Origin of the sequence: Mycobacterium sp. 852002-51613_SCH5001154 (assembly GCF_001667425.1) — a bacterium.
Classification (GTDB): domain Bacteria; phylum Actinomycetota; class Actinomycetes; order Mycobacteriales; family Mycobacteriaceae; genus Mycobacterium.
Genome location: NZ_LZII01000062.1, coordinates 56,915 through 107,084 on the forward strand (window position 1 = coordinate 56,915; position 50,170 = coordinate 107,084).

Genomic DNA, 50,170 nt, shown 5'->3' on the forward strand with positions numbered 1-50,170 from the left:
CCGATGTTAGATTCAGAATTACAACTTGGCCAGGACTTCAAGCCGGGGACCGAGGGGAGCCGCGCGATGATCAAGCCGCATAACACCAACACGGAATTCGAACTCGGCGGGATCAACCACGTCGCGCTGGTCTGCTCGGATATGGCTCGGACCGTGGACTTCTACACCAACGTCCTCGGCATGCCGTTGATCAAGTCGCTCGACCTGCCCGGGGGCGCGGGCCAGCACTTCTTCTTCGACGCCGGCAACGGCGACTGCGTCGCATTCTTCTGGTTCGCCGATGCCCCCGACCGGGTGCCGGGCATCTCGTCGCCGGGTGCGATCCCCGGTATCGGCGACATCACCAGCGCGGTCAGCACCATGAACCATCTCGCATTCCACGTGCCGGCCGAGAAGTTCGACGCCTACCGCCAGCGGCTCAAGGACAAAGGGGTGCGCGTCGGCCCGGTGCTCAACCATGACGAGAGCCCGATGCAAGTGTCCGCGATGGTGCATCCCGGGGTGTACGTGCGGTCGTTCTACTTCCAGGACCCCGATGGCATCACCCTCGAATTCGCATGCTGGGTCAAAGAATTTGATGCCACCGATGCTCAGGCCGTGCCCAAGACCGCTGCGGACCGCCGACCTCCGGTGGTCGCCGGCCGCCCGTGACCGACGGCATTCTGTCCGACGCTCAGATCGCGGCGCTCACGCCCCAGCAGCGACGGCAGCTCATTTCCCGGCTCGAGCAGCCCGTGGGCGAATTGATCGACCCGGCGCTGCTGGTCAGGGTGCGGCGCATCCGGTTGAGTCTGATGGTGGGTGGTTCGATGGCGATGGTTCCCTGGCTGGGGTACCTCTCGGTCACGTTGCCGGAGAACTATGTTGCCCACAACTGGCCCGTGACGTGGGTGGGCTTCGACATTCTGCTGGTCGGATTCATGCTGGCGACAGCGGTACTCGGGTATCTGCGCCGCCAGCTACTGGTGCCGGCCGCGTTCACCACCGGCGTGTTGCTGATTTGCGACGCCTGGTTCGACCTGATGACGGCGGGGCCCAAGGATGTCTGGGTGTCGGTGACCACCGCGCTACTGGTCGAAGTGCCGCTGGCGGTGTTCCTGATCTTCAGTGCGCAGCGGCTGATGCGGCTCACGATGATGCGGTTGTGGCTGCTGGACCCCGGCATGCGGCTGTGGCAGCTGCCGCTGTTTCCCTGAGGCGGCGGGGATTTCGTTCGGCGCGCCAGCCTAAAGCGCCGGACCTGCGCTTCGGACCGCCGAGGGTAAAGGAGATTACCGGTCTCGCGGCGCAAATGCGTCAAATTGCGAATCTTCCTAAAACTCACCAATCCTCGCCTTCCTGTACTAACGTCCAATAACGGCGACAGGGGGGGTACGAGCGACACCGTAAGTTCGGGCCAACATACGGACATCCGTCGCAAAGATCCCCGATACGAAATTGAATTCATGCTGTGCAGAAGAGCCATTGTGGATGGCCCTTTCGCTACCCCCTTGCCGCACAACAGAATCAGCATCGCGAGGGACGAGGATCAAGAAATGGTCGCACTCGGAAGCATCAGCGAATGGCAGCCACCGCACGGCCCACTGACCACTTGGATGGCCACACCTGCGTCGCACGAAGCGGCCCGCGCCGCGCGGCGAAGCGATTCGGCCCCGAGTTATCAACAAAACCAACACCTCTGGACCGCTTACCACGGCAAGGCGCTCAACAGGCAGCTACCTCGGCTGATGGTCGTGGCGTGGGACATTCCCGGCGTATGCGACGTGGCGGCGATGACGGCAGCGATCAATGCCCATGTCCGTAGGCAGGACACCTACCACAGCTGGTTCGAATTCGAGGAGGGCGTCATCGTCCGCCGAGTGATCGACGACCCCGAGGTCATCGACTTCGCGCCCGCGGCGTTCGGAGCGATGAGCCCCGACCAGGCGCGCACGCACGTCCTGACCACAACGCCCGAGACGCTCGGATGGGGTTGTTTCACATACGGAGTCGTCCAGGGGACCGACCACTTCACGTTCTACGCCAGCGTCGACCACCTGCACATCGATGGCTTGTCCGCCGCGCTGATCTTCCTGGACATCCACCTGACGTACCAGGAACTTGCGGCGGGCCCGCCGGTCCACGAGCCCGGCACGCCAGAGGTCAGAAGTTATCGCGAGTATGCGGCGCGGCAGCGCGAGAACGCGGCGAGCCTGACCATGTCATCCCCGGAGATCAAGGACTGGATCGCGTTCGCGCGTGAGGCCGACGGTGACTGGCCGAGCTTTCCGCTGCCGCTGGGCGACACATGGGCCAGCTGCAAGGGTGATTTGTTGACGGTCGAGTTGTTGGACGCCGCGGGAACAGCGTCTTTCGATGCCGAATGCTGCGCGGCCGGTGCTCGGTTCATCGGCGGAGTCTTGGCGTGCACAGCGTTGGCGGAGCGCGCATTGACCGGCAAGGAAACCTATTACGGATTTACGGCCAGGGACACCCGGGCGCCGGGCATCGACACGATGACGGTGGGGTGGTTCGCCAGCCTGATACCGGTTTCCGTGCCGACGACCGGCGACTCGTTCCCCGAGGCGGCGCGGGCGGCACAGAAGTCTTTCGATGCCGCCAAGGACCTCGCCGCAGTACCGGTCGAACGGGTCTTGGAGTTGGCGACGCTGGATGGCCTGGCCATCAAGTTGCCGACACAATTGCCGATGATGGTCTCTTTCCTCGACTTCCGGAAAATACCCCTCGTCGGGATGTGGGCGGAGATGAACTTCGGGACCTACGGCGACAACCTGTCCGCCGGTGGCATCAACATGTGGATCAACCGGCACGTCGAACGGACCACGGTGACGATGTCTTTCCCGGACAACGCGATTGCGCGCGAGTCGGTGGACCGCTACATCGCGACGCTGGGGGAGATGTTTGCTCGCGTCATCGACGCCACCGGCAGCCCGGGGGTGATTGCGCCGACGGAGAACGACAACGAGGCGGCGTAGCGATGAGCAACCTGCTGGATCTGGCCGACCAAACCCTCTTCCTCGGCGAGCGGGCGACAGCGACTACCAGTGTGGTCCAATGCATTTGGGTGTATGACCGCGCGATCGACATGGACGGGCTGCGAACCTTCCATCGCCATCTGGGCCGAGGCCGGTTGCGTCGCCGCATTGAACGGTCCCCTTTGCCGTTCGGCCGGCATCGCTGGGTAGCGCCCGCGTCTGCGCCGGACCTGGACATCGTCGCGGCGGGGCGGAGCCGCGATGAGATCGACGACTGGCTGAACGAGGAGGCGGGAAAACGGCCGGATGCCGAGCACGGCCCCGGCTGGCACCTTGCCGTGCTGCCGTTGACCGATGGTGGCGCGGCGGTGAGCCTGGTGGTCACCCATTGCCTCACCGACGGCGTCGGGCTGTGCGAGGCGGTGGCCGACGCAGCGCGCCGCCGCGACGACCCAATCGCCTGGCCCGCGGCGGCGTCACGGCGGCGGTGGCGGGCGTTGCGCGAGGACACGCGCCAAACCGCGCGGGACACACCGGATGTGGGCCGGGCCCTGGTCGCAGCGGCACGCATGGCTCGGGCCGGCCGTGCAGCCGCCACGTCGTCGGCCACCAAGCGGCCCGTTCCGCCCACCGGACCGGACGAACGCATCACGCTGCCCATGGCAACCGTCTTCATCGATGCCGACGAGTGGGACGCGCGCGCAACCACCCTCGGCGGAACGAGCAACGCGCTGCTCGCCGGATTGGCGGCCCATCTCGCCCAGCGAGTGGGGCGGGTCGCCGCGGACGGGACGGTCAACGTCGGGATGCCGGTCAACGAGCGCACCCCCGGCGACACCCGGGCCAACGCGGTCGTCAACGTGGATATCACGGTCGACCCGGCACTCGTGACGAGGGACCTGCGTGAAATCCGCGCGAGGATCAAGGAAGCGCTGTCCCGCCACCAGAATGAGCCCGACGAGCGCTGGGCGTTGCTGCCGCTGGTTCCGCTCATTCCCAAACGCGTCATGCGACGACTGATCGGCGTGGTCACCGGCAGCGCGATCACCGTCGTGTCGTCCAACCTCGGATCGGTCGACCCGGCCGTCAACCGCCCGGACGGCACCGACGCCGGTCACTTCGCCATGAGGACCGTGTACCCGGGGGTGACCACCGCGACCATGTACCGCACCAACGGCGCTCTGGCGTTGCTGTCGGGCAGGGCGCGCGGCCGGGTCTTCATCTCCTTCCTTGCCTACGAGCTAGGCGGCCCGAATTCGAAAGCCCATTTGAGGCAACAGGTTTCAGGGGCGCTGAGCGACTTCTCGCTCACGGCCACCATGGGCTGGCGCCCCGCCTGCCCGGTGTGACACGCCCGCGTCGGCAGCCCTCCGCAAGTTCGTCGACCGGAAATGGCGCCAACGGGTCGCAAAGCTCAGCCCGAATTTCGACAGCGCGGATGTCCATTCGGCAAACGCTCAAATGCGCATTCGTCTCCTAATATCTTGTGCGTCGCGCGGACGACCGACCCCCGGCAAACGCGGCGCCGGCGCCGTGAGCGAGGGCGCGCGACAGTGCGATCGATCACACGGTCGTGCAATTGTTGCCTTCATCCCATTCGTGCGCTACCGTCCTCAGCGGCGACACAGGGGATGCATAGGGACGCCGCAAGTGGGGGTCCTGATATCGGGAAGCCCGGCGCAAGATTTCAGCCCAACGGGATTTCGTGCTGTGCGAAAAGCCATGCGCGAGAACTTTTTCTGCCTCCCTTGCTGTGCAGGGAACTTCGGCATCGGAAGAACGAGGACTTAAGAAAATGGTCTCGCTCGGCAACATCAACGAATGGCAACCGCCACATGGTCCGGTGACCGTGTGGATGGCCGCGCCCTCTGGACGTGAAGCAGCTCGAACCGCGCGACGAAGCGATTGTCCTCCGAGTTACCAGCAGGCCCAGCATCTTTGGGCCGCCCACCATGGTAGGACGCTGGGCAGGGAGCTACCCCGGCTGATGATCGTGGCGTGGGATATCCCCGGCGCGTGTGAGATTCCGGCGATGACGGCGGCGATCAACACGCATGTCCGCCGGCACGACACTTACCACAGTTGGTTCGAATTCGAGGATGGCGGCATCGTGCGTCGCGTGATCGACAACGCCGATGCCATCGAGCTCGCTCCGGTGGAATTCGGACGAATGGCCGCCGACCAAGTGCGTACACACGTCCTGACGACGACCCCGGGGACACTCGAATGGGGATGTTTCACATTCGGGATCATCCAGCACGCAGACTATTTCACGTTCTACGCGAGCGTCGACCATCTCCACATCGATGGCCTGTCGGCCGGCGTGATCTTCGTAGACATCCACCTGGCGTATCAGGAGCTGGCGCAGGGGCACCAGTCCGCGGCCCTGCCCGAGGTCGGCAGTTACCGGGACTACACCGCGCGACAGCGTGCGAAGGCGGCGAGCTTGACCATGGCGTCTCCCGCGATCAAGGAATGGATTGCATTCGCCCACGACACCGATGGCAATTGGCCGAGTTTCCCTCTACCCCTGGGTGATACGTGGGCCAGCAGCAAAGGTGACCTGCTGACCGTGCAGCTGCTGGACGCCGCCGGGACGGACTCATTCGACGCCATGTGCGGTGCGGCCGGAGCCCGGTTCATCGGGGGAGTGCTGGCCTGCACCGCTTTAGCCGAGCACGAATTGACGGGCAGCGCGGCGTACCACGGGTTCACGGCCAGGGACACCCGGACGGCGGGTATCGACACAATGACGGTGGGTTGGTTTGCCAGCCTGGTTCCGGTTGCGGTGCCTACCGCCGGGACCACGTTCCCCGAGGCGGCCCGGGCAGCGCAGAAGTCGTTCGACGCGGCCAAGGAACTCGCCGATGTGCCAATCGAGCGAGTCTTGGAGTTGGCGGCGACAGCAGATGGACTGGAGATCAAGCCTCCTACGAGCCTGCCGATGATGTTGTCATTCCTGGATTTTCGGAAGATACCGCTCGCCGGGCTCTGGACGGAGACGAATTTCGGTACTTATGGCGACAACCTGTCCGCCGGCGGCATCAATATGTGGATCAACCGGCAGGCGGCAAGTACCACAGTGACGATCTCCTTTCCGGACAACGCGGTGGCGCGTGAATCGGTGGACCGCTACATCGCGACGTTGATCGATGTATTCGCCCGCGCCGTCGCCGGCTGCTCGCGCGAGCCCGATGTTGTTGCAGGCCGGGGTAATGCGGATGCTGCGGACCCTCCCGCGTCAGAGGAAGACGACGGCGAGGCGGCCTAGGAATGAGCAACGTGCTGGATCTAGCCGACCAGACCCTCTTCCTCGGCGAGCGAGCGACAGCCACCAGCAGTGTGGTGCAATGTATTTGGGTCTACGATCGCGCCATCGACATCGACGGTCTGCAAGAGTTCCATGCCCATCTTGCGCGGGGGCGGTTGTGCCGCCGCATCGAACGCTCTCCCGTGCCGTTCGGCCGGCATCGCTGGGTAGCGCCCGCGTTTCCGCCGGACCTGGACATCGTCGCGACACCGCGGACCCGCGATGAGATCGACGACTGGCTGAACGAGGAGGCGGCTAGACGGCCCGATGCCGAGCACGGCCCCGGCTGGCACCTTGCCGCGCTTCCGCTCACCGACGGCGGCGCTGCGGTGAGCTTGGTGGTCACCCATTGCCTCACCGACGGCCTCGGGCTGTGCGAGGCGTTGGCGGACGCGGCTTTAGGCCGTGACGACCCGATCGGCTGGCCGGCCGCGGCGTCGCGGGGCCGCTGGGCGGCGCTGCGTGAAGACGCGCGCCAGACGGTCCGCGACGTACCGGGTATGGGCCGCGCCATCGTGGCGGCGGCACGAATGGCGCGGCGCGGCAGCGGCGATACCGCCCCGCCACCCGAGAAGCGGCCATTCACCGGGTCCGACGAGCCCGTGGTTCTTCCGGCGACAACCGTCTTCACCGACGCCGACGAATGGGACGCCCGTGCGAAGGCCCTCGGAGGCACCGGCAGCGCGCTGCTCACCGGGCTGGCGGCTCGCGTCGCCCAGCGCGTGGGGCGCGTCGCCGCCGACGGCACGGTGGCCGTGGGGATGCCGGTCAACGAGCGCGCCCCGGGCGATACCCGCGCCAATGCGGTCAGCAACGTCAACATCACGGTCGACCCCGCGCCCGCATCGACGGACCTGCGTGGGATCCGCGCCGGGATCAAGCAAGCGCTTGAGCGCCATCAGGATGTGCCTGACGAACGGTGGGCATTGCTGCCGCTGGTTCCCCTGATTCCGAAACGTGTCTTCCGGCGACTGATCAGCGTGGCCACCGGCGGTGGAACCGCTGTCGTGTCGTCCAACCTCGGTGCGGTCGACCCGGCCGCCAACCGGCCGGACGGAACGGACGCCGACTACTTCGCCATGAAGTCGCTGTACCCGGGCGTGACCGCCGCGACCATGCACCGCACCAACGGAGTGTTGGCGTTGCTGTCGGGCAGGGTGCGCGGACAGGTCTTCGTCTCGTTCCTTGCCTACGAGCCGTGCCGACCCAACTCGGAAGCCGAGTTACGGCAACACATTTCGCAAGCGCTGAGCGACTTCTCGCTCACCGCCACGACTGGGTGGCACACCGCCTGCCCGGTGTGAGGCCACGCGTCACGATTCCGCCCGCGGCTCCACCGCCGTCTCCGTGAGTCGGTACAGGTTGGGCTCGGCCAGCTCGTCGAGCAGTGCCGCCAGGTGATCGACGAGCTCGTCCGGCTCCAGCCGGACGTCACCGGCGAGCCAGGCGCTGATGGTTTGCCCGACGCCACCGACCACGAAGTGCGCCGCGGCCTTGATGCGGTCGTTTGCGGGGACGCGCAGCGCTTCCCCGGCGTGCTGGCCGGACAGCATCGCGAACATTGCGCTGGATTCGGCGCGCTTGCGCACTATCACGGGATCGGCCAGCTGCGTGCTGAACAGCAGGCGACCGATGCGTGCGTCGTCGGCGATGGTGCGCACGATGTTGGTCATGCCCGCGCGGGTCTGCTCGGGCGCAGGCACCGCCGCCACCGCGGCCTGGGTGGTGGCGGCCAGTTGGGCGATCACCCAGTCGAACACGGAGGCGACGAATTCGTCCTTGTCGGCGAAACTTTCGTAGAAGTACCGCGCCGCCCGGCCGGCCTGGCGGCACACGCCGCGGACGGTGACCGCGGAGATGCTCTGTTGCTCCGCGCCCAGAAGCTCCAGACCCGCGGACAGGAGCCGGTTGCGGCGCGTGGCCAGCCGCTGCGCGGCCTCGACGCCGCGGTACGGCCGCGCGCTCGAGGTGTTCATGCGAACCATCTTGACACCAGCGCGACGCCGCGACAATATCAGGAAACAGGCGTTCGCACATTACGTGCTCCGCCGCGGGAGGGTCTGACCATGGCAATACACGAGGCTGTCCACGAACCGGCTCGACATGTCGAGCGCGGCGTCTCCGACGCGCCGCGGCCATTGCCCGCACGGCGGCGTCGCCGCCGGCGGCCGCTCGGGATCGACGAGGGGTTGATGGGCGTCGCGCTCTTGGCCGGACCGGCGAACGTGATCATGCAGTTGGCGCGTCCCGGCGTCGGCTACGGCGTCATGGAGAGCCGTGTCGAAAGTGGCCGCGTCGACCTGCATCCGATCAAGCGTGCCCGCACCACGTTCACTTACCTGGCGGTGGCGACCAACGGCAGCGACGCCCAGAAGGACGCCTTCCGCCGCGCGGTGAACCGGGCTCACGCGCAGGTCTACTCCACCCCCGAAAGCCCGGTGCAGTACAACGCCTTCGACCCCGACCTGCAGCTGTGGGTGGGGGCCTGCCTGTACAAGGGCGGGGTCGACATCTACCGCATGTTCATCGGTGAGCTGGGCGGGGAGGAGGCCGACCGGCACTACCGCGAAGGCATGGCGCTGGCCACCACGCTGCAGGTGCCGCCGGAGATGTGGCCGCCGGACCGCGCGGCGTTCGACCGGTACTGGCAGGATTCGCTGGCCAAGATCCGCATCGACGACGCCGTCCGCGAGTATCTGTATCCGATCGCCGCGTCCCGCCTTCCGGGACTTGCCTTGCCTGCGCCACTGCAGCGCCTCGCCGACAGGCTTCCCTTGTTGATCACCACGGGCTTTCTGCCGCAGCGATTTCGCGACGAGATGCGGCTGCCCTGGGACGCCACCAGGCAACGCCGCTTCGACCGGCTCATCGCGACGTTGGCCATGGTGAACCGGTGCTTGCCGCGCTTCGTACGGCGGTTTCCCTTCAACATCCTGCTGGCCGACGTCGACCGCCGGATCAGGACGGGGCGCCCGTTGGTCTAGCAGGCGGCACAGCCCGCCAAGTTGATAACGGAAATCATTTTCATTAAGCTCTCCTCTGCCTGGTAACCCTTCCAGCCCGAGGAGACCCATGACGGCGCCGATCTGGATGGCCTCGCCACCGGAGGTGCACTCCGCGTTGCTCAGCAGCGGCCCCGGTCCGGCGTCGCTGCTCGCGGCGGCGGGGGCATGGTCCGAACTGAGCACCGAATACGCCTCGGCCGCAGCGCAACTCAGCGGTGTCCTGGCCGCGGCGCAGGCGGGTTCGTGGGAGGGACCGAGCGCGGAGTCGTATGTGGCCGCCCACGCGCCCTACCTCGCGTGGCTGACGCGGGCCAGCGCGCAGAGCGCTACGGCGGCCGCGCAACACGAAACCGCCGCGGTCGCCTACACCGCCGCGCTGGCGGCCATGCCGACGTTGCCCGAACTCGCCGCCAACCATGCCGTGCACGGGGCGTTGGTGGCGACGAACTTCTTTGGCATCAACACGGTTCCGATCGCGCTCAACGAGGCGGATTACGCGCGGATGTGGGTGCAGGCGGCCGGCACGATGACCACCTACCAAGCGGTTTCCAGCGCGGCGGTGGCGTCGACGCCGCAGCCCGATCCCGCGCCGCAGATAGTGAAATCCGTTGCCCCGAACCACGACTCGGGTGACGATGTGCACGACCCCACGATCGACAACCCGCTCGACGAGTTCATCGCGAATATCCTCAGGAACCTCGGCATCAACTGGGATCCCGCCGAGGGCACCGTCAACGGGTTGCCCTACGACGCCTACACCAATGCGGGGGAACCGATCTTCTGGGTGGTTCGAGCTCTGGAACTGCTCGAGGATTTCCAGCAGTTCGGCTATTACCTGGTGCACAACCCCGCGCTGGCGTTTCAGTACATCGTTCAACTCATGCTGTTCGACTGGCCGACGCACATCCTCGAGATCTTCACCAGTCAGCCGGAATTGCTGGCCCCCGCGGTGCTCCTGGCGGCCGCCCCCTTCGGCGCGGTGGGCGGCTTCGCGGGGTTGGCCGGCCTGGCCGCGATACCGCCGCAGCCCGCGGTCGTCCCGGCACCCGCGCCGGCGCCCGCCCCGCCGCCGAGCCCGATGCCGGCCGTGGCGACCGCGCCGGCCGCCGTCGCGCCGGCCGCGGCTCCCGCCTCGGCGCCGGCGACCGCGCCCGCTCCGACGGCGACCACAGTCACCAGCCCGGCGCCGCCCACCCCGCCGCCCCCGCACGCCGCGGGTTTCGCGCCGCCTTATGTCGTCGCTCCCCCGGGCATCGGGTCCGGTGCGGGGATGGGTGCCGGTGCCAGCTCGAGCGCCAAAAGGAAAGCGCCGGAACCCGATAGCGCCGCCGCCGCGGCGGCCGCGACGGCGCGGGGTCAGGCCAGGGCGCGCCGGCGTAGGCGGGCGGTCCGGGACCACCACGGGGACGAGTTCGCGGACATGAACGTCGACGTCGATCCGGATTGGGGCACGCCGGGCGACGAGGTGCCCTCGTTCGCGTCGGACCGCGGGGCCGGGAGGCTGGGGTTTGTCGGGACAGCGCACCGGGGGGCGACCGGTGATGCGACGGGTTTGGCCACGCTTGCCGGTGACGAATTCGGCAGCGGCCCAAGGGTTCCGATGGTTCCCGGCACCTGGGAAACCGACGCCGGCGGCGACACCCGGTAGCGGCGCCGAACGCCTTACTGATTGCCAACCGGTTGGGTGGTGACCGGCCGTCGGCCTTCGAGGCGCATCTCAAACCTTCGTTCCCTTCGGGGCACTGACTTCATAGCTGCCCGTGTCGTCGGTGAAGGTGACCAGGAACTGGTGTTTGAGGTGGTCGATGGTTGCCTGGCAGGTGAAGGTGCCGCCCTTGGTAACGGTGGGATTTTGTCCGTCGTTGCAGGTGACGTCGCTGACATTCTTGGCGCCGTAACCCGCCGGGTCGGACAGGACCTGCGTGACGCCGGACTGCACGGCGGTGACGTCGAGCTGCGTGGTGACGAAGAAGCCCGGCGCCCAGAATCCCGAGATGAGCATGGCCACGGCGCCCACCATGATCGCCGCGCCCAGGTAAAGCGGCCGACGTCTGCCGCGTGCAGCGGGGGCCACCGGCGCCCAGAAGCCCCCACCGGCGGGCCGTTGGTGATGCGGGTAGGGAAGCGGCCCACGCTGGGTCCCCTTCGGAAACGGGTGCGGGCGGGGCAGGGGCTCGGTGGGCGGATCGTAGAAGCGTCCGGGCGGGACCGGTGACATGCCGGGTCGCCGGGGGTATTGCCCTGGCACCGGGGGCGGGTGTGGCTGCATCGGATGCCTCTCTGTTAAGGCTTGGACCGCGTGAGCGACTACTGCTTGAACTGTAACCGAAGCGGCAGTGGTGCGCAACGTTTGTAAACGGTGCGGCAGCAACGGTGCGCCACCGTAGCAGGGGCAGGATGCGAGCCCAAACGGTTCTGAGCTGCGTAAAATTGCCGCACACGGCCAAGACTGCACACGAAGCAGATGTAGCATGATCCGCAATGCATTGGGTCGTACCGCAGCAGCAGTGAGCCCACGGGAGCGAGGAGCGACAATTGACGCCCGGCCAACCGACGACCGCGCTGACCGTACAAGTCGGGCATGCGACGCACACGCTGCACCCTGCGGCCGGCGCCGCCGTCATCGGTAGAGACGCCGGGGCCGCGGTTCGGGTGGACGACGAGAGGGTCTCGCGGTGGCACGTCCGGCTCGAACCGCACGGCGACGGCTGGCAGGCCTTCGACACCAGTAGCAACGGGATGTTCGTCGATGGGATCCGCCGCAACTCGGTATTGATCACCGGCGTCACCACCATCTGTCTGGGGGCCCCTGACGGGGCAGCCGTGACCCTGATCCCGCAGCGCCCCTCGGAAGTGACGCTCGAGGAGTCGACCCAGGTGGTGCATCCGTTCGAAGCCGAGGACGAGCAGTGGTGGGACGGCCAGAGCGACCCCGGCGTCGTCCGCGCCGGCAGCGCGGTCGCTGAGCGCCGCCAGCAGCTGGGGATCTCGCAGCGGAGCCTGGACCGCGACGGAATCATCAACGCGGGCGCCCTCATCAACTTCGAGAAGGGCCGCAGCTGGCCGCGTCGTTCGACGCTGGAGAGGCTGGAGAAGGTGCTGGATTGGCCGACGGGCCACATCACGCGCATCCGGCGCGGAGCGGTTCCGGCCCCCACCGGTGGCGCCGGCCAACCCGCCGGACCCACGGGAGCTCGCCGCGACGAGGCCACCGAGGTATTGGCCGACTCGATTCACGCGCCCCTGATGGCCGAGACGGTGGAACTGGCCATGCACACCCTCACCACCGCCGTCTCTGGATTGCCCGAGCCGTCCGATCCCGATTTCACTCCCAGGGCCACCAATATCCTGGCCGATCTGCGCAAGCTCGAGAGGCTGGCGTCGAGCGCTGCGCGCAACGCCAAAGGCAGTCCGGCGGTCATCCTGGCGTTGAGCAGTGTGCGGCGCAGCTACAACGACTTGATGATGCGCGCGGCACGCTCGCCCGCGGCCACTTTGGGCCAGCGACTCTACGGCGCCCGTCACCGGGCGGAACTGAGCCTCGAGGAAGCGGCCAATGGCGCGGGGCTGCCGGCGTCCGTCCTCGAGGATGCCGAAGCGGAGCGCACCATCGCCCCCGAGGCCGCCCGGGCCCTCGAAAACCTCATCGCGCAGCTGTCGATCGGTTGACGCGCTGCAGCACGGATTATCCGTGTGTCGCTGACTGCGTCCAGGGAGCCGGGCGTGTGGCGGCGTAGGCCTGGGCGGCCTGGCGTCGCAGATTCTTTCGCGCGTTGTGGTTTTCGAGCAAGGTGAACCAGTTCCAGCCCAAGATGGAAGCCATACTCCACCAACCGGCGAGCAGATTGTGCAATAGAGCGTCGTGCAGTGCGGCTTCGCATTGGGCGAAAGTTCCTGTGACGGTGTAGGTCTGGTTGAACATCAGGATGATCGCGCCGGTGTGTTTTCTGATCCGTACCTGGAAGAACGGTTGGTTGCCCGTAGGGGGCGGGGGTGGGTAGCCGGCCTGCGGCACGCGGTGTGCCGGTGCGTGTGCGGGTCCGTAAACCGGCCGCGCCGCCGGGGGATAGGCCTGGGGGTACCCGTAGGGCTGTCGGTGCTGGGGGTGTGGCTGAGGCATTATTACTCCGTAAGAGGTTGGGGGATCGGGTTTTTCACGCGTTCTGGTAAGGATGTTGCGACGGGTCGATCAGGCTTGCGAGATCGTGGCGGTGGTTTTGGAGACGATGTCGGTTGCTTGGCTGGTGGTATCGAACCCGCACCAGAGGGTGTCGATGACGACGTTGTTGACCAGCCCCATGGCGCGTTGGCAGATCGGGCCGCGGCCGCCGGGCCGGGTTTGCAGGATGGCCAAGGAGGTGTCGGTCGCCTGCAGCTCGCCGAGGTCCCAGCTGCTGGGGGCGTGACCGGGCGGGGTGATGGTGATGGAGCTGTTGGCGCAGCCGGACCAGCGTGTCTTGGACTTGCTGAAGAATTGCTGGGCCGAATCGGCGTCCCGGAAGCCGACCAGGACCTGCACCAGCGCATGCTCGCGCGCAGCAGGTGTGGCGTCATCGAGTATCTGCCCTTGCAGCGCCGTCCAGTTGCTGCCTTGGTAGGCGGTGGCTTCGGCGGGTGAGTAGGTGTCCACGCAGCCGGGGTTGGTGAGCATCTCCTCGTCGTGCCACATCCGCGTCACCGGCTTGCGTACGGCCATGCCGGTGGTGTGGGCGATCGCATTGACGTCGTCTTCCTTCAGCAGCAGATCGGCGAGGTGCTGGGGCAGGATCGCGGGCGGTTGCCAGCGTCCCAGGTCCGGGGCGGCCGCGGGGTGCCCGGTGTTGGTGGTGGTGCATCCGCTCAGCAACAGGGTCAGGGTGACCGCGGCGAGGATCGCCCAGCGCGCCACGGGAGCGAAGCGGGGTCGGCGTCCGGCGGTGTCCTGACTGGGGGCACCGCTTATCGGTCCACCTTGGTTACGCAGCGAAACAGCGCTCATGTCGGGGTCCTCCTGCCAGCTCGTCCGGGTATGACGCAGACGCTAGCAATAAAAGCGCAGCAGTGCAACGTTTCGAAACGTTGCACAGTGCCGAGCGCTGTGTTTCAATTTGGAGCATGCAGCGCAACCTTGCCGCGCCGGGCGGTACCCCTCACCCCTGGGGGCTGGTCCTCACGGCCCGGCCACGCCGGTCGTTCGCGCTGTCCCCGCAGTTCCTCATCCCCGAAGGACACTCGATGCCCCACCACCCGCACCCGCCTACGCCCACCACGACGCGCCCTGCGCCGGGAAGCGCGCCGGTGCCGCCCGGCGCCTACGGACCTGCCCGGTCGGCGCCGCTCGCCGCCGGGCCCCGAGAGGAGGTCACTACCGTCTTGCCCCGCCGGCCGTTCGCGTATGCGGGCCCGCCCGGCGCGCCGCCGGCGCCGCCCGGGATGCCCGTGTGGGGGCCGAGCCCCGGCTACCGACCCTCGTTCGCCCCGGAGCGCCCGCGGCGCCGGCCCACCTGGGCCCGGATCGCCATCGGGGCCGCGGTCGTGGTCGCCATGGTGGGCGCCGGCCTGATGATCAATGCCGCCAGCAGCCCCGATGACAGTTCGACACTGATGCCCGCGCCGGCCACATCCGCGGCGCCGGTCGACCCAGGTCCGGCGCCGCAGGCGCCAACGGTGCCGTTGTCGGCGCTGCCCGGGTTGATGTTGGATGTGGCGACCATCAACAGCATTGAGGGCACAACCGACATCGGTCCTCCACCAGGCGACAACGGCAAGGACGACTACGCGTACAGCGGCGTGAGCACCGACCGCCCCGAGTGCAGCGAGGTCCACACCCCCGCGCTGGATTCAGAGCTCGACAACAGCGGCTGGATCGGGGTGCGAACGCAGTCCCTGCAGGACCGCGACGGCGCTCGGCACCGCAATCACAGTGCCGCGATCTATTTCGCCACGGCCAAGGCGACCAACGACTTCGCGGCCAAACAAGCCCAGGCCTGGCCCAAGTGCAGCGGCGCCACCTTGCACCTCACGGAGCGGGGGCACCCAAGCAGCATTTGGACAGCGGGCACCGTCACCAACCATGACGGCATGCTCAGCATCACCAACACCCAGGAAGGCGGTGGAGGGTGGCAGTGTCAACGGGCCCTGGCCGCGCGCAACAACATCGTGATCGACGTGCGCAGCTGCGGTGAAAACCGCACCGATCAAGCGATCACCATCGCCACCAAAATGGCCGAGCGCGTCACCACCCGCTGAACGCTGCCCGCGAGAGTGAGAAAGGAGGGGGCGATGAGTTGGATACGGTTGGCACCCAACGTCGCATCGTGGACGGCTCCGCCATCCGGGTCAGAACGCGAGTGATGTCGCCAGGGCAATGATGAGCAAAATCAGTGAACGGAGCTGATCCGCTGGTGGCAGCCATTACCATTCTGCTGGTCTGGTCGGCATCGCCACAGGTGGCCGCCAGCGGGCGCCGAAATGAGGGGATGGGGGATGGGGGATGGGCACGCGCCGCGCGACCGCTCCCGACGACGGCCCGTGAGCGGGTGGCCGCGTTGGTGAGCCGACCGGGTGCCCGGCATGTGGATTCCGCCGACGCCGCGACCGGCTGTCCGCACGGGACGGGCCGCTTGGACAACCGAATTGGTGTGCGGCCACGCGTGGCATCGTCGGCCCGGTTGCTGATCGCCACGGCGGCCGCGGTGATCGCTGTGGGCACCGGCTGCTCGACGGTGGTCACCGGTAGCGCCGTCAAGTCCGGCGGCCCGGCGCCCGCGGCGGCCAACGTGGCGCTGCTCGACCCCGGTAACTACCCGCGTCGACCGCGGCCACCGCTGGGCACCGTCGCCGACGACGCAGCCGGTCGCCGCGTCGAAGCCCAGCGGATGGCAGACATGGTGGCGGGCCCCTGGCAGGTCGACGGGACTCTGATCAGTCCGCTGAGCGCCGAAATCGCGCCCACCACCGCGCTTCCCGAGCCGGGGCGGCTCTCGGCGCTGGTGCGTGGTGATTCGATCGCCGCGATCGCCGCCGCGCATCGCTTCGTGGCCGGCTTCGTCAGCGGGCGCGTCACCCCACCCCCGCCACGCGGCCAACCGCCCACCGACAAACCCAGGATCCTGGACAACGGGGTGTTCCGCTTCCCCAGCCCGCAGGACGCCACCGACGCCGCTGCGGCCATGGCCGCCGCCGACATGGCCACCGTCCGGCCCGGCAACATTCCGGCCAGCCGGCTGTCAATCCCGCACTACCCCAACACAGTTGCCAACGTCGCGCCCCTGTCCGGAGGCTTTGAGGCCGAAGCGTTCACCGCTCACGGCCCATACGTCTTCTTCCAGTTCGCGGGCTCTAAAGAGAGCGCCGGCACGGTCGCTGACATGGTTGCCAAGACCCTGGACCTGCAAGGCCCGCTGGCCGACCACTTCCAAGCCACACCGGTAGACCAGCTGGCTGCCCTGCCCGCAGACCCAACCGGACTGCTGGCCCGCACCGTGCCGGCCACCGACCCCAGCGTCAACCAGGCCGCGGTCTATCCACCGCACGGCGCGCTGCATTTCCGGTCTGATCCCGTGGCGACGCAGGCGATGTACAGCGACGCGGGCATCGGCCACGTCGCCGCCGACCGCACCACCGTCTACGAGGCAGTCGATCCCACCGGCGCCCAGCGGGCGGCCGACGGGCTCGCCCGGATTGACGTGCCCTTCCTGAGCTATCACTCCGCCCCCGGAATCAATGGACTGCCATCGGCGCGTTGCTTTGACCGCGGCCTCGACAGCACGGAGCTGGGTGCCGTGCGCTTCCTGTGCATCGCCACCGCCGACCGCTACGCGTTCAAAGCCACTGCCGCCCAAGAAGTTGAGGCCCACCAGATCATCGCCGCCCAATATCTGATGTTGACAGCCGCATGACGCGCCGCGTCCGCCTCTGTGCCCTCTCCGTCGCGGTCGCGGCGGTGACGGTGGCTTGCACTACGACCATCCCGGGGGCTGCTGTTAAAGCGCCCGGGACGGACAGTTCCGACGGCGTCGACCTCGCCCTGCTTGATGCCGGGAACTTTCCCACCGCCCCGCGCCCGCCGCTCGGCGTCGCCGGCGACGCGCTGCGCGGCGGGTGGGTCGAAGGGCGCCGCCTGGCCGGCGCCGTGGTGGGCCCCTGGGAGGTTGACGCCGACCTGATCGACTACGCGCAAATCGATTCCGGCGTGGTCAAAGATGCCGACGCGGTCAGCGCGCTGTTGGGCAGCCCGATGGGTGAGGGGCTGGGCGGCCACAACCTGGTGGCTGGATTTTCCGGTTCGCGTCACACCGAAAAAGGCGCCTACAAAGGGCTGCTCAACATCGTGTTGGAACTGGGCAGCCCGGCCGACGCGACGGCCGCGGTCGCCGACATGGTCACCAAAGGCGCCACCTTGACCATGCCCTTTGAGGCGAAACCCCTTTCCACACAGCCGTTTTCGATTCCGCGTCATCCGGCGACGGCCGCGCTGACCTACCAGTGGACCGCGCAATACCCAGAACCCGGCGGTCCACGGTTCTCGGTGACCGCCCTGACCGCCCACGGCCAGTACGTCCTGGCGCAAACGGCGACATCGGCCGACAGGGCTGATGCTGCGGCTCAATTGATCGCCACCGCACTGGATTTGCAGCAGCCGTTGATCGACGGCTTCAGGCCCACCCCGCCGGATCAGATAGCCCAGCTGCCATTGGATCCCGACGGCCTGATGTCACGCACCGTGGCGCCCCGACAAGAAAACGAGTCGATCAACGACGGCATCTATGACGCGCACGGAGCGCTACTCCTGGAGACCGGTGACCCGGTTCACCTGCAGGCCTTGTTCAAATCGGCCAATGTGCAGCAGGTCGCGTACGTCCTCGAAACCAGGGTCTATCAGACCCCCGACGCCGGGGCGGCGGCGCGCATCGTCGCCGATATGACCGGGCCGCATCAAGTGGGCGGAATCAGTGGCATGCCGAAGGCGAAATGCTTCAACGAAACGTTGGGCTACTGGTGCGTGGCCCGCGCGGATCGCTACGCCTACGAGATGCAAAGCGAGCAAGAGAACGCGCTGCATCAGATGATGGCCGCCCAATATCGCATGCTGACCGGGAAATGAGCCCCTAATGCCTCTCGCTGTCGGAACCATCATCGCCGGATACCGCATCGAAGGCGTGCTGGGCTCCGGCGGCATGGGCACGGTGTATCTGGCCCGTCATCCCACGCTCCCCCGCAATGACGCGCTGAAGATCCTGTCCGCCGAGCTGTCTGTGGACCGCCAATTCAGAGTCCGGTTCACCCGCGAAGCCGACCTGGCCGCCACGCTGAACCACCCCAACATCGTGCGGGTGTACAACCGCGGCGAAACCGACGACGGCCAGCTGTGGATCGCCATGGAGTACGTCGAAGGCACCGCCGCGAACGATTTGGACCGCGCCAACCTCACTCCGGCCCGCATCGTGCGCATCATCACCGACGTCGCCGCCGCACTCGACTACGCCCACTCGCGGCGGGTGTTGCACCGCGACATCAAGCCCGGCAACTTCCTGGTCTTCGCGCCAGGTACCGACCACGAACGGGTGTTGTTGGCCGACTTCGGCATTGCCCGCGCCCTCGACGACGCCACAAACTTGACGGCGACGGGCTCCATGGTCGGCACCGCTGCCTACGCCGCCCCGGAGACCATCGAGGGCCGCCCGGCCGACCACCGCAGTGACATCTACTCGTTGGGTTGCGCTCTGTTTCGGCTGCTGACCAGCCGCACCCCTTACGAGGACAACTCCTTGTCGGCGATGTTGGCCGGACACTTGATGCGGCCCGTTCCGCGCCCCACCGAAATCAATCCCGCCCTGGCGCCCGCGATCGACGACGTGATCGCCCGGGCGCTGGCTAAAGATCCCGACCAGCGCTTCCAGACCGCGGGCGCGCTGGCCGCCGCCACCGCGGCCGCGCTGACCAACAGTCCCGCGCCGGCGCCGGCCACCGGGCCCAGCGGGCTACCGGCAAGCAACCCGACCAATCCCACCGTGACCTATCCACCGACCATACCGCCCACCCCGGCGGCGTTCGGCCCGGCGTGGACCCCGAACCATGCTGCGCCCCAACGGTTTGCAAGCGCTCCCCCCTCGCCACCCCCGGCCGGGGCTCCCGATTCGGTATGGAAAGCCAAGCGCCGCAAACGCGCTCGCCTCGCAGTGGCCGCGACAGCCCTCGTTGCGGTGCTGGTCGCGGCAATTGTGTTCAGAATCCACCTGTTCGGCCGCACCGGCGGGAGCCCGGGTCCTTATCAGCCACAAACCCTCAACACGAAGTTCGGCACCATCAAACTGCAGCACCGGCCGGTGGCTATCGCTGCACTGGGCCCCGGCGATCCCGACGCGGTCCTTTCGCTGGGCGCCCAACCCGTCCTGATGAACGCCGCCAACGCGACCGTGCCGAACTGGTTACAACCGCTGATCCATTCATCCCCACCGGTGTTCGCCGCGGCCGACACCGGCGCCATCACCGCCGCGAAACCGGACCTCATCATCGACACCGGCGATATCGACCAGCCCACCCATGACTCATTGGCCGCCATCGCACCCACCCTCACTCAGCCCGCCGACAACCCCAGAGACTGGACCTGGCAGGCGCAACTGAATTGGATCGCCACCGCCCTCGGTCGCACCGAGGCCGCCAAAGACCTACTCGACAAGGCCCAATCCGAGCAGGACACGATCCGTTCCGAGCACCGCGCCTTTTCCGGCAAATCCGTTGTCGTGGTCGACTACACGGGCACCGGCACGACCGCCGCCGCGGCCCCGTCACCGCCGAGCAGCTACCTGGAAAGCATCGGCTTCAGCTACAACACTCACTACAAGCGCAGCCCGGGTGGCCCCCCACAAGTCCCGTTCGACATCAACGACGTCGACTATGCCGCTCAACGCAGCGACGTCATGCTCTTGCTGCGCACCGACCCCGGGGCCGGCGGCGGGGGATACGCCGGCCTGCCCGCCAAGTACGGCAGCTTCGGCGGCACCCTCGTCATCGTCGACGACCCCGCCACCATCGCCGCGCTGAACGCCGGTGGCCCCGCGGCCACCAGCTACCTCAACACCGCACTGGTCCCCAAGCTCAGCAACCAAATCCGCTGACGATGCTGTCTAGCGATCGGCACCGGTGTCTCAAGCCCGTGGCCGTAGCTGCGGTTCTCACAGCGGCCGTAGCATCGCTCCCCGCGAGTTTGCAACCACCAAGCGCTCATGCAGACCCTTGGCAACCTGCTCCTCAATTTCCGAATGTCGACTCCTATCCGCGGTCAATCCATCGGACTATGCGTACTTTGGCCCCCACCCGAGCATGTCCGGTTATGTCTTCAAGACACCGGGGGAAGTGACATGGTCGTCAGCATGATCACCGAAAGTGGAGTGACGTGCTCAGGTGCGGCGGTGGGCGCCCCACCCTCGTCCACCGTCTCCGCCTCAACCGTGTCACCCGGCCACTACCACAACGAAGAGCTCACATATGACAACGCCAAGCTGCTGCCCGCCGGTCGAAGACTCGATGCCGGAAACGGAGTCGCTTGCGCAGCGCTCACTTCCGACTCGCTGGCCTGCCGCGCAGGGCCCAACGAGGGAATGACGACCCAGCCTCCGGGCCCGCGGCACGTCCAGTATGGCGTGCACGGCTTCGTCATCCAGCGCAACGGAAACTGGACCTTCTGACTCGCGCCTCGGTGTATGCCCCATGCCCACCCTCGCCGTCACGGATCCACACGCGGTGATGTGCTGTTAGCTGTGCCCTGTCGCCTGTGCCCAGTGCGGGGCTGCGGTGTAAACGAGGGAGTCGAACCCTCTGCACTGCCCTTCGTGCGCCAGGAGAGACCGGACTTGACCCGCCGGTCGGGGCTCGTGCGCGCCTCCGCGACGCCTACCTGCTACACCCGGGTCCATTACTCCAACAGGTCTACCTCCCAGTTCGATCGCTGGATCCGCACGTCGAGCTCACGAAGCTCGCGAGCCACCTGATCGGCTTGAAGACGCACATTCGCAACAGTCAAGGCGGACAACATCTTTAGCTCAGAACGCAGTTGTCGAGAGTAACCCTGCTGGTTGCTCCCGGCGGCTGCGTCCGCTGCGCTCTTGAGAACATGGTGACGCCAGCGCAGCGCGTCCCGCCGGGCCAACGCATCGGTCAGCGTGCCGTCTGTGCCGATCGTCGTCGCTGCGTTCGTGCGATTGATCCGCCGGATCAAGGCTTCGTAATCGACGAGCACGCCCTCGACTTCAGCGAGCAAGGCTGCCGCATCTTCGGCCGGTTCTTCGCCCTCCTGATAGCGGGCATTGCTCACGATGCGTGTGCGCAGCTGTTCAATGCGGCGCAGCGCATCGGCCCGCAGTGACAACGCCTCGGCCAGCTTCATGATGCTCCCTCCGGTGGGTGGCGCAACTGCTTACACAGGATAGGTCCGATAACGGCTCTTCAGCGGCCTCCGGCGACCCCGCGGCATCAGCTGGGCGGCCGCCCGTCGCCGAGCGCCGGTACTGTCGGATTCGTGCGTAGTGAAGGCGATACCTGGGACATCACAACAAGTGTCGGTTCGACGGCGTTATTCGTGGCGACCGCCCGAGCGTTGGAGGCGCAGAAGCCGGACCCCCTGGTCGTCGACCCCTACGCGGAGGTGTTCTGCCGCGCCGTGGGCGGGTGGGCGGCCGATGTCCTGGACGGCAAGCTGCCCGACCACCAACTGAAGACCCCGGACTGGGGCGAGCACTTCGTCAACTTCCAGGGCGCCCGCACCAAATACTTCGACGCGTACTTCCGCCGGGCCGCGGACGCGGGTGTTCGCCAGGTGGTCATCCTGGCGGCGGGGCTGGACTCCCGCGCCTACCGCCTGGACTGGCCCGCCGGGACCACCATCTTCGAACTGGACCAGCCGCAGGTGCTCGATTTCAAGCGTCAGGTGCTCGCTGACCACGGCGCCCAACCGAAGACCCAGCGCCGGGAGATCGCGGTGGACCTGCGGGACGACTGGCCGCAAGCGCTGCGCGACAGCGGATTCGACGCCACCAAGCCGTCGGCCTGGATAGCCGAAGGCCTGCTCATCTACCTACCCGCCACCGCGCAGGAGCAGCTGTTCAACGGCATCGACGGCATGGCCGCGCCGGGCAGCCACGTCGCCGTCGAGGACGGCGCCCCGCTCGACCGGGACGACTTCGAGGCGAAACGCGAGGAGGAACGGGCCGCGATGGCCGCCGGCGCGGAACGGCCCTTCTATCAGCTGGTGTACAACGAGCGGATCGCGCCCGCCACCGAATGGTTCGGCGAGCGGGGGTGGAACGCGGTCGGCACCCCGTTGGCCGACTACCTTCGGGAAAACGGCCGCCCGGTGCCCGGCGCTGACGCCGACGCCGGGTCGATGGTGGCGCGGAACACCCTGGTCAGCGCCGTCAAAGGCTGAGAGCCGGCAGCCCGGAGTCGCCGGGCTTTCAATGACTTTTCCCTGAGTTGAGCGCGCGCCGGAACTTTTGCGCGCCGCGCCCCGACTACTACCGGGCTCATCCGTGCGTCGCCCAACAGCCCGGACGACGTCGCTCTCAGCCCGGCGAGGAGTCCTGGCATGGCGCGACGCACTTTGATCGATAGCTCGGCTGGTAGCCGAGGATGACCGCGCCGGTCTGGATGGCGTTCCCCCCGGAGGTCCATTCAGCTCAGCTGAGCAGCGGTCCCGGCCCGGCGGGACTGCTGGCCGCCTCGGCGGCGTGGAGTTCGCTGAGCACGACCTACGCGTCGGCGGCGGACGAGCTGTCCGCGACCCTGGCCGCGACGCAGGCCGGGGCGTGGGAGGGGCCCACCTCCGAGCAGTACGTCGCCGCCCACGCGCCCTACCTGGCTTGGCTGATGCGGGCCAGCACCAACAGCGCGGCGGCCGCCGCCCGGCACGAGACCGCGGCCACGGCTTACACGGCGGCGCTGGCGGCCATGCCGACGCTGCCCGAGCTGGCCGCCAACCACACGATTCACGGCGCCTTGGTGGCGACGAACTTTTTCGGCGTCAACACCATTCCGATCGCCGTCAACGAGGCGGACTACGCGCGGATGTGGGTCCAGGCGGCCACCACGATGTCCACGTATCAGGCGGTGTCCAGCGCCGCGGTGGCTTCGGCGCCAGAGACGGGGCCCGCGCCACAAATCGTGCAGGCCACCGACAGCGGCCAAGACAGTGACGACGACGGAATCGTCGACAATGACGGCGGTAACCCGTACCAGCTGAGCTGGTGGATCAACCGATTCACGGAGATTTTCCAGACCATAGGAAGAGATTTGGCGGAGTTTCCCACGAACCCGGCCGACGCAATAGAGGATTTGCTACAAGACATTTTCGGGCCCGCCGGTCTGATCGCTGACGAGTTCACCCACGTGGGCGAGGCCCTTCAAGCGTTCCCTCAGCTGGCTGCCGTTCCGTTCATCGTGCCGGGTGCATTTGCGGGGGGCATAGCAGGCTTGAGTCTGATGGCCGGCATCCAGCCGGCCCCAACTCCCGTCGCTGCGCCGGCACCGGTGGCCCCGGCTCCCAATGCGCCTGTCGTCAGCGGCGCTCCGGTAGTCGTGAGCGCCGCCTCGGCCCCGGCCGCGGCGCCGGCACCGTCTCCTACCCCTACGTCGGCGGCACCGGCACCCGCGCCGGCCTCGGTGCCGGCGACCGGAACGCCGCCGCCACCCGCCGGCGCCGGGGGCGCCGCCTTTCCGTACATCGTCGGCGGTCCGACCGTGGGCTCCGGCGCGGGCGCCAGCGGCCGCGCGCAACGCAAGGCACCGGAGCCCGATTCGGCCGCGGCCGCCGCGGCGGCGTCGGCATCGGCACGGGAAGCGCAGCGGGCCCGCCGGGGCCGGCGGGCGGCGATGAAAGATCGCTACCGCGGCTACGAGTATGTCGACCTGGATCCGGATACCGACACCGCGGGCGATCCGCCAGACGAGGCGGGGTGGTCGGTCGCATCGGATCGCGGCGCCGGGCCGCTGGGTTTCGCCGGAACGGCGCGCAAGGGCGGCGCCGCCGCGGCGGGCCTGGCGACGCTGGCCGGCGACGAGTTCGGCGGCGGCCCGGCACTGCCCATGTTGCCGGGCTCCTGGGAGCCGGACTAGCGGGCCCGGATCGGCATGCCCGGGACCGGAACTTTTCTCCTACGGGGTACGACTACTGGCTTGTCCGGCGACCGGCGCGGCGGGGGACCCTCGGATTGATAATGAAAATGATTTTCGATAAGCTCGGCCGCTTAGAAGGCGCTGACAACGGCCTGCGAACCTGCTGCGGCCGCAGATAGACCGAAAATGCGGCTGATTTTGCTGGTTAGCATCCTCATTAGCGGTTTTGAACGGGGAGTGGTGTGGTGAGCCGGACGGGCGCTCGCGCCTCGACACTTAGCTTATGCAATGCTAACTTCAGGCGGGTTAGGTTAGGGGAGGCTACACAAATGGAGAGACGTGGCCGTGGAACTCGGTGACACCGGCGTGCTCGCAGCTCAACCCGTCAGTTCTCGAGCGGACGTCAGGGTTGACGGCGACGTCGTCAGCCGCTTCGCCACCTGCTGCCGCGCGCTCGGCATCTCGGTGTACCAACGCCAGCGCCCGGCCGACCTCACCGCCGCGCGGTCCGGCTTCACCGCGCTGACCCGCATCGCCCACGACCAGTGCGACGCCTGGACCGGACTGGCGGCCGCCGGCGATGTGTCCCTCCGGGTGCTGGAGGCGGTGTCGCAGACCGCGACCACGGCCGGCACGTTGCAGCGCAAAGTTGACCTGGCGCCCGGGGCGCTCGGGTTCCGCTACGACACCGGGCTGTATCTGCAGTTCCGCGCCGCCACCCCCGACGACTTCCACCTCGCCTACGCGGCGGCCCTGGGGACGGCCGGCCGGTTCGCCGAGGCCGACCAGATCGTCACCGGCCTGACGGCGCGCCGCCCCAATTGGCGCGAAGCCCGATGGGTCACCGTCGTCATCAACTACCGCGCCGAGCGGTGGTCGGACGTGGTCAAGTTGTTGACGCCCGTCGTCAATGACGCCGACCTCGACGAAGCCTTCTCCCACGCGGCCAAGATCGCCCTGGGCATCGCGTTGGCTCGGCTGGGCATGTTCGCCCCGGCGCTGTCGTACCTCGAGGAGCCCGACGGTCCCGTCGCGGTCGCGGCGGTCGACGGGGCGCTCGCCAAGGCGCTCGTGCTGCGCGCGCACGTCGACGAGGATTCGGCGAGCGAAGTCCTGCAGGACCTGTACGCGGGCCACCCGGAAAACGAACAGATCGAACAGGCCCTGTCCGACACCAGCTTTGGGATCGTGACCACCACCGCGGCCCGGATCGAGGCGCGCACCGACCCTTGGGATCCGGAAACCGAGCCCAGCGCGGAGGACTTCGTCGACCCGGCGGCCCACGAGCGCAAGTCCGTGTTGCTGCACGAGGCCGAACTCCAGCTCGCCGAATTCATCGGCCTGGACGAGGTCAAGAACCAGGTGTCCCGGCTGAAGAGCTCGGTCGCCATGGAACTCGTGCGCAAGCAGCGTGGGCTGGCCGTCGCGCAGCGCGCCCACCACCTCGTCTTCGCCGGGCCGCCCGGCACCGGTAAGACCACCATCGCCCGTGTGGTCGCCAAGATCTATTGCGGCCTTGGGCTTTTGAAGCGAGAAAACATCCGAGAGGTGCACCGTGCCGACCTGATCGGCCAGCACATCGGTGAGACCGAGGCCAAGACCAACGCGATCATCGACAGCGCGCTGGACGGGGTGCTGTTCCTCGACGAGGCCTACGCCCTGGTGGCCACGGGCGCCAAGAACGACTTCGGGCTGGTCGCCATTGATACCCTGCTGGCGCGGATGGAGAACGACCGCGACCGGCTGGTGGTCATCATCGCCGGATACCGGGCCGACCTCGACAAGTTCCTGGACACCAACGAGGGCTTGCGTTCCCGGTTCACCCGCAACATCGACTTCCCTTCCTACGCACCGTCGGAGCTCGTCGAGATCGCGACCAAGATGGCCGAACAGCGCGACAGCCTCTTCGAACAGGCCGCGCTCGACCACATGGAGGCGTTGTTCACCAGGCTGGCCACCGAGTCGACGCCGGACGCCAACGGAATCTCGCGGCGCAACTTGGACATCGCCGGCAACGGTCGATTCGTCCGCAACATCGTCGAACGCTCCGAGGAAGAACGGGAATTCCGGCTCGACCATTCGGATCACGCCGGGACCGGGGAATTCAGTGACGAGGAGCTGATGACGATAACCGACCAAGACGTCGAGAACTCGGTGGAGCCGTTGTTGCGCGGCCTCGGACTGTCGGTGCCCTCATGACGAATCCTGAAGCGGACGAGCGGCGTTCGTTCGCCTCGCGGACCCCGGTCAACGACAATCCCGACAAGGTCGAGTATCGGCGCGGTTTCGTCACCCGCCACCAGGTCACCGGCTGGCGCTTCGTAATGCGGCGTATCGCTTCCGGCATCGCCTTGCACGACACCAGGATGCTTGTTGACCCGCTGCGCACCCAGTCGCGCGCGGTGCTGATGGGCGTGGTCCTGCTTGCCACCGGCTTGGCGGGCTGCTTCGTGTTCTCGCTCATTCGGCCCAACGGGACCGCGGGGACCAACGCGGTGCTCGCCGATCGATCGACCGCCGCTCTGTACGTACGGGTGGGCGACCAGCTGCACCCGGTGCTCAACCTGACGTCGGCCCGCTTGATTGTCGGGAAGCCGGTGAATCCCGCGACGGTCAAAAGCACTGAGCTGGACCGGTTTCCGCGTGGCAACCTGATCGGCATTCCCGGCGCGCCAGAACGCATGGTGCAAAACACCACTCGCGACGCCAACTGGACCGTGTGCGACGGCATCGGCGGCACGTCGCGCGCCGTGCACAGCACGGGTGTCACGGTGATCGCGGGCCGCCCCGACAGCAGCGGCGCGCGGGCGGCCAAACTCGATGCCAGACAGGCGATCCTGGTGGATAGCGGCAACAGCACCTGGCTGCTCTGGGACGGCAGGCGCAGCCAGATCAACCTGGCCGACCACGCGGTCACCAATGCGCTTGGCTTGGGTCTCAACAACTCCGAAGTGCCGGCCCCGCGGCCCATCGCGCTGGGGCTGTTCAACGCGATCCCCGAAGCGCCGCCACTTGCGGCGCCGGGCATTCCGAACGCCGGTGCGCCCGCCGGCTTCAGCGTGCCGGCGCCGATCGGGGCGGTCGTGGTTTCCTATGCGCTGGACCAGAATTCATCGGGTGCGGCGCGCTACTACGCGGTGTTGCCGGACGGCCTGCAGCCCATCTCCCCGGTGCTCGCGGCGATCCTGCGCAACACCAACTCCTACGGCCTGGACCAACCGCCGCGGCTGGGTGCCGACGCGGTCGCCAAGCTGCCGGTGTCGCGGATGCTGGACACCTCGCGCTACCCCGACCAGCAGGTCACCCTGGTCGACGCGGCCAAGGACCCCGTCACCTGCGCCTACTGGAGCAAGCCTGCCGGTGCCGCCACCAGCTCGCTGAGCCTGCTGTCCGGCTCCGCGCCGCCGGTGCCCGAATCGATCCGCACCGTCGACCTGGTCGGCGCCTCCCCGGCAACCGCCACCCGCGTCGCCCTGGCACCGGGCACCGGCTACTTCGCCCAGACCGTCACCGGCGGCGCAGGCGCGCCCGGCACCGGGTCGCTGTTCTGGGTGTCCGACACCGGGGTCCGCTACGGCATCGACAACGAGGCGGAGAATTCGGCCGCCGGACGCGGCAAAACAGTTGAGGCCCTTGGCCTGACGGAGCCGGCGGTGCCCGTCCCGTGGTCGGTGCTGGCACTGTTCGCCAGCGGCCCGGCGCTGTCGCGCGCCGATGCGCTGCTGGCGCACGACGGGCTGGCACCCGACAACAAGCCCGGCCGCGTGGCATCAGCAGAGGGAGCGCCCCGATGAGCCGACTCATCTTCGAAGCCCGCCGCCGGCTGGCGCCCCCGGTTACCCGCAAGGGCACCATCAACATCGAGGCGCCCCCCGAGCTGCCGCGCGTGATCCCGCCGTCGTTCCTGCGCCGGGCGATGCCCTATGTGCTGGTGATCCTGATCGTGGGCATGGTGGTCGCCCTGTTCGCCACCGGGATGCGGCTGATCTCCCCGCAGACGCTGTTCTTCCCGTTCGTGCTGCTGCTCGCGGCCACCGCGATGTACCGCGGCAACGACAACAAGACGCGCACCGAGGAGGTCGACGCCGAACGCGCCGACTACCTGCGCTACCTGTCGGTGGTTCGCGACAACATCCGCACCCAGGCCGCCCAGCAGCGGGCGGCGGCCGAGTGGTCGCACCCCGAGCCGACCGCCCTGGCGAGCGTGCCCGGATCGCGCCGGCAGTGGGAGCGTGACCCGCACGACCCGGACTTCCTGGTGCTACGGGCCGGCCGCCACCAGGTCCCGCTGAGCACCGCGCTGCGGGTGAACGACACCGCGGACGAAATCGACCTGGAGCCGGTGTCGCACAGCGCATTACGCAGTCTGCTCGACACCCACCGCATCGTGCGGGACTTGCCGACCGGAATCGACCTGACGAAGGTCTCGCGGATCACCGTTCTGGGTGAGGCGGAGGACGCGCGGGCGGCGATGCGCGCCTGGATCGCCCAGGCCGTGACGTGGCACGACCCGACGGTGCTGGGGGTGGCACTGGTCGCCCGCGACCTGGAGAGCCCGGATTGGTCCTGGCTGAAATGGCTTCCGCACACCGATGTTCCGGGCGAGCTCGACGGCGTCGGGCCGGCTCGTTTCCTGACGACCAACCCCGACGAGCTCGTCCTGCTGCTGGGTCCCGCGTTCGTCGATCGCCCGGCGTTCACCGGGGAGCCCGCCGACGCGCTGCGGCATCTGCTCATCGTGGTGGACGACCCCGACTTCGACCTGAACACCTCGACGTTGGCGCTGGGCCGCGCGGGCGTCACCGTCGTGCACCGCTCCGCGACACCGCCGCACCGCGAGCAGTATTCGGATCCGGAGAAGCCCATCCTGCGCGTCATCCGCGAGGGCAGCCGAGCGGGGGCCCTGGAGCGCTGGCAGACCGGCGGCTGGCAGCCCTACATCGACGACGCCGACCGGCTCGGCGCCGACGAGGCAGCCCACCTGGCGCGCCAACTGTCGCGCTGGGACTCCAACCCGACCCACACCGGGTTGCGCTCGGCGGCCACCCGCGGCGCGACCTTCACCACGCTGCTGGGCATCCCGGACGCCTCGCGGCTTGACGTGCCCACACTGTGGGCGCCGCGCCGCCGCGAGGACGAGTTGCGCGTACCCATCGGCGTCACCGCGACGGGCGAGCCGCTGTTCTTCGACCTGAAGGACGAAGCCGAGGGCGGGATGGGCCCGCACGGCCTGATGATCGGTATGACGGGCTCCGGAAAGTCCCAGACCTTGATGTCGATCCTGTTGTCGCTGTTGACAACTCATTCGGCGGATCGGCTGATCGTGATCTACGCGGACTTCAAGGGCGAGGCCGGTGCCGACAGCTTCCGCCACTTCCCCCAGGTCGTCGCGGTGATCTCCAACATGGCCGAGAAGAAGTCGCTGGCCGACCGGTTCGCCGACACGCTGCGCGGGGAGGTGGCCCGCCGCGAAACGCTGCTGCGTGAGGCCGGGCGCCGCGTGCAGGGCAGCGCGTTCAACTCGGTGGTGGAATACGAGGACGCGCAAAATTCGGGTGCGCAGGGCGCCGAGGATCTTCCGCCGATCCCGACGCTGTTCGTGGTCGCCGACGAGTTCACCTTGATGCTGGCCGATCACCCGGAATACGCGGAGTTGTTCGATTACGTGGCCCGCAAGGGCCGCTCGTTCCGCATCCACATCCTGTTCGCGTCGCAGACGCTGGACGTGGGCAAGATCAAGGACATCGACAAGAACACCTCCTACCGGATCGGGTTGAAGGTGGCCAGTCCCAGCGTGTCCCGCCAAATCATCGGCGTGGAGGACGCGTACCACATCGAATCGGGCAAGGAGCACAAGGGCGTGGGCTTCCTGGTGCCCGCCCCGGGCGCGGCCCCGATCAAATTCCGCAGCACCTACGTCGACGGCATCTACGATCCGCCGCAGAAGGCCAAATCCTTTGTGGTGCAGGCAACCCCGGAGCCCAAGCTGTTCACGGCCGGTCGGGTCGAGCCGGATCAGGACACGGTGATCTCGGTGGCCGACGACGAGGAATTCACCGGACCGCCGCGCAAGTTGATCGCCACCATCGGCGACCAGTTGGCGCGCTACGGCCCGCGTGCGCCGCAGCTGTGGCTGCCGCCGCTGGACGAGCCGATCCCGCTGACCGCCGTGCTGGCGCGCGCCGGGGTGGCCCAGCGCCAGTGGCAGTGGCCGCTCGGCGAGATCGACAAACCCTTCGAGATGCGCCGCGACCCGCTGATGTTCGACGCCACCTCGTCGGCGGCAAACGTGGTGATCCACGGCGGCCCCAAGTCCGGGAAATCGACTGCCCTGCAGACGTTCATCCTGTCGGCGGCCAGCCTGCACTCGCCACGCGACGTCACGTTCTACTGCCTGGACTACGGCGGCGGCAAGCTGCGGGCGCTGGAAGACCTGGCGCATGTCGGCAGCGTGGCCTCCGCGCTGGAACCCGAGCGCATCCGGCGCACCTTCGGCGAGCTGGAGCAGTTGCTGCTGTCCCGGCAGCGGCGCGAGGTGTTCCGCGACCGGCACGGCGCCGCCCCCGACGACGGGTACGGCGAGGTGTTCCTGGTCATCGACAACCTGTATGCGTTCGGCCGGGACAACACCGACCAGTTCAACACCCGTAATCCCTTGCTGGCCAAGGTGAGCGAGTTGGTCAACGTCGGGCTCGCCTACGGCATCCACGTCGTGATCACCACCCCGAGCTGGCTCGAGGTGCCGCTGGCGATGCGCGACGGTCTCGGGCTGCGCCTCGAGCTCAAGCTGCACGATCCGCGGGACAGCAACGTCCGACTCGTCGGCGCGCTGCGGCGCCCCGCGGAGTCCGTGCCGCACGACCAGCCGGGCCGCGGCTTGACGATGGCCGCCGAGCACTTCCTGTTCGCCGCGCCGGAGCTGGACCAGATCGCCGCGCTCAACGCCCGCCACCCGGGCGTGGCCGCGCCGCCGGTGCGTCTGTTGCCGACCAACCTCGCCCCCGCGGCGGTCGGCGCGCTCTACCGCGGCCCCGAGCAGGTGGTCATCGGCCAGCGCGAGGACGATCTCGCCCCCGTCGTCGTCAACTTCGCCGACGAGCCGCTGCTGATGGTGTTCGGCGACAGCAAGTCGGGCAAGACCACGTTGCTGCGCCACATCATTCGCACCATCCGCGAGAACTCCACCGCCGACCAGGTGGCCTTCACCGTGCTGGACCGGCGGCTGCACCTGGTCGACGAGCCCTTGTTCGCCGACAACGAGTACACCGCCAACATCGACCGGATCATCCCGGCGATGCTGGGGCTGGCCAACATCATCGAGTCGCGGCGCCCTCCGGCGGGGTTGTCGCCCGGTGAGCTGGCCCGCTGGACGTATTCGGGGCACACCCACTACCTGATCATCGACGATGTCGACCAGATACCGGACTCGCCGGCGATGAGCGGCCCCTACATCGGGCAGCGTCCGTGGTCCCCGCTGATCGGAATCCTCTCGCAGGCGGCCGATTTGGGCCTGCGGGTGATCGTAACGGCGCGGGCGACCGGATCCGGGCACGCGCTGATGACCAATCCGCTGCTGCGCCGCTTCAACGACCTGCAGGCGACGACGCTGATGCTGGCGGGCAATCCGCAGGACAGCGGCAAGATCCGGGGTCAGCGATTCGGCCGGTTGCCGGCCGGGCGGGCGATCTTATTGGGCGACAGCGATAGTCCGACGTACGTCCAGTTGGTCAACCCGTTGGTGGGTGAGGCCGCGATGTTTGGTGAAACGCAACAGTAAGGGGAGAGTCATGACGTTGCGAGTGGTTCCCGAGGGCCTGGCCGCGACCAGCGCCGCGGTGGAGGCGCTGACGGCGCGGCTGGCCGCCGCCCATGCGGCGGCCGCTCCGGCCATCACCGCGGTGGTACCGCCGGCGGTGGATCCGGTGTCGCTGCAGACGGCCGTCGGGTTCAGTGCGCAGGGCCAGGAGCACGCCGCTGTCGCCGCCCAGGGCGTGGAAGAGCTCGGCCGCGCCGGCGTGGGCGTCGGCGAGGCCGGCGTCAGCTATCTCGCCGGAGACACCGCGGCCGCCGCGACGTACGGGTCCGCGGGCGCCTGAGAATGACGTCGCCCGTCGCTTTCGTCTGGATGGCCTCGCCCCCCGAGGTGCATTCGACGTTGCTGAGCGCCGGTCCGGGACCGGGGCCGCTGCTGGCGGCCGCGGGCGCGTGGACCGCGTTGAGCACCGAATACGCAACGGCGGCAGCCGAACTCACCGGGGTGCTGGGGGAGACTCAGGCGGGGGCGTGGGAGGGACCCAGCGCAGAGCAGTACGCGGCCGCGCACGCGCCGTATCTGGCGTGGCTGCAGCAGGCCAGTGCCGACAGCGCCGGCGTGGCCGCGCAGCAAGAGATCGCGGCGGCGGCGTATACGGCCGCCTTGGCGGCGATGCCGACGCTGGGGGAGCTGGCCGCCAACCACGCCGTTCACGGGGTGTTGGTGGCGACGAACTTCTTTGGTGTCAATACGATTCCAATCGCGCTCAACGAGGCCGACTATGCGCGGATGTGGGTCCAGGCCGCCACCGTGATGGGCGCTTATCAGGCCACCTCGGGGGCGGCGCTCGCCGCCGCGCCACGCAGCGCCCCCGCGCCGTCGATCGTGCGTCCGGGCGGTGACGCCAACAGTCTCGCGGCCAACGCCTCGCAGAACACGCCCGGGGATTGGTGGCAGAACCTGATCCAGCAGTTGTCCAAGTTCCTGCAGGACTTCTTCCAGAACATTCAGCAGATGCTGCAGAACTTCTTCTCCAACCTGCCGGCGTTTCTGGCCGCCAACGGTCCACTGCTGTTCTTCGTCGCCTACCAGGTGTTCTTCAACGCCGTCGGCTGGCCGACCTGGGGTGCGATCCTGACCGCACCCTTCCTCATGCCGCTGCTACTCGGAATCGGACTGAGTTCCTTGCTCTCCGCGCCCGCCGAAATCGCGCCGGTGGCGGCCGGCGCCGCCGCGCCACCGCTCGTGACGTCGACCAGGCCGGCGTCGTCGCTGCCGGCGGTTGCGCTGGCCCCGACGGTGGCGAGTCCCGCTGGGGCTCCGGCCACCTCGGTGGCCGCGGGCTCCGGTGCGGCTCCCGCACCCGCCGCGGCGCCGGCACCGAGCACTCTCGCTTACCTGGTCGCCTATGGCGGCGACCCGGACCCCGGCATCGGCCCGACGGTGGGCGGTCGCGGTGGTGCTAAGGCGCCGGCGGCGACCATCCCGGCTGCCGGGGCGGCGGCGGCCAGCCGGGCCGCGGCGCGTGCGAGGCGGCGCCGGCGCGCCGCAATGCGCGACCACAGCGACGAATACCTGGATATGGAGTCCGACATCGGCATACCACCGGACTACGGCGACGAGGAGCGACTGGCCGCGACAATGGCATCCGGCGCGGGGGCCGGAACGCTGGGCTTCGCGGGAACCGCGCGCAAGGAAAACGGCTTCCGCGCGGCCGGATTGACCAAGCTCACCGACGGCGAATTCGGCGGCGGCCCAAGGATACCGATGATGCCCGGCACCTGGGACCACGACGCGGACCGAGACCCGGCGCATCCGACGGAGCCGAGGGAAGGGGGCTAACGCAGTCGGCACCATGCTCGTCAGTCAGCGAAACCCCTTGAGAACGAACGGAAAGGAATCAACATGAGTATGTTGGACGCTCATATTCCACAGTTGGTGGCCGCGCAATCGGCATTCAGCGCCAAGGCGGCCCTGATGCGCAGCACCATCAGCCAGGCCGAGCAGGAAGCGATGTCGGCGCAGGCGTTCCACCAGGGCGAGTCTTCGGCCGCGTTCCAGGCCGCGCACGCCCGCTTCGTCGAAGCCGCCGCCCGGGTCAACACCCTGCTGGACATCGCACAGGCCAACCTCGGCGACGCCGCGGGCACCTACGTGGCCGCCGACGCCGCCGCCGCTTCCGGCTACACCGCCTTCTGATCCAGCCGCTTCAAACGCCATCAACCGCGAAAGGACTTGTCATGTCCCAGATCATGTACAACTACCCGGCGATGCTGAGCCACGCCGCCGACATGTCCGGCTACGCCGGCACGCTGCAGGGGCTCGGTTCGGACATCGCCAGCGAGCAGGCAACGCTGTCGAACGCCTGGCAGGGCGACACCGGTATGACCTACCAGGCGTGGCAGGCCCAGTGGAACCAGGCAATGGAGAGCCTGGTGCGCGCCTACCAGGCGATGGCCAGCACCCACGAATCCAACACCATGTCCATGCTCGCCCGGGACCAGGCTGAAGCCGCCAAATGGGGCGGTTAATTCTTGTTTCATGAACACTGAGCCGAACGCCGTCGAGCTGACGGTCGATCACGCGTGGTTCATAGCGGAAACCATTGGGGCGGGTAGCTTCCCGTGGGTGCTCGCGATCACCTCGCCCTATAGCGATGCCGCGCAACGCCACGCGTTCTTCGAGCGTCAGAAGGCCGAGCTGACCCAGTTGGGTCTGGTATCGGAGGGTGGGGTCGTCCACCCGGCGGTGGCCGACTGGATCAGGGTGGTGTGCTTCCCGGAACGATGGCTCGACCTGCGCTACGTGGGCCCCGCCAAGGACACCGGCACCGGGGACCTGCTGCGCGGCATCGTGGCGCAGCGCTCTGCCACCACCGACAGGACGATCGTGGCGCTGCGCAGCGCGCAGCTGATCACGTTCACCGCCATGGACATCGACGACCCGCGTGCGTTGGTTCCGGTCCTCGGCGTCGGCCTCGCGCAGCAACCGCCGGCCCGGTTCGACGAGTTCAGCATGCCGACGCGGGTCGGAGCGCGGGCCGACGAGCGGCTGCGCTCGGGTGCCTCCCTGGCCGAAGTCGTTGACTACCTGGGTATCCCGCCGTCGGCGCGGCGGGTGGTGGAATCGGTGTTCAACGGACCGCGCAGCTACGTCGAAATCGTAGCCGGCTGCCACCGCGACGGGCGGCACGCCACCACCGAAGTGGGGATGAGCATCGTCGACGCGGCCGCGGGACGGGTCCTGGTCAGTCCGTCCCGCGCATTCGACGGCGAGTGGGTGTCGACGTTCGCCCCCGGCACACCCTTCGCGATCGCCGTCGCGCTCGAACAGCTGACCGCGTTACTGCCGGACTCCGAATGGTTCTCCGGCCACCGGTTGGCCAGAGATTTCACTGCACAACACGCATAACCCCTTAAAGAGAAGAGAGCAACGATGTTTCAGGTAAGGCCCCAGCGTGTTTCGAGGGTCCGGTGACGTCCGGCGCCGTGATGCCGATCGTCCGCGTGGCAATCCTCGCGGACAGCCGGCTGACGGAAATGGCGTTGCCCGCCGAGCTGCCGCTGCGGGAAATCCTGCCCGCCGTCCAGCGTTTGGTGGTTCCCACGACATCGAATGGCGATTCCGACGACACCGCCCGAGGGACGGCCGACCTCGGCGCGGCGACCCAACTGAGTCTCGCCCCGATCGGCGGCGCGCCGTTCAGCCTGGACGCCAGCCTGGAAACCGTCGGGGTCGTGGACGGTGACCTGCTGGCGCTGCAGCCCGTGCCCGTCGGGCAGGCGGCTCCCGGCATCGTCGAGGACATCGCCGACGCCGCCATGATCTTCTCGACCTCGCGACTGAAGCCGTGGGGCGCAACGCATATCCAGCGCGGCGCGCTGGCCGCTCTGCTCGCTGTCGCATTGCTGGCCACCGGGCTCTCGGTCACCTACCGCGTCGCCACCGGCGCGCTGGCCGGGCTGGTCGCGGTCAGCGCGGTCGCGGCGGTGACCGCGATCGTCGGCTTGCTGGTCGCGGCGCGCTCGCCGCGCACCGGGGCGGCGTGCACGATCGCCGCGCTGGTGCCGATCGGTGCCGCGCTGGCATTGGCGGTGCCCGGCCGGTTCGGACCGGCGCACATCATGCTTGCGGCGGCCGGCGTCACCGCGTGGTCGCTGATCGCTTTGATGGTGCCCAGCGCGGAGCGGGAGCGCATCGTCGGATTCTTCACCGCGACCGCGGTGGTGGGAGCGGGGGTGCTGCTGGCCGCCGGCGCCGGGATGCTCTGGCACCTGCGGCCGCTCGCCATCGGCTGCGGGCTGATCGTCGCGGCGCTGCTGGTCACCGTCGAGGCGGCTCAACTCTCGGCGCTGTGGGCGCGCTTCCCGCTGCCGGTCATCCCCGCGCCCGGCGACCCCACCCCCTCGGCCCCCTCGTTGCGGGTGCTCGAGGATCTGCCGCGCCGGGTGCGGATCAGCGATGCCCATCAGAACGGATTCATCGCTGCCGCAGTGCTGCTCAGTGTCCTGGGCTCGGTGGCGATCGCACTGCGCCCCGAAGCGCTGAGCGGCGTCGGCTGGTACATCGTGGGCGCCACGGCGGCAACATCCGTCCTGCGCGCCCGGGTATGGGATTCGGCCGCGTGCAAGGCGTGGCTGCTCGCGCAGCCCTACCTGGCCGGGGGCGTTCTGCTGGTGCTCTACACCGCGACCGGGCGCTTCGGGGCCGCCCTTGGTGCGGCGCTGGTGCTCGTCGTGCTGGCCGTGGTCTGGGTAGTGGTGGCGCTCAACCCGCGCATCGCCGAGCCGGAGAGCTATCCGCTTCCGGTGCGCCGGCTAGTGGGCTTCGTCGCGGCCGGGCTCGACGCGTCACTCATCCCCGTGATGGCCTACCTGGTCGGCATCTTCACCTGGATACTCAATCGATGATCCGGTCCGGATCGGCTTGTCTCGCAGCGGCTGTGGCGGCCGTGCTGTGGACGTGTCCGTCGGCGTTGGCCATCGATCAGCCGAAGGTCGATCCGGGCGTCCCGCCGCCGAACGGGGCCCCCGGCCCCGTGCAGCCGATGGAGCAGCGCGGCCCGTGCAGCGTCTCCGGGGTCATCCCCGGCAGCGATCCCGCGGCCGTCACGCCCAGCCAGGCGACGCTGAATCTTTCTGGGGCATGGCAATTCTCGCGTGGTGATGGCCAGCTGGTGGCGGTGCTCGACACCGGCGTACGGCCGGGTCCGCGGCTGCCCAACGTCGATCCGGGTGGTGACTTCGTCGAGACGACCGACGGCCTGACCGACTGCGACGGCCACGGCACCCTCATCGCCGGCCTCATCGCCGGCCAGCCCGGCGACGACGGTTTCGCCGGTGTGGCGCCCGCGGCGCGCGTGGTCTCGATCAGGACGACGTCGGCCAAGTACTCGCCCCGCACCCCCGGCGGCGACCCGCTGATGGCACGGGCGTCCTCGGACGTCGCCACGCTGAGCCGCGCGATCGTGCACGCGGCCGACCTGGGCGCCCGGGTGATCGACATCTCCACGCTCACTTGCCTGCCCGCCGACCGGTCCGTCGACCAGGCCGCCCTCGGCGCGGCGATTCGCTACGCCGCGGTGGACAAGGATGCGGTGATCGTGGCCGCCGCCGGCAACACCGGGCCGACCGGATCGGTCGCCGGCGGCACGTCCTGCGAGTCCAACCCGCTCACCGACCTGAGCCACCCGGACGATCCGCGCAACTGGGCCGGTGTCACCTCGATCTCCATCCCGTCCGTCTGGCAGCCCTACGTGCTGTCCGTGGCCTCCCTGACACCGGACGGCCAGCCGTCGAAGTTCACCATGGCGGGCCCGTGGGTGGGCATCGCGGCGCCGGGCGAACGGATCGTCTCGGTCGGCAACGCCGACGGCGGCGGCCTGGCCAACGGTTTGCCCGATGAGCATCAGCAGCAGGTGGCCTTGAGCGGCACCAGCTATGCGGCCGGTTATGTGGCCGGCGTCGCGGCGCTGGTCCGCAGCAAATACCCCGACCTCAACGCCACACAGATCGTGCATCGCATCACCGCGACCGCGCACAACGGCGCCCGGGCGCCGTCCAACGTCATCGGTACCGGCAGCGTGGACCCGGTGGCGGCCTTGACCTGGCAACTGCCCGTGGGCAATCAGCCTCCTGCCTCGCCGGTCAAGCCGGTCGCCGTCCCGCCCGCACCCGCGCCCAAGGACACCACCCCGCGGACCGTCGCGCTGGCCGGAACCGCCGCACTGGCTGTGCTTGTCGCAGTCGCGGGCGCGGTCGCCACCACCGCCACCCGCCGACGAAAGGACCCCACCCCGTGAGCCTGCAGCGCTGGACACCCACCCCCGGACCCGGCCGGATCACGCTGGCGTTGCTGGCCGTCGTCCCGGCGGTGATGGCGTACCCGTGGCGGTCACTGCGCGATTACTGGCTGCTCGGCATCGCCGCGGCTGTCGTGCTCATGCTGTTCGGCTGCTGGCGCGGTTTGTATTTCACCACGCTGCTGCGCCGCCGGCTGGCGATCATGGGACGCGGCGAGGTGACCGCACCCGAATTCGCTTCTGCGACCGCGACAACCGCGCTGCTTCGGATCGGGGCGCCGGGTGGCGACGCGGCCGACGCGTTGCCGCTGCCCTTGATCGCCCGCTACCTGGACCGCTACGGCATCCGCGCGGACAAGATCCGGATCACCAGTCGCGACAACGCATCCGATGCGTCCAGACGCGAGACGTGGATCGGGCTCACGATATCGGCCACCGACAACCTGGCCGCGCTGCGCGCCCGCTCCGCGCGCATCCCGTTGCATGAGACCGCGCAGGTGACGGCGCGTCGGCTGGCCGACCACCTGCGGGAGTTCGGCTGGGAAGTCAACAGCGTCGCGCCCGACGACGTCCCACGGTTGCTCACCTCCAACCCCCGCGAGAGGTGGTCCGCGGTGCAGCGCGGCGCATCGGATTACCTTGCGGCATACCAGGTTCAGGTCAACGGTGAGCTGGCCGAGACCCTGGAGTCGATTCGGGCTTATCCGGCGCGGGAGACGTGCATGGCGCTGGAGATCGCCGGCGACGGGACCCACAACACCGTCGCGGCCGCGTGTGCCTTCCTGACCGACACGCCACCGGAGCGGACGGTTCCGCTGCCCGGGCTGATCCCGCAGCACGGCAACCACCGGCCCGCGCTCGAGGCGCTGGATCTGTTGTCCACGCGGCGGCTCGACGGGCACACCGCCGCCCCGGCGGCCCTGCTGGCGGAGCTGGACTGGCCGACCCTGGCGGGCGAGGAGCCGGCCACCGAAGCCGCTAGAACATGACGGTCTGCAGGAACGCGGTCATCCGGCGCAGATAGTCCAGCTGGCTGACGTGCAGCACGTGGCTGCCCGGAAACCAGTGCAGCGCACAACGATCCCAATGCTCCCACAGCTTGACGGCATGGTCCGGCGGCGCCATCCGGTCGCCGAGCCCGGTGATGATCATCCGCCTGTCCTTGTCCAGCAGCGGCCGATAGGTCAGCGGGCAGTGGTAGGACAACCCGTCCCATAATTCCGCGCGGCTGATGTGCGACAACCGCAGCCCCAGCCGCACGAGTCTGTTGGCCGGAAACCATTCGTCGAACAGAGTCGCCGGGGTGACGACGGGACAGTTCGGGATGACGGCCTCGAGCCGGTCGTCGACCGAGGCCACCAGCGCCGAGGTGTAACCACCCAGCGATATGCCGGTCAGCGCGATCCGGTCGACCCCGGTGCCGCGCAGGTAATCGATGACGGACCGGAAGTCGTGCACCGCCTGGGCCATCGCCTCCGCGAAACCGCTGAGGCCGCCGGCGAAATAGCCGAAACCGCTGAACGGCGATAGCCTTTCGGCGCGCTTGCCGTGAAACGGCAGGGTAAACATCAGGACGTCGTAACCGGACCGGTAATACCACGGCAGCGCGAAGAACCGCCCGTTGGCCAGGTACGACGACCCCATGAAACCGTGGATGACACACAGCGTGGGACGCGGCCCGTCGTCGTGGCGCCAGTGCTGCGCGCGCACGGTGTTGTTGGACTTCCACGCCCCCCATTGCTCGCGCATCGCGGGGTTGATGGCCGTGAAACTGCTTTCGAATTCGATGTTTTCCACCGTGCCGCCGGCGACCCACTCGGTCAGCGGGCTGGCCGGCCGTGACGTGACCCGCGGCGGTTTCCTCGGCGCGGGAAACGACTTCACCGGGTCGCGCTGCGCGCCCAGCTCGGCGTAGAAGTTCAGGTTGGCGCGCTCGGCGCCGGCATCGGGGTGCCGCAGGGAGGCGGCGAGTACGGCCGGGGCCACCGTCGCGGTAAGCAGCGACGACACCCAGGTGCGCAGGGCGAGGTCGCCGATGGCGGAGCCCTCGACTACCATGCGCTGGCGGGGGGACAACGCGGAATTCGGGGGCAATCCGCCGACGTCGAGCGGTACGTCAGCACCCTTGAATGCACCGGGAATGTCCGGAACGGGAATGGGCGGATCAATCGAAGTGTCGGGCGCCACGAAAGCCGATGCTAACCGGCGGGCGCCGCTCCCGGGGCCAGTTGGGCGGCGCCGGGGCGCCATGCGGTAATACGGTTGGTCTACTGCCGGCTTGGCGACGGCGCGTTGATCAGGAGGACCGACATGTGGGATCCAGATGTCTACCTGGCCTTTGCGGACCATCGCAGCCGGCCCTTCTACGACCTGCTGTCACGGGTGGGGGCCGAGCGGGCCCGGCGGGTCGTCGATCTCGGTTGCGGGCCCGGCCACCTGACCAAGTACCTGTCGCGGCGCTGGCCGGAGGCGGTGATCGAGGCGATGGATACCTCGCCGGAGATGGTCGCCGCGGCAAAGGAACGCGGCATCGACGCCGTCGTCGGCGACCTGCGGGACTGGAAGCCCAAGCCCGATACCGACGTCGTGGTCAGCAACGCCGCGCTGCATTGGGTGCCCGAGCATGCCGATCTGCTGGTCCGCTGGGTGGACGAGCTGCCCGCCGGTTCGTGGATCGCCGTCCAGATTCCGGGCAACTTCGAGACCCCGTCACACGCCACGGTGCGGACCCTGGCCCGGCGTGAGCCCTACGCAAAAGTGATGCGTGACATACCGTTTCGTGTCGGTGCCGTGGTACAGCCGCCGATTCAGTACGCCAATCTGCTGCTGGACGCCGGATGCAAGGTCGACGTCTGGGAGACCACCTACCTGCACCAGTTGTCCGGTGACAATCCGGTGCTGGAATGGATCACCGGGACGGCGCTGGTTCCGGTGCGCGAGCGGCTGAGCGCCGAAGACTGGGAGCGGTTCCGCGAGGAACTCATCCCGCTGCTCGACGACGCCTACCCGCCCCGGGCCGACGGCACGACGATCTTCCCGTTCCGGCGGGTGTTCATGGTCGCCGAGGTCGGCGGCTCGCGGCGCTCCGCCGGCTAACCGCTCGCTTCCTTCTCGATGCCGCGTTCGGCGGCGATCGCCGACCGGGAGGTCGGCTTCATCCGATGAATCTGCAGGTACGTCTCGGTGTAACGTGCGGAGATGCGGGTGCCGGCGAACTCCGACGGGATGACGTCACCCGTGCGCTGGCGCCAATCATGAAGCTGGACAGCCAAATCCGCCGCGATCTCGTCCGCACCCGCGACGTCACCGGCCAGCAGGTTGGTGGTCTCGCTGGGGTCGGTGCGCAGGTCGTAGAGCTCGCGCTCGGGGCGCGGGCCGGTGACCAACGGCGCCACGGCCATCCCGGACGGGCTCTCCTCGATATCCAACGGCAGGTCGAGCAGCGGCCGGGGCACGTAGTTCTCGATGTAGCTGTATTCCTTGGTGCGAATCGCGCGGATGGGATCGAACGAGTCGTGATAGGTCTTCGTCGTGTACACGCGGTCTCGGACCGGCACGGCGTGCGGGTCCGGGGCGACCAGGGCGCGCGCGTGCGACACCCCGTCGACATCGTCGGGAACGTCGAGACCCAGCAGGCCCAGCAGCGTCGGCAGCAGGTCCACGCCGGAAAACAGTTCGTCGTAGACGCGTGGGGTGATGGCCTGGCTGGTGGGGGGCCGGATGATCATGCCGATGCCGGTTCCCGCGTCGTACAGCGTGGATTTCGCGCGGGGGAACGCCGGGCCGTGATCGGTGAAGAACACCACCCAGGTGGTGGCGTCCAACCCGGTTTCGGCCAGCGTGTCCAGCAGCCGGCCGACCGCGGCGTCGGCCGTCGCGATCGCCCCATAGAAACTGGCGAGGTCGCCCCGCACCTCGGGGATGTCGGGTAGGAAGTCGGGCGGGTCGACCTCCGCAGTGTCCGCCGGCTCGTAGCGGTCCCGCGGATACGGCCGGTGCGTCTCGAAGAAGCCGGCGGTCAACAGGAACGGCTGGCCCCCGAGATCTTCGGTGCCCTCGCGCAGCCATTCGCCCGCCTTGTCCACCACGTACTCGCAGTATGAGTTGGACACGTCGAACTCGTCGAAGCCCAGCCGCTGCGGGTAGGACGTCTCGTGCTGCATGCCGAAAAGCGCCGAGTACCAACCCGCATCGGTCAATATCTGGGGCAGCGTCCGCACGCCGTTGCGGTATTCCCAGCCGTGGTGCGCCAGCCCGATCAGGCCGTTGGTCTGCGGGTAGCGGCCGGTGAACAGCGATCCGCGCGACGGCGAGCACAGCGGCGCCGTGGCGTGCGCCCGGGTGAACAGGATGCCCTCGGCGGCAAGGCGGTCCAGCCGGGGGCTGGAGACGTCCGGGTGGCCGTAGACGCCCAGATAGCGCCCCAGATCGTGCCAGTGCACGATCAGCACGTTGTCCTGTCGGTCGGCTGCTTCGCCCGGCGCCAATTGCGTCACCTCTCCGATTTGCCCGCGACCGGCGACGATACCGCAGCTACTCGGGGGGACCCTGGGCGCGCCGACTCCAGCGGTTCTCGCAGACGAACTCCGAGAGCGGACGGGCGACGGCCCAGCCGTCCAGTTCCAACGCGGGCCGATCGGGGAATTGGGGCACCGGCCCCAGGCACAGAATGGCCACCGGCTCCGCCCCGGCGGGCATCTCGAGCATGGCCGCCAATCGGTGCGGATCGAACAGCGAAACCCAGCCCATGCCAAGGCCTTCGGCGCGCGCTGCCAGCCACAGATTCTGGATCGCGCACGACACCGACGCGAGGTCCATCTGCGGTAGCGTCCGCCGGCCGAATACATGCCGCTCCCGGTCGTCGCCCAGCGCCACCACCAGAAGCTCGGCGCATTCCAGGATGCCTTCGACTTTCAGCGCCAAAAACTCCTCGCCCCGCTCGCCCAGGGCCGCGGCGGTGAGCGGGCGCTCGTCGTCGACGAGCGCGTGGATGCGCCGCCGCAGCCCGTCATCGGTGATGCGGATGAAACGCCACGGCTGCATCAGGCCGACGCTGGGCGCCGCGTGGGCCGCCTGCAGCAGGCGGGCCAGCACGTCCTCGGCCACCACGCCCGGTGAGAACCGGCGCATGTCCCGTCGTTCGGAGATCGCCCGATAGACGGCGCGGCGCTCCTGCGGGCTGAAGCCCTCCTCGCTCACGGGAGTCATCGTAGGAAATCCGCGTTAGCGTGAACCCTGTCCGCAGCACGGACCCGGCGAACATCCGAGAAAGGAGTGTGCCGTGAAGCCCTTGGACGCACTCGACCAGCTGCCCAGCGACCCCGCCGCCGGCCGCGTGTACGGCGAGCCCTATCAGACACCGGACGGCACCACCGTGATCCCCGTCGTCAAACCCCGCGGCGTCTTCGTCATCCGCAACGGCGAGGCGTCCTGGACGCCCGCCGTGGACGGGAATCGAATCGCGCTGATCGGAGTGATGACCGGCCTGCTGGCGGCGGTGATCGCCAGCCTCGCGGTTCTGCGGCAACCGCCCTGGCCGCGGATGACCGTCACGGACTATAGGTAACGCCGACCGCGCGAAAGACGTAGTCGGGCGGCATGTCGAAGGCCAGCGATCGCCGCGGCAGGCCGCTGAGCACGTCGGCCGGAATGGCGACCTTGTAGTGCAGCGACAGTTCGCCGCTGAACTTCGGGTCGACCCTATTGACGTCGACGTCGACCCGCAAACCGGTCGACGATATTTCGACCTGCGCCGATCCGTTGTGCTCCGCGTCCCAGCGGACGTCGACGGTCGGACCGGCCAGCCTGGGCAACATGGACAACGTGGCGAGCACCCGCTCGGAGCTGAACACCAGCGAACCCGTGTAGCTGGCGACGCTGTGCGGCAATCGCACGCCGGGGATGGCGCCGCGGAATCGCCGGGTCACCGGGACGTAGTCGGCAAGGTGGATAAGGCCTTCCGCCTCGACCTGCGCGTACACGTCGTCGGGCAGCTTGCCGATGCCGAACAACCTACGGACAAATACGGCCATGACGCCAGTATGGACCGGCGCCGGCGACCGCGTGGTCAGGCCGCCCGCCGCTGTGCGCGGTGCAGCTGGTATCCGTGGGGGTCATGACCCGATCGCGGATCACTACGGCCGCCTGCATCGCCGTGACCGCTGTGGCGGTGTACGCGCTTATGTGGGTGGGTTACTCGCAGCACTGGCACTGGCAGCAGCGCATGGACTGGTCACTGCTGGACGCCGCGCGCGACAGCGCGGTCAAACACCCGTTCTGGGTGCGGTTCTGGGCGGATGTTTCCTTTGCGCTGGGTCCGGTCCCGTTGCGGGTGCTGGGCACGCTGGCGGCGGTGGCCGCCCTGATCATGCGCCGGGTGCGCGCGGGCTTGCTGCTGTTGGCGTGTGCGCCGCTGAGCGGGTTCGTCACGGTGGCGGCCAAGACGCTGGTGGACCGGCCACGGCCGTCGACCATGCTGGTGGCCGCGGCTGAGACGTCGTTTCCGTCCGGGCACGCGCTGGAGGCGACGGCCGCGCTGCTCGCGGCGCTGTCCCTGGCGTTGCCGGCGATGAACCGGGCGGTGCGCCGCGGTGCGATCGCGCTGGTCGCGCTGAGCGTGCTGGCGGTGGGGGTCTCGCGGGTGGCACTGAACGTGCACTACCCGTCCGATGTGTTGGCGGGCTGGTCGCTGGGCTACCTGTATTTCCTGATGTGTTTCACGGTAATTCGGCCGCCGAGCCGGGCTTCCTTCCGAAAGCCGTGCGACGCGGGGGATTTGGTCACGGCGCGGTGACCTAACCGGGTCTAAAGCTTTACTTGACCCCGCGCCGTTGGGGTTTGACGATAAAGGTCATGCGCCGACTGCTCGCTTCGCTGGCCGCTTCGGCGTGCGCAGTTTTCGTGTCGCTCGCGCTGGCGCCGATCGGTGCCGCGGCGGGTGCCCCCTGGTTCGCGAACGCGGTCGGCAATGCCACGCAGGTGGTTTCGGTGATGAGCACCGGCGGGTCGAACGCGACGATGGACATCTATCAGCGCTCCGCCGCCGGGTGGCAGGCGCTGCGGACGGGGATCCCCACCCATGTCGGTTCGGACGGTATGGCGCCCCAGGCCAAGAGCGGGGTGCCGGCCACTCCGATGGGCGTGTACACCCTGGACTCCGCGTTCGGCACCGCGCCGAATCCCGGTACCGGACTGCCGTATACCCAGGTCGGCGCCAACCACTGGTGGAGCGGCGACGACCACAGCCCCACCTTCAACTCCATGCAGGTGTGCCAGAAGGCGCAGTGCCCGTTCAACACCGCCGAAAGCGAGAATCTGCAAATCCCGCAGTACAAGCACGCGGTCGTGATGGGAGTCAACAAGAACAAGACCCCGGGCGGCGGCTCGGCGTTCTTCTTCCACACCACCGACGGGAAACCCACCGAGGGATGCGTCGCCGTCGACGACGCTCAGCTGGTGTCGATCATGAAATGGCTGCGGCCCGGAGCGGTGATCGCAATCACCAAGTAGCGCGCGTCAGGCGTCGGTGGCCAGCGCGCGACCGGGCTTGAGCGTGAAGTTCATGCCCTCCAACGACATCGTGGCGTCGTAGGTTCGGTCGTAGCCGGTGCCGCTGATCTTCCAGCCGGCGTCGGTGCGTCGGTAGGTGTCGCGGTAGAAGGCCGCACCGATCAGCATGAAGTTCAAGTCGGCGACGATCACCCGGTCCTGCAGATACCAACTGCCCGTTGCCGTATCGCCGTCGACGATGATGTCCGGATGGGTCACCCGGTGCTCGGTGATGACGTTGGCGGGCAGCGACGTACGCATGTACTCGACCAGGTCGTCGCGGTTGGTGAAGTGCAACTCGTTGCCGATCGACGGCCCGTAGTCGGCCTTGATGTCCGCGGCCAGCGTGTCGGCGAAGTCGTCCCAGTGCTTGGTGTCCAGCGCGCGCAGATACCGGTATTTGACGTGCTTGATGGCTTCGATATCGGCCAGTTCGTCGAGGGTGAGGGTGCTCATCCGGTCATTGCAGCACACGGTGATGAGCCGCTTGCGCTCGCATCGAAGAGCTGGCGTCGCCGAGACTTGAGCCACGGTCACATCGCGCGGCGGGTCTTGTGCGTGGTTTACGTGTCGCGGTGGCCCCGACCGTCGGAGAGGTAGCGGGTGACCATGTCGATCAGGGCGCGCCGTTCCAGGCTCCAGTCGATGGCGGTCCCGGTGACCATCTGCGCCAGCACCACGCCTCGCAGCGTGGCCCAGATGACTTCGGCCACACCGGCGTTCGCGGGATCGTCGGTGATCAGCCGCCCGAGCTGCCCGATGGCCGCATTCATTTCCAGCAGATGGCGCCGCGGGGACTCGCCCGGCCCGCCGCGGGTCGCCCGCAGGATTTCGAACGCCGCCGTCGACGTCGGGCTGCTGTAGCAGCTCCACGCGGTGTCGACGACCACCTCGATGCGCTTGCGCAGCGGCAACTCGCTGACATCGGCCGCCGACAGGCTCTCGATCAGCCGGTCCACCCCGTCGTCCACGACGGCCATCAACAGGCCATTGCGATCGCCGAAGTGATACTGGATGACGCCCCACGTCACGCCCGCGCGTTCGGCGACGTGCTTGGCGGTCGCGGCGGCGAACCCCTCCTCCGTGATGCAGCGGACCGTCTCGTCGATGATCTTCGCGCGCGTGTCGTCGCCGCGCTTGCGCGGCGCCGTGGTGCGCCGGGTGGGGCCCACCGAACCCCCGGCCTGACCTGCAGCAATCGACATTGTTGACTTTATAACATAGCCAAGTCTATTTTTGGGCCGTGAGCCGATCCCGTTATGCGCGGTTGACCCGCGAGCAGTTGGCCGTCCTGGTTCCCGAACTGCTCTTGATCGGGCAACTGATCGACCGCTCGGGCATGGCCTGGTGCATCAGCGCGTTCGGTCGCGACGAGATGGTGCAGATCGCCATCGAGGAGTGGGCGGGCGCCAGTCCCATCTACACCCGGCGCATGCAGCGGGCACTCAACTTCGAGGGCAACGACGTGCCGACCATTTTCAAGGGGTTGCAGCTCGACATCGGCGCGCCACCGCAATTCATGGACTTCCGCTACACCGTGCACGACCGCTGGCACGGCGAATTCCAGCTCGACCACTGCGGCGCGCTGCTCGACGTGGAGCCGATGGGTGAGAAGTACGTGTTCGGCATGTGTCACACCATCGAGGACCCGACCTTCGACGCCACCGCGGTGGCGACCAACGCCCGCGCCCAGGTGCGCCCCATCCACCGGCCGCCGCGGACACCGAAGGACCGCCAGCCGCACTGCGCGTGGACCGTCATCATCGACGAGTCCCACCCCGAGGCCAAGAGCATTCCCGCGCTGGACGTCGTGTACCAAACCCGAGCCGCCACATGGGAACTCGACCCGATCGACCGCTCCGACGAAGGCAAGGCGGATTACTCCGGCCCGTTGCTGTCGGACTTCGACTTCACCGGCTTCTCGCATTCGGCGCTGGTCCGGATGGCCGACGAGGTTTGTCTGCAGATGCACCTGCTCTACCTGTCGTTCGCCATCGCGGTCCGGGCCCGCGCCGCCGACGACGCCCAGGCCGTGTCGGTGTGCACGCAAGGCCTGACCGGCATAGCGGGCGTGGCCGCCGAGCGCATTCACCGCGCGCTGGGGCTGCCCGGCGGCATCGAAGGCGTGTTGCAGGTGCTCGAACTGCACCCCCTGCTGAACCCCGCCGGCTACGTCTGCGCGGAAACGGCCAACCGGCTCGTGGTGCACCGCTCGCCGGCCCACGACGACGCCGCATGGATCGCGCTGTGCTCACCCGAATCGGTGCAACCCCTGCAGGCGATCGCCACCGCCGTCGACCCGCACATCGAGGCCCGGGTCAGCGGCACGAACACCGAGTGGACCGCGGAACTGGTCGAAACCGACACCGCGGCCGCCGAACTGCCCGAGGTGTCGGTAACAAAGGTGAGCGGCGGAGCGACATTCCAGTTTGAGCCGAGACGATCACTGCCGCTGACCGTGGTGTGAGCAACCGCGTCAATTTGTCAAGGGGTCAGCGGTACCACTTCGGTGACGAGGTGGCATCGACCGGATACCGATGATGTTGCAGGCCATCGGTTTTGGGCGTGTCCGCGACTATGGTTAACGCTGGCCACCGACCCCTATAGACGAAAGTTTTCGCTCTATGTACGACCCACTTGGGTTGTCGATCGGGACCACGAACCTGGTCGCTGCGCGCAACGAAAGTCCACCGGTTATCCGGCGTTCGGTGCTGGCGCTTTACCCGCACTGCGCGCCGGAAGTCGGTTTGCCCGAAGAGAATTCGTATCTCGCCGAGCCCGGCGTGATGATGAAGGGCTTCGTCGAGCGCATCGGTGAATCGGTGGCGCTGGTGTCCGCTGACGGGTCCGCGCACGACCCGGAACTGCTGACGGTGGAGGCCCTGGACGCGATGGTGCGCGCCGCCGGCGCGGACGCGTCGTGCTCGGAGATCTCCATTGCCGTGCCCGCGTACTGGAAACCCGTTACCGTGCAGGCGTTGCGCGACGGTCTACGGACGCATCTGGGATTCGTCCGCAGCGGCATGGCGCCCCGGCTCGTCTCGGATGCGATCGCGTCGCTGACCGCCGTGAAGTCCGAGCTCGGCCTCCCCGACGAAGGTGTGGTGGGGCTGCTGGACTTCGGTGGCGGCGGTACGTCGGCGACGCTGGTGAACGTAGCGGGTGATTTCGAACTCGTCACCGCGACAATGCGTTACGCGGCTCTGTCCGGCAACGAAATCGATCAGGAGCTGCTGCTGCGGGTCTTCGAGGAGCTGGGTCGCGGCAGCGGGATCGACCCGGGCAGTACGGCCGCCGTCGGGCAACTCGGCGACCTCAGGGAACAGTGCCGGCTGGCCAAGGAGCGGCTGTCCACCGACGTGGTCACCGAAATCGCTGCCCAGCTCGGCGAACGCAGCTGCAGCTTCACGCTCAAGCGCGACGATCTCGAAGATCTGATGGCGGATCGGTTGACCGGCTTCATCTACGCCTTCGACGACATGCTGGTGCGCTACCGCAAGAATTGGGGGGACCTGGCTGCGGTGGTGACGGTGGGCGGGGGCGCACACATTCCGCTTGTCGCTGAACGGCTTTCGGTGCACGGACGCATCCCGGTCCTGACGCCGTCGCAGCCCGCACTCGCGGCGGCCTGCGGCGCGCTGCTGCTGGCGTCCCGCGGTGACGAGCTGAGCCTGCGCACGCGGACGTCGATCGGCCTGCTCGCGTCCGCCAACGCCACCAATGAGGTCGTCGACCTCGGCGCCGGCGACGTGCTGGTGATCGACGACGAGGCGTTGACGGATCGCGAATTGGCGTGGTCGCAGACCGAATACCCCGGCGACGTGCGGTTGCGGTTCGGCGGCGAAACCTACGACGAAGACGGCCCGTCCGGTTGGTCGATGCGCCTGAACGTGATCGACCCGCCCCCGGACCGGCCGTGGCGCCGCCTTCGGTTGTCGCAGTTGATCATCGGCATGTCCGCCCTGGTGGCGATGACGGCGATCGGCGGCGTGGCCTACACGCTGACCGGCCTGGAAAACCGCCAGGCCCCGCCCGCGCCCAGCGTCGCACCGCTGCCGGCGCCCCCGGCCAGCCACCTGGTCCCGCGCCCCGTCGCGCCGCCACCTCCCACCGGTGGTGACGGTGGGCGGGGGCGCACACATTCCGCTTGTCGCTGAACGGCTTTCGGTGCACGGACGCATCCCGGAA

General features: G+C 68.3%; 44 protein-coding genes. 33 read left to right on the top strand and 11 right to left on the bottom strand.

Features of this window, described 5'->3' with window-relative positions; all coding sequences use genetic code 11:
• The first annotated feature begins 66 nt into the window (after positions 1–66).
• The 6 genes from A5750_RS17155 to A5750_RS17180 all read left to right on the top strand — a co-directional run bounded on the left by A5750_RS17155 (position 67) and on the right by A5750_RS17180 (position 7,589).
• Positions 67–651 carry a VOC family protein gene (locus A5750_RS17155; RefSeq protein WP_067264404.1) on the top strand — a complete coding sequence of 195 codons (585 nt, stop codon included), beginning with the start codon at positions 67–69 and terminating at the stop codon, positions 649–651.
• Complete coding sequence (locus tag A5750_RS17160) at positions 648–1,196, top strand: hypothetical protein (protein WP_067264406.1); 549 nt, start codon at positions 648–650, stop codon at positions 1,194–1,196. The genes A5750_RS17155 and A5750_RS17160 overlap by 4 nt, the downstream gene beginning before the upstream one ends.
• 339 nt (positions 1,197–1,535) lie before the next feature.
• Positions 1,536–2,975, top strand: coding sequence for a condensation domain-containing protein (locus tag A5750_RS17165; protein WP_067264451.1), 1,440 nt, complete (start codon positions 1,536–1,538; stop codon positions 2,973–2,975).
• 2 nt (positions 2,976–2,977) lie between these two features.
• Positions 2,978–4,324: a hypothetical protein gene (locus A5750_RS17170; protein WP_067264408.1), complete on the top strand. Its 1,347-nt coding sequence runs from the start codon at positions 2,978–2,980 to the stop codon at positions 4,322–4,324.
• 446 nt (positions 4,325–4,770) lie between these two features.
• A complete protein-coding gene (locus A5750_RS17175) occupies positions 4,771–6,246 on the top strand; it encodes a condensation domain-containing protein (RefSeq protein WP_067264410.1) in 1,476 nt (491 codons plus the stop codon).
• Between the two features lie 2 nt (positions 6,247–6,248).
• Positions 6,249–7,589, top strand: coding sequence for a hypothetical protein (locus A5750_RS17180; protein WP_067264413.1), 1,341 nt, complete (start codon positions 6,249–6,251; stop codon positions 7,587–7,589).
• 9 nt (positions 7,590–7,598) lie between these two features.
• Here the strand turns inward: A5750_RS17180 and A5750_RS17185 are convergent, their stop codons facing one another.
• Positions 7,599–8,270, bottom strand: coding sequence for a TetR/AcrR family transcriptional regulator (locus tag A5750_RS17185; protein WP_067264416.1), 672 nt, complete (start codon positions 8,268–8,270; stop codon positions 7,599–7,601).
• Positions 8,271–8,351: 81 nt separating this feature from the next.
• Here A5750_RS17185 and A5750_RS17190 point away from each other — a divergent pair, with 81 nt between their 5' ends.
• Positions 8,352–9,269, top strand: coding sequence for an oxygenase MpaB family protein (locus A5750_RS17190; protein WP_067264419.1), 918 nt, complete (start codon positions 8,352–8,354; stop codon positions 9,267–9,269).
• A gap of 88 nt (positions 9,270–9,357) precedes the next feature.
• Complete coding sequence (locus tag A5750_RS17195) at positions 9,358–10,938, top strand: PPE family protein (RefSeq protein WP_067264423.1); 1,581 nt, start codon at positions 9,358–9,360, stop codon at positions 10,936–10,938.
• A 69-nt stretch (positions 10,939–11,007) separates the two neighbouring features.
• On the opposite strand, the gene A5750_RS25450 is transcribed toward A5750_RS17195, so the two are convergent.
• Positions 11,008–11,508, bottom strand: a complete 501-nt coding sequence (locus A5750_RS25450; RefSeq protein ID WP_082948059.1) for a DUF4333 domain-containing protein — start codon at positions 11,506–11,508, stop codon at positions 11,008–11,010.
• A gap of 317 nt (positions 11,509–11,825) precedes the next feature.
• Here A5750_RS25450 and A5750_RS17205 point away from each other — a divergent pair, with 317 nt between their 5' ends.
• Complete coding sequence (locus tag A5750_RS17205) at positions 11,826–12,959, top strand: FHA domain-containing protein (protein WP_082948058.1); 1,134 nt, start codon at positions 11,826–11,828, stop codon at positions 12,957–12,959.
• A 16-nt stretch (positions 12,960–12,975) separates the two neighbouring features.
• On the opposite strand, the gene A5750_RS17210 is transcribed toward A5750_RS17205, so the two are convergent.
• Complete coding sequence (locus tag A5750_RS17210; RefSeq protein WP_156664349.1) at positions 12,976–13,410, bottom strand: hypothetical protein; 435 nt, start codon at positions 13,408–13,410, stop codon at positions 12,976–12,978.
• A 69-nt stretch (positions 13,411–13,479) separates the two neighbouring features.
• Entirely contained in the window at positions 13,480–14,268 is a 789-nt protein-coding gene (locus tag A5750_RS17215) for a sensor domain-containing protein (RefSeq protein WP_082948057.1), read from the bottom strand.
• Positions 14,269–14,384: 116 nt separating this feature from the next.
• Here A5750_RS17215 and A5750_RS25455 point away from each other — a divergent pair, with 116 nt between their 5' ends.
• The 5 genes from A5750_RS25455 to A5750_RS17240 all read left to right on the top strand — a co-directional run bounded on the left by A5750_RS25455 (position 14,385) and on the right by A5750_RS17240 (position 20,959).
• Positions 14,385–15,518: a sensor domain-containing protein gene (locus A5750_RS25455; protein WP_082959137.1), complete on the top strand. Its 1,134-nt coding sequence runs from the start codon at positions 14,385–14,387 to the stop codon at positions 15,516–15,518.
• 155 nt (positions 15,519–15,673) lie between these two features.
• On the top strand, positions 15,674–17,170 hold the full coding sequence (locus A5750_RS17225) for a hypothetical protein (protein WP_231989237.1): 1,497 nt from the start codon (positions 15,674–15,676) through the stop codon (positions 17,168–17,170).
• Positions 17,167–18,375 (top strand): hypothetical protein, encoded by a 1,209-nt coding sequence (locus A5750_RS17230; protein ID WP_067264433.1) that lies wholly within the window; start codon positions 17,167–17,169, stop codon positions 18,373–18,375. The genes A5750_RS17225 and A5750_RS17230 overlap by 4 nt, the downstream gene beginning before the upstream one ends.
• A gap of 7 nt (positions 18,376–18,382) precedes the next feature.
• Positions 18,383–20,389 (top strand): serine/threonine-protein kinase, encoded by a 2,007-nt coding sequence (locus A5750_RS17235; protein WP_067264435.1) that lies wholly within the window; start codon positions 18,383–18,385, stop codon positions 20,387–20,389.
• A gap of 255 nt (positions 20,390–20,644) precedes the next feature.
• Positions 20,645–20,959: a hypothetical protein gene (locus A5750_RS17240; RefSeq protein ID WP_067264456.1), complete on the top strand. Its 315-nt coding sequence runs from the start codon at positions 20,645–20,647 to the stop codon at positions 20,957–20,959.
• Between the two features lie 227 nt (positions 20,960–21,186).
• On the opposite strand, the gene A5750_RS17245 is transcribed toward A5750_RS17240, so the two are convergent.
• Positions 21,187–21,657 carry a DIP1984 family protein gene (locus A5750_RS17245; protein ID WP_066947414.1) on the bottom strand — a complete coding sequence of 157 codons (471 nt, stop codon included), beginning with the start codon at positions 21,655–21,657 and terminating at the stop codon, positions 21,187–21,189.
• A gap of 132 nt (positions 21,658–21,789) precedes the next feature.
• On the opposite strand from A5750_RS17245, the gene A5750_RS17250 reads away from it, so the two are divergent.
• From A5750_RS17250 to eccE, 13 genes are all read left to right on the top strand, one after another.
• Entirely contained in the window at positions 21,790–22,695 is a 906-nt protein-coding gene (locus tag A5750_RS17250; RefSeq protein WP_066947417.1) for a class I SAM-dependent methyltransferase, read from the top strand.
• 203 nt (positions 22,696–22,898) lie between these two features.
• Positions 22,899–24,380 (top strand): PPE domain-containing protein, encoded by a 1,482-nt coding sequence (locus tag A5750_RS17255; protein WP_067264437.1) that lies wholly within the window; start codon positions 22,899–22,901, stop codon positions 24,378–24,380.
• A gap of 345 nt (positions 24,381–24,725) precedes the next feature.
• Positions 24,726–26,579 carry a type VII secretion AAA-ATPase EccA gene (gene eccA, locus A5750_RS17260; protein ID WP_066947681.1) on the top strand — a complete coding sequence of 618 codons (1,854 nt, stop codon included), beginning with the start codon at positions 24,726–24,728 and terminating at the stop codon, positions 26,577–26,579.
• Positions 26,576–28,174: a type VII secretion protein EccB gene (gene eccB, locus A5750_RS17265; protein WP_066947424.1), complete on the top strand. Its 1,599-nt coding sequence runs from the start codon at positions 26,576–26,578 to the stop codon at positions 28,172–28,174. The genes eccA and eccB overlap by 4 nt, the downstream gene beginning before the upstream one ends.
• Positions 28,171–32,157 carry a type VII secretion protein EccCa gene (eccCa, locus tag A5750_RS17270; RefSeq protein ID WP_067264440.1) on the top strand — a complete coding sequence of 1,329 codons (3,987 nt, stop codon included), beginning with the start codon at positions 28,171–28,173 and terminating at the stop codon, positions 32,155–32,157. Before eccB ends, eccCa begins: the two co-directional genes overlap by 4 nt.
• A 10-nt stretch (positions 32,158–32,167) precedes the next feature.
• Entirely contained in the window at positions 32,168–32,476 is a 309-nt protein-coding gene (locus A5750_RS17275; RefSeq protein WP_066947430.1) for a PE family protein, read from the top strand.
• Between the two features lie 2 nt (positions 32,477–32,478).
• Positions 32,479–33,975 carry a PPE family protein gene (locus A5750_RS17280; RefSeq protein ID WP_066947434.1) on the top strand — a complete coding sequence of 499 codons (1,497 nt, stop codon included), beginning with the start codon at positions 32,479–32,481 and terminating at the stop codon, positions 33,973–33,975.
• A 63-nt stretch (positions 33,976–34,038) separates the two neighbouring features.
• Positions 34,039–34,332 (top strand): type VII secretion system protein EsxG, encoded by a 294-nt coding sequence (esxG, locus tag A5750_RS17285; protein ID WP_066947442.1) that lies wholly within the window; start codon positions 34,039–34,041, stop codon positions 34,330–34,332.
• A gap of 41 nt (positions 34,333–34,373) precedes the next feature.
• Positions 34,374–34,664 (top strand): WXG100 family type VII secretion target, encoded by a 291-nt coding sequence (locus A5750_RS17290; RefSeq protein WP_066947446.1) that lies wholly within the window; start codon positions 34,374–34,376, stop codon positions 34,662–34,664.
• 10 nt (positions 34,665–34,674) lie between these two features.
• A complete protein-coding gene (locus A5750_RS17295; protein ID WP_066947449.1) occupies positions 34,675–35,544 on the top strand; it encodes an ESX secretion-associated protein EspG in 870 nt (289 codons plus the stop codon).
• An 80-nt stretch (positions 35,545–35,624) separates the two neighbouring features.
• The gene (gene eccD, locus A5750_RS17300) at positions 35,625–37,043 is read left to right on the top strand and encodes a type VII secretion integral membrane protein EccD (protein WP_156659217.1); all 1,419 of its coding nucleotides are present in this window, start codon (positions 35,625–35,627) and stop codon (positions 37,041–37,043) included.
• Positions 37,040–38,434, top strand: coding sequence for a type VII secretion-associated serine protease mycosin (gene mycP, locus A5750_RS17305; protein ID WP_066947455.1), 1,395 nt, complete (start codon positions 37,040–37,042; stop codon positions 38,432–38,434). Before eccD ends, mycP begins: the two co-directional genes overlap by 4 nt.
• Positions 38,431–39,423: a type VII secretion protein EccE gene (gene eccE, locus A5750_RS17310; protein ID WP_066947458.1), complete on the top strand. Its 993-nt coding sequence runs from the start codon at positions 38,431–38,433 to the stop codon at positions 39,421–39,423. Before mycP ends, eccE begins: the two co-directional genes overlap by 4 nt.
• Here the strand turns inward: eccE and A5750_RS17315 are convergent.
• Positions 39,413–40,621: a S9 family peptidase gene (locus tag A5750_RS17315; RefSeq protein ID WP_066947461.1), complete on the bottom strand. Its 1,209-nt coding sequence runs from the start codon at positions 40,619–40,621 to the stop codon at positions 39,413–39,415. The genes eccE and A5750_RS17315 overlap by 11 nt on opposite strands.
• A gap of 123 nt (positions 40,622–40,744) precedes the next feature.
• On the opposite strand from A5750_RS17315, the gene A5750_RS17320 reads away from it, so the two are divergent.
• A complete protein-coding gene (locus tag A5750_RS17320; protein ID WP_066947464.1) occupies positions 40,745–41,530 on the top strand; it encodes a trans-aconitate 2-methyltransferase in 786 nt (261 codons plus the stop codon).
• Here the strand turns inward: A5750_RS17320 and A5750_RS17325 are convergent.
• Both A5750_RS17325 and bluB read right to left on the bottom strand, forming a co-directional pair.
• A complete protein-coding gene (locus A5750_RS17325; RefSeq protein WP_066947466.1) occupies positions 41,527–42,930 on the bottom strand; it encodes a sulfatase in 1,404 nt (467 codons plus the stop codon). The two genes, A5750_RS17320 and A5750_RS17325, sit on opposite strands and share 4 nt — an antisense overlap.
• 37 nt (positions 42,931–42,967) lie before the next feature.
• Positions 42,968–43,642, bottom strand: coding sequence for a 5,6-dimethylbenzimidazole synthase (gene bluB, locus A5750_RS17330; protein WP_066947469.1), 675 nt, complete (start codon positions 43,640–43,642; stop codon positions 42,968–42,970).
• Between the two features lie 73 nt (positions 43,643–43,715).
• On the opposite strand from bluB, the gene A5750_RS17335 reads away from it, so the two are divergent.
• On the top strand, positions 43,716–44,000 hold the full coding sequence (locus A5750_RS17335) for a hypothetical protein (RefSeq protein ID WP_066947472.1): 285 nt from the start codon (positions 43,716–43,718) through the stop codon (positions 43,998–44,000).
• Here the strand turns inward: A5750_RS17335 and A5750_RS17340 are convergent.
• The gene (locus A5750_RS17340; protein ID WP_066947475.1) at positions 43,984–44,466 is read right to left on the bottom strand and encodes a hypothetical protein; all 483 of its coding nucleotides are present in this window, start codon (positions 44,464–44,466) and stop codon (positions 43,984–43,986) included. The two genes, A5750_RS17335 and A5750_RS17340, sit on opposite strands and share 17 nt — an antisense overlap.
• Before the next feature lie 83 nt (positions 44,467–44,549).
• Here A5750_RS17340 and A5750_RS17345 point away from each other — a divergent pair, with 83 nt between their 5' ends.
• Positions 44,550–45,227, top strand: a complete 678-nt coding sequence (locus tag A5750_RS17345; protein WP_066947684.1) for a phosphatase PAP2 family protein — start codon at positions 44,550–44,552, stop codon at positions 45,225–45,227.
• Between the two features lie 59 nt (positions 45,228–45,286).
• Positions 45,287–45,943, top strand: a complete 657-nt coding sequence (locus tag A5750_RS17350; RefSeq protein WP_066947478.1) for a L,D-transpeptidase — start codon at positions 45,287–45,289, stop codon at positions 45,941–45,943.
• Between the two features lie 6 nt (positions 45,944–45,949).
• Here the strand turns inward: A5750_RS17350 and A5750_RS17355 are convergent, their stop codons facing one another.
• Together A5750_RS17355 and A5750_RS17360 are read right to left on the bottom strand one after the other, a co-directional pair.
• Positions 45,950–46,438, bottom strand: a complete 489-nt coding sequence (locus tag A5750_RS17355; protein WP_197505452.1) for a nuclear transport factor 2 family protein — start codon at positions 46,436–46,438, stop codon at positions 45,950–45,952.
• Between the two features lie 107 nt (positions 46,439–46,545).
• Positions 46,546–47,187, bottom strand: a complete 642-nt coding sequence (locus A5750_RS17360) for a TetR/AcrR family transcriptional regulator (RefSeq protein ID WP_066947484.1) — start codon at positions 47,185–47,187, stop codon at positions 46,546–46,548.
• Positions 47,188–47,225: 38 nt separating this feature from the next.
• On the opposite strand from A5750_RS17360, the gene A5750_RS17365 reads away from it, so the two are divergent.
• Together A5750_RS17365 and A5750_RS17370 are read left to right on the top strand one after the other, a co-directional pair.
• A complete protein-coding gene (locus tag A5750_RS17365) occupies positions 47,226–48,449 on the top strand; it encodes a hypothetical protein (RefSeq protein ID WP_066947487.1) in 1,224 nt (407 codons plus the stop codon).
• Positions 48,450–48,606: 157 nt separating this feature from the next.
• A complete protein-coding gene (locus A5750_RS17370; protein ID WP_231989238.1) occupies positions 48,607–50,139 on the top strand; it encodes an Hsp70 family protein in 1,533 nt (510 codons plus the stop codon).
• The last annotated feature ends 31 nt before the right edge of the window (positions 50,140–50,170 follow it).

Coding starts and splice junctions, on each gene's coding strand:
- A5750_RS17155 (WP_067264404.1), top strand. CDS start 67: ATGATCAAGCCGCATAACACCAACACGGAATTCGAACTCGGCGGGATC.
- A5750_RS17165 (WP_067264451.1), top strand. CDS start 1,536: ATGGTCGCACTCGGAAGCATCAGCGAATGGCAGCCACCGCACGGCCCA.
- A5750_RS17170 (WP_067264408.1), top strand. CDS start 2,978: ATGAGCAACCTGCTGGATCTGGCCGACCAAACCCTCTTCCTCGGCGAG.
- A5750_RS17175 (WP_067264410.1), top strand. CDS start 4,771: ATGGTCTCGCTCGGCAACATCAACGAATGGCAACCGCCACATGGTCCG.
- A5750_RS17180 (WP_067264413.1), top strand. CDS start 6,249: ATGAGCAACGTGCTGGATCTAGCCGACCAGACCCTCTTCCTCGGCGAG.
- A5750_RS17185 (WP_067264416.1), bottom strand. CDS start 8,270: ATGGTTCGCATGAACACCTCGAGCGCGCGGCCGTACCGCGGCGTCGAG.
- A5750_RS17190 (WP_067264419.1), top strand. CDS start 8,352: ATGGCAATACACGAGGCTGTCCACGAACCGGCTCGACATGTCGAGCGC.
- A5750_RS17195 (WP_067264423.1), top strand. CDS start 9,358: ATGACGGCGCCGATCTGGATGGCCTCGCCACCGGAGGTGCACTCCGCG.
- A5750_RS25450 (WP_082948059.1), bottom strand. CDS start 11,508: ATGTCACCGGTCCCGCCCGGACGCTTCTACGATCCGCCCACCGAGCCC.
- A5750_RS17210 (WP_156664349.1), bottom strand. CDS start 13,410: ATGCCTCAGCCACACCCCCAGCACCGACAGCCCTACGGGTACCCCCAG.
- A5750_RS17215 (WP_082948057.1), bottom strand. CDS start 14,268: ATGAGCGCTGTTTCGCTGCGTAACCAAGGTGGACCGATAAGCGGTGCC.
- A5750_RS25455 (WP_082959137.1), top strand. CDS start 14,385: ATGCAGCGCAACCTTGCCGCGCCGGGCGGTACCCCTCACCCCTGGGGG.
- A5750_RS17230 (WP_067264433.1), top strand. CDS start 17,167: ATGACGCGCCGCGTCCGCCTCTGTGCCCTCTCCGTCGCGGTCGCGGCG.
- A5750_RS17235 (WP_067264435.1), top strand. CDS start 18,383: ATGCCTCTCGCTGTCGGAACCATCATCGCCGGATACCGCATCGAAGGC.
- A5750_RS17240 (WP_067264456.1), top strand. CDS start 20,645: ATGATCACCGAAAGTGGAGTGACGTGCTCAGGTGCGGCGGTGGGCGCC.
- A5750_RS17245 (WP_066947414.1), bottom strand. CDS start 21,657: ATGAAGCTGGCCGAGGCGTTGTCACTGCGGGCCGATGCGCTGCGCCGC.
- A5750_RS17255 (WP_067264437.1), top strand. CDS start 22,899: ATGACCGCGCCGGTCTGGATGGCGTTCCCCCCGGAGGTCCATTCAGCT.
- eccB (WP_066947424.1), top strand. CDS start 26,576: ATGACGAATCCTGAAGCGGACGAGCGGCGTTCGTTCGCCTCGCGGACC.
- eccCa (WP_067264440.1), top strand. CDS start 28,171: ATGAGCCGACTCATCTTCGAAGCCCGCCGCCGGCTGGCGCCCCCGGTT.
- A5750_RS17275 (WP_066947430.1), top strand. CDS start 32,168: ATGACGTTGCGAGTGGTTCCCGAGGGCCTGGCCGCGACCAGCGCCGCG.
- A5750_RS17280 (WP_066947434.1), top strand. CDS start 32,479: ATGACGTCGCCCGTCGCTTTCGTCTGGATGGCCTCGCCCCCCGAGGTG.
- esxG (WP_066947442.1), top strand. CDS start 34,039: ATGAGTATGTTGGACGCTCATATTCCACAGTTGGTGGCCGCGCAATCG.
- A5750_RS17290 (WP_066947446.1), top strand. CDS start 34,374: ATGTCCCAGATCATGTACAACTACCCGGCGATGCTGAGCCACGCCGCC.
- A5750_RS17295 (WP_066947449.1), top strand. CDS start 34,675: ATGAACACTGAGCCGAACGCCGTCGAGCTGACGGTCGATCACGCGTGG.
- eccD (WP_156659217.1), top strand. CDS start 35,625: ATGCCGATCGTCCGCGTGGCAATCCTCGCGGACAGCCGGCTGACGGAA.
- mycP (WP_066947455.1), top strand. CDS start 37,040: ATGATCCGGTCCGGATCGGCTTGTCTCGCAGCGGCTGTGGCGGCCGTG.
- A5750_RS17320 (WP_066947464.1), top strand. CDS start 40,745: ATGTGGGATCCAGATGTCTACCTGGCCTTTGCGGACCATCGCAGCCGG.
- bluB (WP_066947469.1), bottom strand. CDS start 43,642: ATGACTCCCGTGAGCGAGGAGGGCTTCAGCCCGCAGGAGCGCCGCGCC.
- A5750_RS17340 (WP_066947475.1), bottom strand. CDS start 44,466: ATGGCCGTATTTGTCCGTAGGTTGTTCGGCATCGGCAAGCTGCCCGAC.
- A5750_RS17345 (WP_066947684.1), top strand. CDS start 44,550: ATGACCCGATCGCGGATCACTACGGCCGCCTGCATCGCCGTGACCGCT.
- A5750_RS17350 (WP_066947478.1), top strand. CDS start 45,287: ATGCGCCGACTGCTCGCTTCGCTGGCCGCTTCGGCGTGCGCAGTTTTC.
- A5750_RS17355 (WP_197505452.1), bottom strand. CDS start 46,438: ATGAGCACCCTCACCCTCGACGAACTGGCCGATATCGAAGCCATCAAG.
- A5750_RS17360 (WP_066947484.1), bottom strand. CDS start 47,187: ATGTCGATTGCTGCAGGTCAGGCCGGGGGTTCGGTGGGCCCCACCCGG.
- A5750_RS17370 (WP_231989238.1), top strand. CDS start 48,607: ATGTACGACCCACTTGGGTTGTCGATCGGGACCACGAACCTGGTCGCT.